The organism is Rothia sp. HMSC076D04 (genome assembly GCF_001814645.1).
In the GTDB taxonomy this organism is placed as follows: domain Bacteria; phylum Actinomycetota; class Actinomycetes; order Actinomycetales; family Micrococcaceae; genus Rothia; species Rothia mucilaginosa.
On record NZ_KV817370.1, the window covers coordinates 121,156 to 171,020 of the forward strand.

49 protein-coding genes are annotated in these 49,865 nt (G+C 58.6%); 8 read left to right on the top strand and 41 right to left on the bottom strand.

Features of this window, described 5'->3' with window-relative positions:
• Positions 1-75: 75 nt before the first annotated feature.
• The 8 genes from guaA to groES form a co-directional block, all read right to left on the bottom strand.
• On the bottom strand, positions 76-1,668 hold the full coding sequence (guaA, locus tag HMPREF2980_RS06675) for a glutamine-hydrolyzing GMP synthase (RefSeq protein ID WP_070690988.1): 1,593 nt from the start codon (positions 1,666-1,668) through the stop codon (positions 76-78).
• A 222-nt stretch (positions 1,669-1,890) separates the two neighbouring features.
• Entirely contained in the window at positions 1,891-2,562 is a 672-nt protein-coding gene (locus HMPREF2980_RS06680; RefSeq protein WP_083311159.1) for an ABC transporter ATP-binding protein, read from the bottom strand.
• Positions 2,562-4,706, bottom strand: a complete 2,145-nt coding sequence (locus HMPREF2980_RS06685) for a hypothetical protein (RefSeq protein WP_070690992.1) — start codon at positions 4,704-4,706, stop codon at positions 2,562-2,564. The genes HMPREF2980_RS06680 and HMPREF2980_RS06685 overlap by 1 nt, the downstream gene beginning before the upstream one ends.
• 140 nt (positions 4,707-4,846) lie before the next feature.
• Entirely contained in the window at positions 4,847-5,164 is a 318-nt protein-coding gene (locus HMPREF2980_RS09745) for a lactococcin 972 family bacteriocin (protein ID WP_083311161.1), read from the bottom strand.
• Between the two features lie 283 nt (positions 5,165-5,447).
• Positions 5,448-6,578, bottom strand: a complete 1,131-nt coding sequence (locus HMPREF2980_RS06690; RefSeq protein WP_070690995.1) for a GuaB3 family IMP dehydrogenase-related protein — start codon at positions 6,576-6,578, stop codon at positions 5,448-5,450.
• Positions 6,579-6,724: 146 nt separating this feature from the next.
• Entirely contained in the window at positions 6,725-8,242 is a 1,518-nt protein-coding gene (gene guaB / locus HMPREF2980_RS06695; RefSeq protein ID WP_070690998.1) for an IMP dehydrogenase, read from the bottom strand.
• Positions 8,243-8,549: 307 nt separating this feature from the next.
• Entirely contained in the window at positions 8,550-10,136 is a 1,587-nt protein-coding gene (groL, locus tag HMPREF2980_RS06700; protein WP_049327584.1) for a chaperonin GroEL, read from the bottom strand.
• Between the two features lie 106 nt (positions 10,137-10,242).
• On the bottom strand, positions 10,243-10,530 hold the full coding sequence (gene groES, locus HMPREF2980_RS06705) for a co-chaperone GroES (protein ID WP_005505066.1): 288 nt from the start codon (positions 10,528-10,530) through the stop codon (positions 10,243-10,245).
• A gap of 217 nt (positions 10,531-10,747) precedes the next feature.
• Between groES and HMPREF2980_RS06710 the strand changes: the two genes are divergently transcribed.
• Positions 10,748-12,229 (top strand): class I SAM-dependent methyltransferase, encoded by a 1,482-nt coding sequence (locus HMPREF2980_RS06710; protein ID WP_070691000.1) that lies wholly within the window; start codon positions 10,748-10,750, stop codon positions 12,227-12,229.
• Positions 12,230-12,533: 304 nt separating this feature from the next.
• Positions 12,534-13,682 carry a glutamate--cysteine ligase gene (locus HMPREF2980_RS06715; RefSeq protein WP_070691003.1) on the top strand — a complete coding sequence of 383 codons (1,149 nt, stop codon included), beginning with the start codon at positions 12,534-12,536 and terminating at the stop codon, positions 13,680-13,682.
• A 169-nt stretch (positions 13,683-13,851) separates the two neighbouring features.
• Here the strand turns inward: HMPREF2980_RS06715 and tsaD are convergent, their stop codons facing one another.
• The 5 genes from tsaD to alr all read right to left on the bottom strand — a co-directional run bounded on the left by tsaD (position 13,852) and on the right by alr (position 18,379).
• Positions 13,852-14,952: a tRNA (adenosine(37)-N6)-threonylcarbamoyltransferase complex transferase subunit TsaD gene (tsaD, locus tag HMPREF2980_RS06720; RefSeq protein ID WP_070691004.1), complete on the bottom strand. Its 1,101-nt coding sequence runs from the start codon at positions 14,950-14,952 to the stop codon at positions 13,852-13,854.
• Between the two features lie 114 nt (positions 14,953-15,066).
• Positions 15,067-15,585 carry a ribosomal protein S18-alanine N-acetyltransferase gene (gene rimI / locus HMPREF2980_RS09640; RefSeq protein ID WP_070691007.1) on the bottom strand — a complete coding sequence of 173 codons (519 nt, stop codon included), beginning with the start codon at positions 15,583-15,585 and terminating at the stop codon, positions 15,067-15,069.
• Entirely contained in the window at positions 15,586-16,437 is an 852-nt protein-coding gene (gene tsaB / locus HMPREF2980_RS06730; protein WP_070691010.1) for a tRNA (adenosine(37)-N6)-threonylcarbamoyltransferase complex dimerization subunit type 1 TsaB, read from the bottom strand.
• Between the two features lie 23 nt (positions 16,438-16,460).
• A complete protein-coding gene (gene tsaE, locus HMPREF2980_RS06735; protein ID WP_060824446.1) occupies positions 16,461-17,066 on the bottom strand; it encodes a tRNA (adenosine(37)-N6)-threonylcarbamoyltransferase complex ATPase subunit type 1 TsaE in 606 nt (201 codons plus the stop codon).
• Complete coding sequence (gene alr / locus HMPREF2980_RS06740) at positions 17,066-18,379, bottom strand: alanine racemase (RefSeq protein WP_070691011.1); 1,314 nt, start codon at positions 18,377-18,379, stop codon at positions 17,066-17,068. The genes tsaE and alr overlap by 1 nt, the downstream gene beginning before the upstream one ends.
• A 143-nt stretch (positions 18,380-18,522) precedes the next feature.
• Between alr and HMPREF2980_RS06745 the strand changes: the two genes are divergently transcribed.
• The 3 genes from HMPREF2980_RS06745 to HMPREF2980_RS06755 all read left to right on the top strand — a co-directional run bounded on the left by HMPREF2980_RS06745 (position 18,523) and on the right by HMPREF2980_RS06755 (position 22,588).
• Positions 18,523-19,785: a glycosyltransferase gene (locus HMPREF2980_RS06745; RefSeq protein ID WP_070691013.1), complete on the top strand. Its 1,263-nt coding sequence runs from the start codon at positions 18,523-18,525 to the stop codon at positions 19,783-19,785.
• Positions 19,786-19,813: 28 nt separating this feature from the next.
• Complete coding sequence (locus tag HMPREF2980_RS06750; protein ID WP_070633793.1) at positions 19,814-20,596, top strand: phosphatase; 783 nt, start codon at positions 19,814-19,816, stop codon at positions 20,594-20,596.
• A gap of 510 nt (positions 20,597-21,106) precedes the next feature.
• Positions 21,107-22,588, top strand: a complete 1,482-nt coding sequence (locus HMPREF2980_RS06755) for a sugar transferase (protein ID WP_070691015.1) — start codon at positions 21,107-21,109, stop codon at positions 22,586-22,588.
• Between the two features lie 223 nt (positions 22,589-22,811).
• Here the strand turns inward: HMPREF2980_RS06755 and HMPREF2980_RS06760 are convergent, their stop codons facing one another.
• From HMPREF2980_RS06760 to glmS, 3 genes are all read right to left on the bottom strand, one after another.
• A complete protein-coding gene (locus HMPREF2980_RS06760; RefSeq protein WP_070691017.1) occupies positions 22,812-24,398 on the bottom strand; it encodes a bifunctional ADP-dependent NAD(P)H-hydrate dehydratase/NAD(P)H-hydrate epimerase in 1,587 nt (528 codons plus the stop codon).
• A gap of 102 nt (positions 24,399-24,500) precedes the next feature.
• Positions 24,501-24,938, bottom strand: a complete 438-nt coding sequence (locus tag HMPREF2980_RS06765; protein ID WP_005505045.1) for a holo-ACP synthase — start codon at positions 24,936-24,938, stop codon at positions 24,501-24,503.
• 264 nt (positions 24,939-25,202) lie between these two features.
• Positions 25,203-27,086, bottom strand: a complete 1,884-nt coding sequence (glmS, locus tag HMPREF2980_RS06770) for a glutamine--fructose-6-phosphate transaminase (isomerizing) (RefSeq protein WP_049346441.1) — start codon at positions 27,084-27,086, stop codon at positions 25,203-25,205.
• Positions 27,087-27,271: 185 nt separating this feature from the next.
• On the opposite strand from glmS, the gene coaA reads away from it, so the two are divergent.
• The 3 genes from coaA (at position 27,272) to mscL (ending at position 29,979) form a co-directional block, all read left to right on the top strand.
• Positions 27,272-28,228 carry a type I pantothenate kinase gene (coaA, locus tag HMPREF2980_RS06775; RefSeq protein ID WP_005505041.1) on the top strand — a complete coding sequence of 319 codons (957 nt, stop codon included), beginning with the start codon at positions 27,272-27,274 and terminating at the stop codon, positions 28,226-28,228.
• Positions 28,229-28,379: 151 nt separating this feature from the next.
• The gene (locus HMPREF2980_RS06780; RefSeq protein WP_070691019.1) at positions 28,380-29,303 is read left to right on the top strand and encodes a M15 family metallopeptidase; all 924 of its coding nucleotides are present in this window, start codon (positions 28,380-28,382) and stop codon (positions 29,301-29,303) included.
• 292 nt (positions 29,304-29,595) lie between these two features.
• The gene (mscL, locus tag HMPREF2980_RS06785; protein ID WP_049349266.1) at positions 29,596-29,979 is read left to right on the top strand and encodes a large conductance mechanosensitive channel protein MscL; all 384 of its coding nucleotides are present in this window, start codon (positions 29,596-29,598) and stop codon (positions 29,977-29,979) included.
• Positions 29,980-30,151: 172 nt separating this feature from the next.
• Here mscL and glmM read toward each other — a convergent pair whose 3' ends face one another.
• The 25 genes from glmM to HMPREF2980_RS06910 all read right to left on the bottom strand — a co-directional run.
• Entirely contained in the window at positions 30,152-31,510 is a 1,359-nt protein-coding gene (gene glmM / locus HMPREF2980_RS06790; protein ID WP_049349264.1) for a phosphoglucosamine mutase, read from the bottom strand.
• A gap of 242 nt (positions 31,511-31,752) precedes the next feature.
• A complete protein-coding gene (gene ppk2 / locus HMPREF2980_RS06795) occupies positions 31,753-32,820 on the bottom strand; it encodes a polyphosphate kinase 2 (protein WP_070541458.1) in 1,068 nt (355 codons plus the stop codon).
• 179 nt (positions 32,821-32,999) lie between these two features.
• Positions 33,000-33,491 carry a 30S ribosomal protein S9 gene (gene rpsI / locus HMPREF2980_RS06800; protein ID WP_005505036.1) on the bottom strand — a complete coding sequence of 164 codons (492 nt, stop codon included), beginning with the start codon at positions 33,489-33,491 and terminating at the stop codon, positions 33,000-33,002.
• Between the two features lie 32 nt (positions 33,492-33,523).
• Complete coding sequence (rplM, locus tag HMPREF2980_RS06805) at positions 33,524-33,967, bottom strand: 50S ribosomal protein L13 (protein ID WP_005505035.1); 444 nt, start codon at positions 33,965-33,967, stop codon at positions 33,524-33,526.
• A 364-nt stretch (positions 33,968-34,331) separates the two neighbouring features.
• Positions 34,332-35,297 (bottom strand): tRNA pseudouridine(38-40) synthase TruA, encoded by a 966-nt coding sequence (truA, locus tag HMPREF2980_RS06810; protein ID WP_049353769.1) that lies wholly within the window; start codon positions 35,295-35,297, stop codon positions 34,332-34,334.
• A 174-nt stretch (positions 35,298-35,471) separates the two neighbouring features.
• A complete protein-coding gene (gene rplQ / locus HMPREF2980_RS06815) occupies positions 35,472-36,125 on the bottom strand; it encodes a 50S ribosomal protein L17, sunset domain variant (RefSeq protein WP_070688577.1) in 654 nt (217 codons plus the stop codon).
• A gap of 105 nt (positions 36,126-36,230) precedes the next feature.
• On the bottom strand, positions 36,231-37,223 hold the full coding sequence (locus HMPREF2980_RS06820; protein ID WP_005505031.1) for a DNA-directed RNA polymerase subunit alpha: 993 nt from the start codon (positions 37,221-37,223) through the stop codon (positions 36,231-36,233).
• Between the two features lie 138 nt (positions 37,224-37,361).
• On the bottom strand, positions 37,362-37,769 hold the full coding sequence (rpsK, locus tag HMPREF2980_RS06825; protein ID WP_005505028.1) for a 30S ribosomal protein S11: 408 nt from the start codon (positions 37,767-37,769) through the stop codon (positions 37,362-37,364).
• Positions 37,770-37,837: 68 nt separating this feature from the next.
• Positions 37,838-38,206, bottom strand: a complete 369-nt coding sequence (gene rpsM / locus HMPREF2980_RS06830) for a 30S ribosomal protein S13 (protein ID WP_005505026.1) — start codon at positions 38,204-38,206, stop codon at positions 37,838-37,840.
• A gap of 179 nt (positions 38,207-38,385) precedes the next feature.
• A complete protein-coding gene (gene rpmJ / locus HMPREF2980_RS06835; protein ID WP_004005257.1) occupies positions 38,386-38,499 on the bottom strand; it encodes a 50S ribosomal protein L36 in 114 nt (37 codons plus the stop codon).
• 124 nt (positions 38,500-38,623) lie between these two features.
• Positions 38,624-38,845 carry a translation initiation factor IF-1 gene (gene infA, locus HMPREF2980_RS06840; protein ID WP_005505018.1) on the bottom strand — a complete coding sequence of 74 codons (222 nt, stop codon included), beginning with the start codon at positions 38,843-38,845 and terminating at the stop codon, positions 38,624-38,626.
• A 286-nt stretch (positions 38,846-39,131) separates the two neighbouring features.
• Positions 39,132-40,346 (bottom strand): dual-specificity RNA methyltransferase RlmN, encoded by a 1,215-nt coding sequence (gene rlmN / locus HMPREF2980_RS06845; RefSeq protein ID WP_049349259.1) that lies wholly within the window; start codon positions 40,344-40,346, stop codon positions 39,132-39,134.
• A 123-nt stretch (positions 40,347-40,469) separates the two neighbouring features.
• Positions 40,470-41,309, bottom strand: a complete 840-nt coding sequence (map, locus tag HMPREF2980_RS06850) for a type I methionyl aminopeptidase (RefSeq protein WP_049338086.1) — start codon at positions 41,307-41,309, stop codon at positions 40,470-40,472.
• Between the two features lie 120 nt (positions 41,310-41,429).
• Complete coding sequence (locus tag HMPREF2980_RS06855; protein WP_005505015.1) at positions 41,430-41,993, bottom strand: adenylate kinase; 564 nt, start codon at positions 41,991-41,993, stop codon at positions 41,430-41,432.
• Entirely contained in the window at positions 41,990-43,297 is a 1,308-nt protein-coding gene (gene secY / locus HMPREF2980_RS06860) for a preprotein translocase subunit SecY (RefSeq protein ID WP_049338085.1), read from the bottom strand. Before secY ends, HMPREF2980_RS06855 begins: the two co-directional genes overlap by 4 nt.
• 281 nt (positions 43,298-43,578) lie before the next feature.
• Positions 43,579-44,025: a 50S ribosomal protein L15 gene (gene rplO / locus HMPREF2980_RS06865; RefSeq protein ID WP_005505008.1), complete on the bottom strand. Its 447-nt coding sequence runs from the start codon at positions 44,023-44,025 to the stop codon at positions 43,579-43,581.
• A 2-nt stretch (positions 44,026-44,027) separates the two neighbouring features.
• Entirely contained in the window at positions 44,028-44,234 is a 207-nt protein-coding gene (gene rpmD / locus HMPREF2980_RS06870) for a 50S ribosomal protein L30 (protein ID WP_004005265.1), read from the bottom strand.
• Between the two features lie 2 nt (positions 44,235-44,236).
• Positions 44,237-44,881 carry a 30S ribosomal protein S5 gene (gene rpsE, locus HMPREF2980_RS06875; RefSeq protein ID WP_171840195.1) on the bottom strand — a complete coding sequence of 215 codons (645 nt, stop codon included), beginning with the start codon at positions 44,879-44,881 and terminating at the stop codon, positions 44,237-44,239.
• A 29-nt stretch (positions 44,882-44,910) separates the two neighbouring features.
• Positions 44,911-45,270 carry a 50S ribosomal protein L18 gene (rplR, locus tag HMPREF2980_RS06880; protein WP_005505006.1) on the bottom strand — a complete coding sequence of 120 codons (360 nt, stop codon included), beginning with the start codon at positions 45,268-45,270 and terminating at the stop codon, positions 44,911-44,913.
• A 2-nt stretch (positions 45,271-45,272) separates the two neighbouring features.
• Positions 45,273-45,809: a 50S ribosomal protein L6 gene (gene rplF, locus HMPREF2980_RS06885; protein ID WP_049338084.1), complete on the bottom strand. Its 537-nt coding sequence runs from the start codon at positions 45,807-45,809 to the stop codon at positions 45,273-45,275.
• A gap of 27 nt (positions 45,810-45,836) precedes the next feature.
• Entirely contained in the window at positions 45,837-46,235 is a 399-nt protein-coding gene (gene rpsH / locus HMPREF2980_RS06890; RefSeq protein WP_005505003.1) for a 30S ribosomal protein S8, read from the bottom strand.
• A gap of 73 nt (positions 46,236-46,308) precedes the next feature.
• Positions 46,309-46,869 (bottom strand): 50S ribosomal protein L5, encoded by a 561-nt coding sequence (gene rplE / locus HMPREF2980_RS06895; protein WP_005505001.1) that lies wholly within the window; start codon positions 46,867-46,869, stop codon positions 46,309-46,311.
• Positions 46,869-47,204, bottom strand: a complete 336-nt coding sequence (gene rplX / locus HMPREF2980_RS06900) for a 50S ribosomal protein L24 (RefSeq protein ID WP_005504988.1) — start codon at positions 47,202-47,204, stop codon at positions 46,869-46,871. The genes rplE and rplX overlap by 1 nt, the downstream gene beginning before the upstream one ends.
• 3 nt (positions 47,205-47,207) lie before the next feature.
• The gene (gene rplN / locus HMPREF2980_RS06905; RefSeq protein WP_005504986.1) at positions 47,208-47,579 is read right to left on the bottom strand and encodes a 50S ribosomal protein L14; all 372 of its coding nucleotides are present in this window, start codon (positions 47,577-47,579) and stop codon (positions 47,208-47,210) included.
• A 1,429-nt stretch (positions 47,580-49,008) separates the two neighbouring features.
• Positions 49,009-49,865, bottom strand: an 857-nt coding sequence (locus HMPREF2980_RS06910) for an LPXTG cell wall anchor domain-containing protein (protein WP_141755953.1), incomplete at its 5' end; no start/stop codon positions are given.

Genomic DNA, 49,865 nt, shown 5'->3' on the forward strand with positions numbered 1-49,865 from the left:
GCGCATCACAGCAGGATGCACCGGGCGGCTCCTTCACAGGCTCCCAGCTACAAAGCTAGGTAGCCCACAGCGGGATTACTCCCACTCAATGGTTCCCGGGGGCTTGGAGGTAACGTCCAGCACCACTCGGTTAACGTCCTTGACCTCGTTGGTAATACGGTTCGAGATCTTAGCCAGCAGGTCGTACGGCAGGCGCGACCAGTCAGCGGTCATTGCGTCTTCCGAAGAGACCGGGCGCAGAACAATCGGGTGACCGTAAGTACGGCCGTCACCCTGAACGCCCACGGAACGAACGCCAGCCAGCAGAACCACGGGGCACTGCCAGATGTGCTCGTCCTGACCTGCTGCGGTCAGCTCTTCACGCACGATAGCATCAGCGGCACGCAGGGTCTCCAGGTTCTCGCGGGTAACCTCGCCGACAATGCGGATGCCCAGGCCGGGGCCGGGGAACGGCTGACGTGCCACGATTTTCTCGGGAACGCCGAGCTCACGACCGATAGCGCGAACCTCGTCCTTGAACAGGGTGCGCAGCGGCTCCACCAGTTCGAAGGTCAGGTCGTCGGGGAGGCCGCCCACGTTGTGGTGGCTCTTAATGTTTGCGGTGCCGTCGCCGCCGCCGGACTCGACAACGTCCGGGTACAGGGTGCCCTGGACCAGGAACTTGATGTCTGCGCCCTCTTCGCCTGCTTCGGCAATCAGCTTGCGCTGTGCCTCTTCGAAGGAGCGGATGAACTCGCGGCCGATAGCCTTACGCTTCGCCTCGGGCTCGGTGATACCCTCGAGTGCGGAGAGGAAACGCTCCGACTCGTCAATGGTGATGACCTTAATGCCCATGGATGCTGCGTAGTCCTGCTCGACCTGTTCGCGCTCACCCTCACGGAGCAGACCGTGGTCGATGAAGAAGCAGGTGAGCTGGTCGCCGACAGCCTTGTGCACAAGCGCTGCTGCCACGGAGGAGTCAACGCCGCCGGAAAGCGCGCAGATGACGCGGTCGCTACCGACCTGCTCGCGGATCTTTGCGACCTGCTCTTCGATGATGTTGTTGGTGGACCAGGTGGGCTTCAGGCCTGCCACATTGTAGAGGAAGTTCTCCAGGGCGACCTGGCCGTAGTCGGAGTGCTTCACCTCGGGGTGCCACTGCACGCCGCCGAGCTTACGGGACTCGTCCACAAATGCTGCCACGGATGCGCCGGGGGTCTTTGCCAGCACCTCGAAGCCTTCGGGGGCTTCGGTCACGGAGTCACCGTGAGACATCCACACGTTCTGGGTGGTGGGGGTGCCGGTGAGGAAGGAGGAGTTCTCAGCGCAGACCACAGCGTCGGTTGCGCCGTATTCGCGCAGACCGGTCTGGGCGACGGTGCCGCCGAGGGTCTGAGCCATCACCTGGAAGCCGTAGCAGATACCGAAGATCGGCACGCCAGCTTCGAACAGGGCTTTGTCGCCCTTGGGTGCGCCATCGGCGTAGACCGAGGAGGGGCCACCGGAGAGCACAATAGCTGCCGGGTTCTTGGCGAGCATCTTCTCGGTGCTCATGGAGTGGGGGACGATTTCGGAGTAGATGCCGGCTTCACGCACGCGACGAGCAATGAGCTGCGCGTACTGTGCACCGTAATCTACCACCAGGACGGGACGCTCTTCGAGCTGGTCCAGGTTCACAGAGTTGGTCACGAAAATTACCTCAACGTGTTGGTACTAATCCGCGCACTTGCGCGGGGATATATCTATTTTACGCTATCGCGTTGTGGGGTTGAATGCCCGCGGCGCGGGAACTATTCCGCACTTTGCCGGTCATTCCACCGCATCAAGACAGCGATATAAGAAAGCACCGCCCGGCAACGGAGTTAACGTCTCCATAGCCAGGCGGTACATTATAAAAACAATTCTCTTCGTTTATCCCTTGAACTGAGACATATCAATACGCCGGTCGCAGAAGTCAGCCACCGCATCGCTGTGCGTAGCAATAATGGCACAGGCCCCGGCGTTCACCAGCTCCCGCAGAATATCAAGTACCTGCGCCTCGTTCTCGGCGTCCAGCGCGCCGGTCGGCTCATCTGCCAGAATCAGGGATGGCTGCTTCAACATAAGCCCAGCAAGCGCCACGCGCTGCTGCTCACCACCCGAGAGTTGGTAGATAAGAGACTTCTCTCGCCCAGACAAACCGACCCGGGCGAGGACGGACTCTAGCTCTTTGCGGCTCGGACGCTGCGAACGCGGCATAACCGCGAGCGGTCCGAGGACGTTCTTTTCAACACTCTCCCCTTCTACCAGGGCATAGTTCTGGAAGAGATATCCTAGACTATCACGGCGGAAATGACGGCGGGTTCGCGATGATGAGCCGCTCAACATTGTTCCTTGGAAGGTATATTCCCCTTCAGTAAAGTCGGTCAGGGTCCCTAGACAGTTAAGGAGAGTGGTCTTGCCACTTCCTGAGGCACCAGTTAGGGCTAGCATCTGTCCTGGAGCTACGGCAATATGGACATCAGCAAAAATAGGATGTCCTGCAATACGCACAGACCCCCCGCTTACGGCCAGCAGATTTTCTGTTTTTAAGATGGACGTCATCAGTACATTTCCTTTCGCGCATGATTGGCAACAGTAACTCGGTAGCCTCTGCCAAAGGCCCATAAACTCATACCAATCGACACAATAACAGTGGATGTGAAGAGTACCGTTGCCAGTACTGCAATAACAGATGCAGTCTCAGCCCCAGCATTGAGATACTGCTCGTGGGCCAAACTCGTTAGTTGGAGGACCCCATAGCTAATGACAAGAATCGTCAAAACCGCCTCCCCAATGAGAACCCCACGGAAAGTCCGGGTCGGATGCATACCGTAGGTAAAGGAACGAGCGATACGCTGCTGATGTTCTGCGCAGTACACACGTGCGTACTCCAGAAGGGTCACAAGACACAAAACGGAAAGGATGATGAGCGCATACAAGCTAATGCGTTGTTCGCTCTGCATCCTGCTTGTGAGACTAAAATATTTTTCGCTCACCGGCAGAATTTCACCTACGTAGCTTCGAGCTGCACTACCCTTCAGAGATTCAAGAGCTTTCTGCCGGTCCTTAATAAATGCCCCGTTCTGACTGAAGGCGGCAACGAGCATCTCCATTCTGTCAGTCAGCACAGTTTTCGGGACATACACAATGATGGGGTTCTGCACAAAGTAGTTCGCTTTAGTACCGTCACCATATGTATAGGACCTCGTTACAGACTCATATGCCCTCAACTCCGAAAGCTCAGCACGTGAAGCTTCTAAATTATTCGAGGAAGAAGAGCTATCAGCCGAGTCAAAAGTACTAGAAGCAAGGCGCCTTATATCATCAGTGTGCTTTTCCAATTCCTGGGGATAGTAGACGCTAAGACCACTACGACCTTCCAGGTCTTCAAGAGGAGGTAAACCTGCTGGCAGGGATTCAGGATTACTATCCAGGTATTCACGATTCACGTACAGAAAGGTACGACCCAAGCTCTGATCAGATTTCAGAGAGGCTGATTCATCCTTTCCGGCTCTATAAGCTTCAATCGATTCAGGGGATGTATAGACAGGGTTCTCCGCACTAGCGAGGATGACGTTATCAGATTCTACTTGTTCTTTACTCCAGCCCTGAAGGTTCTGGATGTCACTAGTCTTATACCGGAAACCATTAAAGGACACACTATATCCGTTACCCTGAAGCACCGCGGGGCGGGCTTGATTGAGTGCATGAACTTGCTGAGTCGTGTAAGCCAAAGTGATTAGAGTAGCAACAACAAGAATGAGCGCCAAAGAGCGGCACGCCCAGCTAGCCGCATAGGTAATACGCGTAGGTACCTTTCCTTTAAGGGCTTGTCCAATAGGTATAGCTACAGTAAGTGCACAAGCCACATAATGCAGCAGAAGCATAAGGCCCAACATCCAGCACAACAGGATAAGCTGAACTTTCAGCGTCAAAGCTGCAAAAGCCCACGAATTGTACAGGGCGAGGAATGTATAGAAAAGGGCATAGAGGCCCAGAATTCCACAAAGAATAGCAGGCCCCGACTCTAGCAGCTGTGCACCGTAGACACGGTTTAAGGATGCCCCATGCAGACGCAGGCGCGCGCTTTTTTTCGTCTGCCGGAATATGGCACCAATCAGAGCCGTACTAAGGGCTAGGCATGTTGCAATAAAGGCATACCCGCCTGAGGTTCCCATGTAGTACCCTGCAATACTTCGGAGATTGAGAACATCGTATTCCGTTGTATGCGCACCATTTTCACGCAGGGTAGCGAGTAGCTGGGCGCGTTGTTGCTCACTACCGCCATAAAGGTTGTAGAGACCTCGCGCTTCTGCAACCTTGCCCGGATTAAGCCTTTTGACCTCAACGCGGTCTTCAGGGGTATAGGAAGGGTATCCTGTTTGTTCCCACCCACGTACAGTATTTTCGGCACCACAGAATTCGAGTACGATACCGTGCCGAGTATCTGACACATCAAGGGTGCGACGAGCTATAGCGATACTGTTCTTCTCCGCTTCCTGACACATATCCTCTAGAAATTTGCGAGTATCTACGCCTTCGCTGATTGAAGGAATCTGGAGGTTACGGGTATGCCCAAGAGACATCTCCGAGTTGATACTCAGAAGCATGAAGAAAGGGAACACAATGGAGGCGAGGGCCGCCCATAGATAAACTGAGGTGAGGGCCGATACATACCGGCCAAATCGGAATCGGCACTTAAGCATGGGGATTCATTTCTGTCATATGGGCGGACCGCCTGATAGATTCACTCAGACGGCCCGCCAAATATTTTGTATATTAGCTTCCTGCATCATTTGCAGGGCCATATTGCGAATACGCTATAGAACATCCAACGCGCTCATCTCTAACAATGGTTGTTATAGTAAGCCTCGTTAGTGTGGTCCCAAGAATGACCAGACGAAGCCCTAGCAGTGGTAAAGGGCTTCTTACATCCGGAGTAAACCCAGTTACTTCCCCAAACGGTTGCACTATGCCGTGCTTCTTTGTGGTAATAACGAGACCACACACCCCAGATAGACGAACCATAGTCCCAAGTACCACCATGCACCTCAACAACAGTCGCCGCAGCCGGGACAGTTGCGGCAGGAACGGCAGTCAGGGCCGTCACGCTCAACGCGGCAGCAGCAAGAACCTTCTTAACAGGGGGAGCGAAGATACCCATTTCTAATCTCCTTCGATAGGTATATCCATATGGTATTGAACTTGCAGTTTTGCAGAAGTTCTTTCAAAGAATATAGACCTTAGCCATATCCTTATTAGATACACTACAGTGAAAATATAATCCCAGTCACTATAAAATGAGAAAGTTTCACAACATGGCATAAATTCCATTCTCCCAAAGACAGTGACTCAACCCCTACCTAAAAGAGCACGTCAAAACAATACCGCCCGGTAGTCGGAGGGATAAACCCACCAACCACCGGGCGGTGATTCATGAAGCTACATTAGCCGCGGTAGGAGGGAACCACAGTCAGTTCCGCCTTCTGGAACTTCTTCAGGTCCAGGTAACCGCAGTTAGCCATTGCGCGCTTGAGCGCGCCGACAATGTTGCTGGTGCCGTTCACGTGGTGCGAAGGACCGTACAGGACTTCCTCCAGGGAGCCGACAACACCCAGCGGGGTGCGTACGCCGCGCGGGAAGTCCAGCGAGTGCGCCTCGTTGCCCCAGTACCAGCCCTGGCCGGGAGCCTCGGATGCGCGAGCCAGCGGAGCGCCCAGCATAACAGCGTCAGCGCCCAGTGCGAGCGCCTTCACCATGTCGCCGGAGCGGCCCAGGGAGCCGTCAGCGATCACATGTACGTAGCGGCCGCCGGACTCATCCAGGTAGTCCGAACGTGCCGCAGCCACGTCGGCGATAGCGGTTGCCATAGGTGCGGAGATGCCCAGGCCCTGGCGGGTGGTCTGTGCGGAACCGCCGCCGAAGCCCACCAGCACGCCGGCTGCGCCGGTACGCATCAGGTGCTTAGCCTGCGAGTAGCCAGCAACGCCACCAACGATGACCGGAACGTCGAGCTCGTAGATGAACTTCTTCAGGTTCAGCGGCTCGTGCGAGGTGGAAATGTGCTCAGCAGAGACGGACGCGCCACGGATGACGAACAGCTCAACGCCCGCCTTCACCACGGTCTCGTAGTGCTCCTGGGTGTTCTGCGGGCTCAGGGAGCCTGCAACGACCACGCCGGAGTCACGAATCTCTTCCAGGCGTGCAGTGATCAGTTCCGGCTTAATCGGCTCGGAGTAAATCTGCTGCATGCGGGTGGTTGCGGAGGCGGGGTCCGCCTCGGGCAGCTCAACAATCTCGTCGAGCAGCGGCTGCGGATCCTCGTAGCGGGTCCACAGGCCCTCGAGGTTCAGCACGCCCAGGCCGCCCAGCTTGCCCAGTGCGATGGCGGTCGCCGGGGACATGACCGAGTCCATGGGCGCACCAATGATGGGGGTGTCAAACTTGAAGGCATCAATCTGCCAGGAGGTGTCGACGTCGCGGCGGTCGCGGGTACGGCGGGTGGGCACCAGCGCCACGTCGTCCAGGGAGTAGGTGGGGCGGGCGTTCTTGGAGAGGCCAATCTGAATTTCAGACATGGGGTGAATCCTTTCGAATTCGGTTTGAGGGGTGCCGCTGGGCGTTATTCGCGCCGATGCCCGCCCCGATACCCGAGCGGGTATGGGGCGGGCTCAACGGCGCATGGTGTGCACGCCATGCGGCGAATCATCGTTAGTGATGCGTTTTAGCGGCGGTAGTTCGGTGCCTCAACGGTCATCATGATGTCGTGCGGGTGCGATTCCTTCAGACCTGCGGGGGTGATGCGCACGAACTGACCCTTGTACTTGAGCTCCTCGATGGTGCGGGAACCGACGTAGAACATGGTCTGGCGCAGGCCGCCTTCGAGCTGGTGAATCACTGCGGAGAGCGGGCCGCGGAAGGGAACCTGACCCTCAATACCCTCGGGAATCAGCTTCTCTTCGCTGGAGACGTCAGCCTGGAAGTAACGGTCCTTGGAGAAGGACTTGTGACGGCCGCGGGTCTGCATTGCGCCGAGCGAACCCATGCCGCGGTATGCCTTGTACTGCTTACCGTTCATGAAGATCAGCTCACCGGGAGACTCGGTGGTACCGGCCAGCAGGGAGCCGAGCATCACGGAGTCAGCGCCAGCAACCAGTGCCTTACCAATCTCGCCGGAGTGCTGCATACCGCCGTCAGCAATCAGCGGCACGCCTGCCGGGATTGCTGCCTTAGCGGACTCGTTGATAGCGGTCACCTGGGGAACACCAACACCGGCGATAATGCGGGTGGTGCAGATGGAGCCGGGACCAACGCCGACCTTCACGCCGTCAGCGCCAGCGTCAATGATTGCCTGTGCGCCCAGGCGGGTTGCAGCTTGGCCACCGATGACGTCCACGTGTGCTGCGGCGGGGTCCTTCTTCAGGCGGGCAATCATGTCGAGCACGCCCTGGGAGTGGCCGTTTGCGGTGTCCACGAACAGTGCGTCGACGCCTGCCTCGACCAGGGTCATTGCACGCTCGTAGCCGTCACCGAAGAAGCCGATAGCAGCGCCGGCACGCAGACGGCCGTCCTCGTCCTTGGTGGCGCGGGGGTACTGCTCGGTCTTGACGAAGTCCTTCAGGGTAATCAGACCGGCGAGCTTACCTGCGTCGTCGACCAGGGGCAGACGCTCAATCTTGTTGTGGGACAGCAGCGCGAATGCTTCGTCCTTGGTGACGCCGGGGTGCGCGGTGACCAGCGGCATGGGGGTCATGATGTCGCGGACGCGAATGCCCTCGTAGTCGGAGCGGGAGATGTAGCGGATATCGCGGTTGGTGATGATACCTTCCAGCACGCCCTCTTCGCTGACGACGGGCAGACCGGAGACCTTGTAGTAGCCGCAGACCTCGTCGTATTCGGCGATGGTTGCGTCAGCACCGATGGTGACGGGGTTGATAATCATGCCGGACTCGGAGCGCTTCACGCGGTCCACGTGTGCAGCCTGGTCCTCGATGGAGAGGTTGCGGTGGATAACGCCCATACCGCCCAGACGTGCCATAGCGATTGCCATAGCGGAGTCGGTCACGGTGTCCATTGCCGCGGAAATAATGGGGGTGTTCAGGGTGATGCGCTTGGACAGGCGGGTGGAGGTGTCCGCATCGGAGGGGATGACGTCGGTGTTGCCGGGCAGCAGCAGCACGTCATCGTAGGTCAGGCCGGTGAAGCCGAAGGGATCCTCGGACAGAGCGGTGGGAATGGTCATTGTCTACCTTTCGGATGCTGGCTTCATCGGTGAGAAGCTCAGCCTATACGTTGCGTATGTCAAGATGCGGTACGACCCGTCTGCTCGCACCCCACAAGGTGATTCGAGCGCAAACGGGAACAGCTTACCTTCTATAGTAAACCGCTAAAGGTTTCTTTGCTGAGAAGCACTCATAGCAAGCACCCCTCAGCGGGAGGCAGCCGGCAGGTTCTAGCACCCCACGAACGCGAGCGCATCCGAGCCTACCGACAGCGAGTGCCCGGTACCGCCTCCATAGTGGAGGGGCGGCACCGGGCACACACACTATTTAGTCTTCTTCAGTTTCTTCGGGCTTCTCAACCACCAGGGTCTCGGTGGTCAGCACCAGAGCCGCGATGGAGGAAGCGTTCTGCAGAGCCGAACGGGTCACCTTCACCGGGTCGATCACGCCGGCTTCGATGAGGTCCACGTACTCGCCGGTCTTGGCGTTGAAGCCGTGACCCACGGGCAGCTCGGAGACCTTGGAGACGATGACGTAGCCGTCCTCGCCAGCATTCTCAGCGATCCAGCGCAGCGGCTGAACCAGGGCGCGGCGGACAATCTGCACACCCACGTTTGCGTCGTGGTTACCCAGGTCCATACCGTCCAGTGCCTTCAGCGCGTGAACCAGTGCGGAACCGCCGCCGGAGACGATGCCCTCTTCCAGAGCTGCACGGGTGGAGGACACAGCATCCTCGATGCGGTGCTTGCGCTCCTTGGCCTCAACCTCGGTTGCGGCACCGACCTTGATAACGCCCACGCCGCCGGCAAGCTTAGCCAGGCGCTCCTTGAGCTTCTCGCGGTCCCATTCGGAATCCACGCGCTCAATTTCGCGGCGAAGCTGCTGCACGCGGTCCTCGATTGCCTCGGGGTCGCCGCCGCCGTCCACAATAGTGGTGTGGGACTTGGTGACGGTCACGCGGCGTGCCGAGCCCAGGTGCTCCAGGGTGACCTGCGGCAGGTCAATGCCGAGCTCGCCGGTCACGACGGTGCCGCCGGTCAGAATTGCCAGGTCCTGCATGATTGCCTTGCGGCGGTCACCGAAACCGGGAGCCTTCAGAGCGACCACGTTGATGGTGCCGCGCAGCTTGTTCACGACCAGCGCGGAGAGCGCCTCACCGTCAACGTCTTCTGCGATGATGGTCAGCGGCTTCTTCGCCTGAACGATCTTCTCGAGCACGGGCATGATTTCTGCGATGGTGGAAATCTTGCCCTGGTAGAGCAGCACGAGGCTGTTCTCCAGCACTGCTTCGCCGCGCTCAGCGTCGGTGACGAAGGAGGGCGAGAGGTAGCCTTTGTCGAACTGCATACCTTCGGTGATGTCCAGTTCGATTTCGGTGGAGGAGCCGTCTTCGATGGTGATGACGCCGTCCTGGCCGACCTTCTCGAAGGCGCGAGCCAGCAGCTCACCGATCTGCTCGGACTGGGCGGAGATAGCGGCAACGTGCGCCACCTCGGGGCCCTGCACGGGGCGTGCGTTCTCGAGCAGGCGTGCGGAAACAGCCTCCACAGCAGCCTCAATGCCGCGCTTGACGTCGGCGGGTGCCGCGCCGCTGGTAACATTGCGCAGGCCCTCGTTGACCAGTGCCTGTGCGAGCACGGTTGCGGTGGTGGTGCCGTCACCGGCTACGTCGTTGGTCTTGGTGGCGACTTCCTTCGCCAGCTGGGCGCCCAGATTTTCGTACGGGTCGTCCAGTTCAATTTCGCGAGCAATGGACACGCCGTCGTTGGTGATGACGGGTGCACCCCACTGCTTGTCGAGCACAACGTTGCGCCCGCGCGGGCCGAGGGTTACCTTGACCGCGTTTGCCAGCTTATCGACGCCAGCCTGCAGGGACTTGCGGGCGGCATCGTTGAATTCAAGCTGCTTAGCCATGTGTTCGCTACTCCTAGTGCGTCACAGAAAGGAAATTTTTAAGGGGCAGATGATAGCTCATGCGCCGTACCGGATGAGCGGTACGGCGCATGAGCATCTGAAAGTATTAGTCGACGATTGCCAGAACGTCGCGTGCGGAGAGAATCAGGTACTCTTCGCCCTGGTACTTAACCTCGGTGCCACCGTAGCGGGAGAACACGACAACGTCGCCTTCCTTGATGTCTACGGGAATGCGGTTGCCCTTCTCATCCACGCGGCCCGGGCCAACGGCGACAACGCGTGCTTCCTGCGGCTTTTCCTTCGCAGTTTCGGGGATGACCAGACCGGATGCGGTGGTCTGCTCAGCCTGCTCGATCTTGATAACGACGCGGTCTTCCAGGGGCTTGATAGCCATAATCGGTTCCTCCGGGTTGTGGATTTACGTTTGATGCGAGACAGCGGCGCAGTGGCGCGCCCAATGACTGTCTCGAGTGTTACCTCAACTCTAGTTTCACCTGTGCTTTCGGTCAAGAAAAACGCCCTTCTGCCGGGGTGTTTCACCGCAAGGCGAACGCTGAGCAAAAAACCGAGCAGATCGGGCTTCCCACCTCCCAAAATCGGCACCCCGTAAAATGAGGAGCATGCCTATTCCCGCATCCCCTTTTACTCCCGCCGCCAAGCTTCCGTTCAGTGCCGAAGCGCTCGCGGCAGCCGATGAGCTCTACCCGCTGGGCTCGGATACGCTCAGCGCCGTTACTTCTTTGCGTTCGCGAGGTTTCAGCCCCGAGGAGTCTGCGCAGATTATTTCGCTGGCGCAGGCTCGTACCCGTGCGCGCGCCAAGTTCGGCGAGCGCGCCCGCACCCTCATGCTCACTCAGGAGGCGGCGGAGCAGGCGACCCGCCCGGTGATTGCGCATTATCGCGCTCAGCGTCTGCGCCCGGTTGCCGGCACGGTGGCTGATTTGGGGTGCGGTATCGCCTCGGATTCTGCCGTGTATGCGGCGGAGCGCGGTGCCGTGGTTGCGGTGGAGTTGGATCCGCTGACGGCTTCTTTTGCGGCGAAGAACCTTGAGTTTTGCCCGCAGGCGCGCGTGTATTCGGGGGATGTGACCGATTATGTGCACGGTGAACTTCTGGACGCTGCCGGTGAGCCGGTGGGCATTGTGTGGATGGACCCGGCGCGCCGCGAGTTGCGGGGTGCGAAGAAGGCCCAGACGGAGCGCCTTTTTGATCCGGAGGCGTTCTCTCCCCCGTTCTCATTCGTGCTGAATCTGGCGCGTACGGGTGTGCCGATGGGCGTGAAGTTGGGCCCCGGTTTTCCTCATGAGGGCATCCCCTCGCCCGAAGATATTGCGTCGGAGGCGAACCCCAACCCGCGCGTTGAGGCGGAGTGGATCCAGTCGGAGGGATCCCTCGCCGAGTTGGTGCTCTGGTTTAACGCACTGGCTCAGGAGGGGGTGGCTCGCACCGCAACTTCGGTGCATGAGCTGCCCGTTGAAGAAGCCGACCTCGATGAAAGCCCCGAGGAAATCCCCAACGAAAGCTCTAACGAAGACTCCAAGAAAACCAGCGCCCTACTACCGCCCTACGAGGCGGTCAGCTTCCGTAGCCCCCTCACGGCAGCAGAGGCTCAGCAGAGCGTGGAGGTTCCGGTATCCCTGCCGCAGCCGGGCGAATACCTTCTGGAGCCTGCCCCGGCGATTGTGCGCTCGCATCTGGTCGCTGAGTTTGCGCAGAGTATTGGTGCGCATCTGCTGGATGAGCACCTGGCGTACCTGTGTTCTGCCAAGCCGGTGGAGCATCCACTGGTTGCTTGCTACGAGGTGCTGGAGGAGATTCCCCTGCAGGAGAAGCAGCTGAAGCGTTGGGTGCGTGAGCAGGGCTTTACGGCGCTGACGATTAAAAAGCGTGGCGTGGATATTGTTCCGGAGCAGTTGCGTGCACGCCTGCTGGGTTCTGCAGGTTCTAAGACCTCTAAGAAAAAACAGAAAAAGAATGCTAATTCTTCTTCGGGTGCACAGGAGCCTACCTACCGTCCGGCAACGCTGGTCTTTACCCGCATCGGTTCGGGCAGGGACTCGCGCCGTATCGGCTGGCACGTGCGCCCGCTCTAGCTTTCAGGCCCCGCATCCAACCCGCACATCCGGCTGCACGTTTGGATTACCGTTCGTGACGATTCGTTACGGTACCGTTTTCGGATTCTGCACTCGACAGGGCGCTGAGCACCGCTAGACCGTACACTAGATACAGTGCCTAATGAGAAGATACGGGCCTAATAAAGATACGGGGCCCAGTAGAGGTACTCCCCCGCGGAGCCGGCTCTCACCAGCTAGTACCCTGCCGGGCCGAACCCACCGATAGCAAACTTCCGTAGTCGGCACTGTGCACGACACTATTTCCAGACGCAGGAAAGGCCATATGATCGACTTTGCTTCCTCCCCGCAGTCCACTCTCGGCGTGGAATGGGAGATTGCACTTATCGACCGTGAAAGCGGCGAACTGACCCAGCGCGCCGGCGAGGTGCTAACCATCCTGCGCGAGCGCCGCCCCGAACTGCTCGAGCCCGCCTCCGACCGCGCGCACGTGACCGGCGAATTCCTGGAGAACACCATCGAAGTGGTGACCGGCATCTGCCACACCGTCGCCGAGGCATGCCGCCAGCTGCAGGAACTGACCGACATCATCCGTGAAATCACCGATGACCTGGGCATTGAGTTCTACCCCGCCGGCACGCACCCCTTCTCCCACTGGGCTGACCAGCCGGTCGTGGCGAAGGAACGCTACCAGCGTGTGGTCGAGCGTGCCCAGTACTGGGGCCGCCACATGGTCATTTACGGCGTGCACGTGCACGTGGGCGTTGACTCCCGCGATAAGGTTCTGCCGCTTATTGACGCGCTCACCAACTACGGCCCGCACCTGCTGGCGCTTTCCTGCTCTTCCCCCTACTGGGATGGCGTGGACACCGGGTACGCATCACACCGCACCCAGCTCTACCAGCAGCTGCCGACGAACGGCCTGCCCTTCCACTTTGATACCTGGGAGCAGTACAGCGAGTACCTCGATTCGCTCGTGGCAACCGACGTGATTAACGACCCCAGCGAGGACCGTTGGGATGTGCGCCCGGTTCCGCGCTACGGCACCATTGAGATGCGCTACTGCGATGGCCTCGCCTCCCTGCCGGATGTTGCCGCGATCGTGGCGTTCACGCAGTGCCTGGTGGAGTACTTCTCCCGCCGCATTGAGGCGGGCGAAAGCATTGAAGTGCTCGCCCCCTGGCACGCGCAGGAGAATAAGTGGCGCGTAGCCCGCTACGGCCTGGAGGCTAAGATCGTAGTCTCCAACGAGCCGGTACAGCGCACCCTGCGCGAAGATTTCGAACTGCTTCTGCCCAAGCTGGAGCCGGTGGCACGCGACCTTGACTGCGAGGTGGAGCTGGCTCAGGTGCGCCGCATCCTCGCCGAGGGTACGGGTGCGGATCGTCAGCGTGCGGTCTTTGAGAAGACCGGCTCTCTGCGTGAGGTGGCGCTGGATGTTGCCGCGCAGTCCCGCGCACGGGCACTGCGTTAGCGCCGTTCCCCCGCGGCTAAAGTTTGAATACAGAGATGCCTCGGCGCAGTCCTTTGGGAGACTGTGCCGAGGCATTTCTATGAGTATTTTCGAGGCGAGCCACAGGAACGCGCTCGCGCTGCCTTTCTGAAACAGACCGTTTAGAACAGCCCGTTTAGAAGCAGCCCGCTTAGAAACAGACAGTGGTCACCGGCAGCGAGGAGTCCGTCGTAAAGTCTACGCCCGAGGGTTCACGACCGGCGGCGACCAGACGGGCGCCCAGCGCCGCAACCATCGCGCCGTTGTCGGTGCACAGGGTGAACTTCGGAATGATCAGGCGTACCCCCTCGGAGGCGCACCGGGCGGCAAGCAGCTCACGCAGACGCGAATTAGCCGCCACACCACCGCCGAGCAGCAGGGTCTTCATGCCCTGCTCGCGGCAGGCGAGCATCGCCTTCTTGGTGATAACGTCTACGACAGCCTCCTGGAAGGACGCGGCAATATCGGCGACCGGAACCTCTTCACCGGCGGCTTCAAAGCTTTCAATCACGCGCGCCACGGCGGTCTTCAAACCGGAGAAGGAGAAGTCATAGCGGTGCGCGCCGGGCTCCTCGACGGTGCCCATGAACTTGCGGTTCGACAGGCCGCGCGGGAACACGAAGGCGTTGCGGTTGCCCTCGGCTGCGGCGCGGTCAATAGCGGGGCCGCCAGGGTAGTCCAGGCCGAGCAGGCGGGCGACCTTGTCGTAGGCCTCGCCGGCAGCGTCATCCAGGGTCGCGCCGAGCAGACGCACATCGGAGGTAATGTCGCGCACCTGCAGGATTTCGGTGTGACCGCCAGAAACCAACAGTGCACCCAGGCCACCCGAGCCGGCATTCGCCAGCAGGTCGGAGCCGTCCTCGGTGCCGTTATCCTCCAGCAGGCCAACGCCAACGTGGGCGACCAGGTGGTTAATGCCGTAGAGGGGCTTGCCGGTGGCAATAGCGAGCGCCTTCGCGGCGGAGACGCCCACCATCAGGGCGCCAGCCAGGCCGGGGCCCGCGGTGACGGCGATGGCGTCCACTTCGTCGAGGGTGATGTCCGCTTCGGTGAGTGCCGCTTTGAGGGCGGGAATCATCGCATCCAGGTGGGCGCGAGAGGCAATCTCAGGAATCACGCCGCCAAAGCGCACGTGCTCTTCCATGGAGGAGGAGATGGTGTTGCTGAGCAGCTGTGCACCGCGCACAATGCCGATACCGGTCTCATCGCAGGAGGATTCGATGCCCAGAACGAGGGGTTCGCGAGTGCTCATAGTTCGTCTTTCTGTTGCGCTATCCGCGCGTAGTGCTTCTTGATGCTGTGGTCTAGGGGGGGCGGCGGAGGCTCACCCGTATTGCGGGGATTGCGGTTTAGCCTACCGGGATATTTAGAACGTGCATTCCATAATGATGGCGTCGGTTCCGTCATCGTAGTAGCCTCGGCGCACATGAATTGCGCAGTAGCCGTTGCGTTCGTAGAGGCGCTGAGCGCGCGGGTTGTCGGCACGCACCTCCAGTAGGATGCGCTCGGCGCCCTGCTCGCGGGCACGCTCGTGCATCTGCTCAAGCATGGCTCGACCGAAGCCGTGGCCCTCGTACTCGGGGAGCACGCCGATGGTCTGAACGTCGGCTGTGTCGGCTACGACCATGGTTCCGCAGTAACCGATGGCGCGCCAGTTGTCCTCGCTACCTTCCGAACCTTCTGCGGGCAGTTCCAGCATGTAGTAGGTGCGGGTCGGGTGGGTCAGTTCCTCAAGGAACATGTCGATGTGCCAGGCGTCGGCGGGGAACAGGGTGGTTTCCATGCGGTGCATAGCCTGCACGTCCGCGAGTTCGGCAACGCGCAGGCGAGCGCCCAGAGCTAGGTCGTCTCGCACGATATTTTCAGAGTTTTCAGCAGCGCTCATTTAGCTTTCCTTCTGCGCGACAGTCTGTGCAGTGGCCTGACCGGCAGCCTGTGCCGCCTGCTTCTGCTGGCGGGCGAGCATTGCGGCGGGGACCTTCGCGTCCGAGTCGCGCAGGTACTGGGCGGAGGTGTCCTCGCTCAGGTTCTCTACGCCCAGGCGTGCCGCGGCGGCGACCAGGTACTCGGCGTGCGGGTGCACCTCGCGGGCAGAATCGACAATGGTCCAGCCGTGCTCTTCGAGGGTCTCGGAGTACAGGCCGGCACCGTAACCGTAGGCGTAGGAGGGGCCTTCACCGGGCAGAATTTCGGAGGCGGGGCATACGTTCGGGCCGTCCACCAGGGTGTAGCCGTCGGTCTCCACGCGGTAGCGTGCTGAGTAGACTTCGCGGCGGCGCGCGTCGGAGAGTACGAGCAGCTCGGCACCTTCTGCGGGCTCAAAACCTTCAGCAGAAGCGAACGCTCGTTCTGCATTCTCTTCCCCGGCAGTACCCTCAGCACTTTCCCCGGCAACCACGCCAGACACAGCACGCTCAGCCAGCGCGGTCAGGCTCATCATGCCGTACACCGGCACCGACCAGGCAAAACCCAGAGCGCGCGCAGTAACGATACCGGCGCGAAGGCCCGTAAAAGGTCCCGGACCGGTACCGGTCAGAATTGCATCCAAATCTTCGCCGCGCACGCCAGCGTCCTGCAGGACCGCCTGCGCGTAGGGACCCATCACCTCGGCGTGGGAGCGGGTATCTTCACTCTCGTAGCGGGCGAGGATTTCGAAGGACGCACCGGCTTCGGAGCCGTGCACACGGGCGAGCGCCACAGATGCGGTGGCGGATGAATCAAGGGCAAGTACTAGCACCCTATCATTCTAACGCGCGGGCTCTAGGCGCTCTGCAGGGCCTCTTTCAGAGCGTCAAAAGCGTGCTCCCAGCGAGGGCCGAAGGCGCGCACCCGCAGCAGGCGAGGCTCGGGGGTGTCCGCATCCTCGTCGCTTTCGTCCTCGTCTTCATCGTCCCAGCTGAACTCTTCGGCACCCGAGTAGGCGAAGCGTGCATCCGCGCCGGTCAGACGGGTGAAGTCCAGCTCCAGGCGGGAATCGCTCAGGTGCTCAGCCTTATCGCGACCCCACTCGATGACGGTCACCGAGCGCGGCAGGGAGAACTCCAGATCCAGGTCGTCGAGCTCTTCGGCGCTGGAGAGGCGGTAGGCGTCCACGTGCACCAGGTCGGGGCCGCCGGGGCGGGGGCCGTCCGGCAGGTTCGGGTGCACGCGCGAGAGCACGAAGGTCGGTGAGATAACGCCTTCACGCACGCCCAGGCCTTCACCCAGGGAGCGGGTGAACGTGGTCTTACCCGCGCCGAGCTCGCCCGAGAGCAACAGTACGTCCCCGGCGTTCAGGTGCTGCGCCAGGGTGAGCGCCAGGCGGCGGGTATGGTCGGGACCAGTCACATCCAGGTCGAGGGCGGCAGAAATGTATTCAGCGCTCATTAGCTCTCCTGCTCCTCGCCGGTGCCCCACAGCTCGTTCAGTTCAGCTTCAACCCAGGAGCCGCCGGTGTAGAGGCGCTCCACGCGAGGAGAAATGCGGGTCACGATTTCATAGTTAATGGTCTGCGCGGCATCCGCCCACTCTTCTACGGGCGGGTTCTCGCCGGCGCCAAAAAGGATGGCGGGGGCGCCCAGGTAGCCCAGGGCGGGGTCGCTCAGGCCGGGTTCGCCCAGGTCAACGACCATCTGGTCCATGGCGACGCGGCCGACCACACGGTAGGTCGTACCCTCCGCGTTATTGGGTACGGCGCCGTTCTCCGTATTCTGCGCACCCGGGTAGATGCGCACCGGCGCGTTCTCCGCAATGCGCGGCACGCCGTCAGCGTAGCCAAGCGGTACCAGCGCCAGGGTGGTTGCCTTGGGAGTGTGGTAGCGCAGACCGTAGGAAACACCCTGACCTGCAGGAACTTCCTTCGCCGCGGCAATGTAGCTACCCACCGTCATGACGGGCTTCAGGTCCAGGTCCTCAGCGGTCACCTCCGGCAGCGGGGAAAGACCGTAGAGCGCCAAACCGCAACGCACACCGTCACCGAGCAGACGCTCCTCCGTATCCCAGCCCTCCAGGGAGGCGGTCAGGGTCGCCGGCGAGTTCGCCAGGTGCACAATCTTCGGGTCCAGGCCGGCCTCGCGCGCCTGGGCCACAAAAGTATCCAGGGTATTGAGCTGCTGGGCAGTCTCAGCGCGGGTCGGCTCATCCGCAACCGCGAGGTGGCTGAAAATACCCTCAACCGTAATCAGACCGGCATCCTCCAGGGAAGCGGCGCGAGCCACCAGCGCAGGCCAATCCGCCGCGGTGGCGCCGTTACGACCCAGACCGGTATCAGCCTTCAGATGCACGATAGCGCGCTCGCCGGTGCGTTCAGCGGCGGCGGCTACCGCCTCCAGGTCCCAGCCGGAAACGCCCAGACGAATCTTCTCCTGCAGTGCCGCATCAAAGTCGGTGGAGGGGGTGTGCAGCCACGCCATGAGCGGCGCCTCAATACCGTCAGCACGCAGTTCCAGCGCCTCGTTCACGTGCACCACACCCAGCAGGTCAGCACCGGCGGCAATAACCGAACGTGCCACCGGGTACGCGCCGTGACCGTACGCATCCGCCTTAATCACTGCAATGAGCGCGCGGTCGCCAATAAGTTCCTTGAGTCGGCGCACATTATGTTCTAGCGCATCAAGGTCAATGGTGGCGCTTCGCTCTGCCTCTGCCGGGGTGCAGGGCGGGCAGTAGAGCGGTTCGGCAGGCTGCTGAGGGTGAGTCATGGTCCTTCACGGTCCTTCTGACGGCGGGTACTACAGGCTGCGCTTGGACAGCCTCTCTTCTACTAAATTCTAGACCTCCCGGTGTGCGAAAGTCCTATCGCGCTACACTAGGTAAGGTACACCTTTGAGAGAGGAAAGCATCGATGAGCACTCTGCCGCCGGTTCGGACGGTTCACGTGTATTCCATGCACACCGACCCTTTTGCGCAGCCCGGTAGCGGAGATGCAGGCGGCATGAACGTCTATATTGCCCGGTCGGTGCATGCCATGCTGGAGCTCGATCCCGAGCTACGGGTTGAGGTTTTCACGCTGGACCGCGGTGAGGCGCTTCCGGCTGATTCGCCGTTCCGTCAGCCTCCTCAGCCCGGCGAGCGCATTGTGCGCCACAGCCTTGATATTCCGTCTGCTCGTGGTCTTTCAAAGAATGAGTTGGCTACGGTCACCGATGATTTTGCGCGGGCGTGCGTGGAGCAGGCACTGTACACCCCGGATATTATTCACGCCCACTATTGGCTGTCTGGTCAGGCTGCGGCTCGCGCATCCCAGCTGTGGTCGGCTCAGGGCGCTGGCTTCCCGGTCCCCGTTCTTTTCACTCCGCATACGACGGCTGCCGCCAAGGATGCGCGCCGAGGCGAGGGCGAGGCGCCCGAGCCCGAGGAACGCTATGCCGCCGAGCGTCTGATGAGTAGCTCCGCGAGCCGGGTGATTGTGAATACCCCCCTGGAGGCACAGCAGATGGGCGAGTACTACGGTACGGACGCGCAGAAGCTTGCCATTATCCCCCCGGGTGTTGACACCTCGATTTTCCATACGATTCCTAGCGTGCATCCGCTCAATGACACCTCGGAGACTCGTTGCCGCATTGTGTTTGCCGGTAGGCCTCAGCCGTTGAAGGGCCCGCATCTGCTGGTGGAGGCGCTCGCGCTGCTCCCCTCCGATCTGCAGGTGGATGTGGACATTATTGGTCGTTCCGATTCGGATTATGAGCGCCGCCTGTTGCAGCGTGCAGCTGAGCTGGGTGTGGCAGATCGGGTGCATTTGAAGGATCCGGTTCCGGCGTCTGAGTTGGCGAATATTTTCCGTGCTGCCGATATCGTGGCGTCCCCGTCGTCGTCTGAGACGTTCGGGTTGGTGGCTCTGGAGGCGCAGGCGTGCGGCGCGGCGGTGCTCGCTACGGATGCTGACGGTCTGCGCTTTGCGGTGGAGAACCACCGTACGGGCCTGCTGGTGGCGCCTCGTACTCCGCAGCGTTGGGCTGCAGCTATTGAGCGTCTGGTGCGTGCCCCGTATCTGCGTCATTCGTTGGGTGCGAACGCCGCGGCGCGTGCCCGCACGATGGGTTGGGAGCAGACGGCGCGTAAGACCCTGGAAGCTTATGCCGAGGTACGTGAGGGTATCTCGCAGTAATGTATTTTTCACGTTGTGAGGAGTTTTAATGTCTTTCTCGATGAGCCGCGATGAGTTCGCCGCGTACCTGGATTCTGTGCGTATTACCGGCGAGGTGGCAACCGCCCGAGAGAATAACCTGGACCATATTCAGGGTTTCCTGGATGGTAATGAGCACCTTGAGTTTGGTGTGCAGTGGACCCGCGAATGGGATTACGATTCGGTGTTTGAGGTGATGGTTCGCCGCGCGGGTCTGAACCCGGATCGTTCGCATACTCACGGTCAGGACACTATTGGTGCTGAGCAGTGCATCAGCGCTCTGGAGGAATACGCCCGCATCTTCGGTGAGGCGGTGCGTGCGAGTTCTCGTATTTTGTTTGCGACCGGTCACCCGGCGGGTCTGTTCCCCATCTATGCGGTGATGGCTGCGGCTGCGAAGGCTGCCGGTGCTGAGGTTCTCCAGATTGAGGAGGGCGAGCGCTTCCTGGACGGCGATGTCCGTCAGATTATGGATGTCGTGATGTTTGAGCAGTACGGTAATCTGCAGCATACGCATTTCCCCGGCCCGATGCGCATCGCACTGGATCAGTTGAAGGCGCGCGGTGTGACTCCGGATCTGGTGGTTTCGGATCACGGTATGGCTGGTTATGCTTCCTCGACCTGTAAGTTGCTGACGATTGGTATTGCGGATTGTAATGATCCGGGTCTGTTTGTGGCGGCTGAGCAGGGGGACCTGCCGGTGTGCGTGCCGATGGACGATAACGTTCCGCCGCGTCGTTATGAGCCGATGATTGATTTCATTTTGGATCGTGCGGGGCTTGAGCGTCCTTAATGTCTCTTTTACACCGTGTGTGTAGGGTTTGTTATTGAGCCTCCGGGGGTTGTCGTTTTATGTGCCGGTTATTGTTTTTTCTGCAGGTGTGTGAAACAGTCTGGTGTTTTTAGGAGTTTCTTAGCTCCACTAGGCATTCTTCTCGGGGGCTCTTATTCTCTTCTTTTTCTGTGATTTATTTCATCACGCGGGAGCGACTTTACGGCTTTATTCTTCGAGACGTAAGACCCCCGACCCCGTAGAATAGTTTACGGAACATGTTTATGCGCTCTGTGGGCTCATATAACGCTCCACTAGGCGTCTTACCAGCGCCTTTGCCGTAGTCTCTGCCATTATTTTCACTCAGTAAGATTAAGGGTTCACTCATTCATCAGGACAAAGACTAGGACACGATTCCCTATTCACCGATAATTAGGGGTAAATGTGCCTATTCGCCGCTCTCAGTCCACGACACAGGACAAATTTCCGGGGAAGATTACACCGTTGAAAGTACAAGATCGTCTTAAAAAAATGTGGGGTTCAGACTTCGTCGTCAAGCGAAGCTGGCATCCCAAGGTTCAGCGTGCCCTTTACTTTGGCGATTTTCTCGCCATTGCTATTGCGGTTGTCGCTGCGCATCTGATTCGTTTCGGGTGGGAGAATGCTGACCTGCCCTATGTGAACGTTTGGCCTATTAACGCCCTGGATGGCCGTATTCCCGCTATTGATTACATCTTCCTGGGCGTTGGTATGGTTGTCGGCTGGTGGTTTATCCTCCAGGTGAACGGCTCCCGCAGCCTGCGCATCATGGGGTTCGGCACTGAGGAGTACCGCCTCATTACTCGCGGTACTACTTACTTTTTCTGCCTGCTGATTATTGTGGCGTTCTTCCTCAAGGTTGACGTCACCCGCATGTACTTGTTGATTGCTTACCCGCTGGGTCTGTTCCTTCTGCTCGTTGAGCGTTGGCTGATTCGTCAGGGTCTGGTGCGTTCGCGTACCCGCGGTCGTGCACTCACTCGCGTCATGATTATTTCTGATGTGACGACCGGTCAGCACCTGTATAAGAACCTGGAGGGCGTGCTCGCTTCCGGCCTGTCCCCCGCTGCGTTCTATCTGCCCGGTTTCACCCCGGGTACCACTGTTGCTGGTGCACCGATTCCGGTGCTTGGTTACAGCACTTCTCCGGCTGACATTATGGATGCTATCCGCGAGAACGATATTCACATGGTTGCTGTTACGAATGGTCACCACTTGAGCCCGGATCAGGTTCGCCTGCTGGGTTGGAAGCTGGCTGATGCGCATATTTCGCTGATTATGGCTCCTGCGACGACCGATATTGCTGGTCCGCGTATGCACATGCAGCCGTTGAACGGTCTGCCGCTGGTGCACGTGTCGACTCCGCGTATTACCGGTCTGTCGGCGTTCTTCAAGCGCGCTATGGATGTTGTGTCTTCGGGTCTGGGTTTGATTCTGTTGTCTCCGCTGTTCCTGGTGGTGGCGCTGCTGGTGAAGCGTGATGGTGGCCCGGTCTTCTTCCTGCAGAATCGTGTGGGTCTGAACGGTGAGCTTTTCAAGATGGTGAAGTTCCGTTCGATGCGTACTGATGCTGAAGAGGTCAAGAAGCGCCTCATGGAGCAGAACGAGGGTAACGGCGTGCTCTTCAAGATGAAGGACGACCCGCGTATTACCCCCATTGGTAAGTTCATCCGTAAGTACTCGATTGATGAGCTGCCTCAGCTGTGGAACGTGTTCATTGGCGATATGTCGCTGGTGGGTCCGCGTCCTCCGCTGGTTGAGGAAGTTGAGCAGTACGAGGACATTGCGTACCGCCGTCTGCTGGTGAAGCCGGGTATTACCGGTCTGTGGCAGGTTTCGGGTCGTAGTGATCTCTCCTGGGAAGAGTCGGTTCGTCTGGATCTCTACTATGTTGAGAACTGGTCGCTTACCGGTGACCTTATTATTCTTCTGCGTACTGTCCGTGCGGTTTTCGCTAAGGAAGGCGCGTACTAAGAAGAGTTGGGGTTTCTCCCGCTGGTGCGTATGCCGGTTTTTATGATGCTGTCCCGGCACAGGCAGCTCGGTATCGTACATTGATATAAGCGCGTTGAAGGGGCGTGAATCCGTTTCCGGTGGATTCACGCCCCTTCTATGTGCCTTTTGCCTAGTTCTTTGAGAGACGCTCTAGTTTGTCTCTTGAGAGCGATAGATTGGAGGCGTACTGGGCGCCTCTCCCCTATTCGGCGATGAGTCGCGCAATGACTTCGGGGAGCATCTGCGCGACGCGGGTTGCGGGTGCCGGGCCGGGCAGAGCGTCCTTGACGCTTCCGGTGGCGCTGGCGCGTGCTGCTTCACCGTGCAGGTAGACTGCGAGCGCACCGATGGAGGCGTAGGTGCAGTCTTCCAGGGTTTCTCCGCGGGCGTCGAAGGCGGCTACGGTTTGGGCGAGCAGGGCGCCGTAGATGCCGGTGAGGGTGTCGCCGCTGCCTGCGGTGGCGAGCCAGGGGCTTCCTCCGGCGACGCTGTAGGTGGCGCCGTTGGGTGCAGCAATGAGCGTGTAGCCACCCTTGAGCATCACGGTGGCGCCGGAAAGTTCGGAGGCGGCGCGTACCCAGCGGAAGGGTTCTGCGTCGATATCCTTGCGGCTGGGTACGATGGCGTCACCCAGGTGCTTCTTCCAGGTTTCGGGGGCGAGCTCGTGCACGATACGCAGGAAGCGTTCGAGCTCTGCGGCATGCGGAGTGAGGATCTTGTGGGAGCCGAGGGGCTTGCCGGTTGCCAGGTATTCTGCCGCCAGGTCGCAGGCGCCCGCGTCGAGGATGGCGGGTTCGGGCGAGTTGAGCAGGTAGCGGTTCTTGTCCAGCGAGTCGTGGCTAGAGCCGGATCCGCCGGCCCAGACGGTGACCCTCTGCAGGGCGGGGGCGCCGCTGAAGTAGACGGTTTCGGGGTTGTGGGCAATCATGAGCTGGCGTAGATCGTGAGAGTTGGCGTTGAAGCGGACCATGCCCACGCCGGTGTTGAGGGCTGCGCGTACGCTCATGAGGGCTGCGCCGGGGTATTCGAGGCTTCCGGTGAGCATGCCCAGTACTCCGCGGGTGTACTTGTGGGAGTGCTCGTCGGGTACTTCGATGAGTTCGCGGTAGTCTTCGCGGTCGAGGACGCGCAGGGCGGGCTTGTGCGCGTTTAGGGCTTCGGGTACGCCCAGGTCGTAGAGCTTAATGTCTCCGGAGTGGACGCTGTGGCAGGTGCCTGCCGGTAGCTTGTGGCCGATGAAGGTGACGGTGCGATCGGCGCGCAGGGAGGGTTCGTGCACGGTTCCGCGGTTGTTGTCGACTCCGGAGGGGGTGTCTACTGCGAGGACTGCGCCGAGCTTACCGTCGAGCTGCGCTGCACGGAGTACGCCCAGGTATTCGCCGGCACTACCGTGTACGGCGCCGCTGGAGCCGGTACCGAGGATGCCGTCAATGGTCAGGTCGTAGCCGGTAAGGTGTTCGAGGGTGTGTTCGGGGTCGAGTACGCGGGTGCCTTCGCCACCTTCGCGGGCGATGAGTTCGAGGTTCTTTTCGCTGGGGTCGAAGATGACTGCGTCAACGCGGTGGCCCTTGGCACTGAGACGGGCGCCGGCGTAGATGGTGTCTGCGCCGTTGTTGCCCGGGCCGATGAGGAGCAGGATTTTGGCGTTTTCTGTGCCGTGGAGTAGCTCCTGTGCTTCGGCTGCGACGGCGTCTGCGGCGCGTTGCATGAGGTATCCGTCGTAGTCGGCGGCTTCGATGTAGGGCTTTTCTGCTTCGCGTACCTGGGAAGCAGTGTATATGAGCTTCATTGCTGTCTCCTTGGGTGGCACCGTGCGGGCCTTAGGGGTCACCTGGTTGTGATGTTGATGTGACTCTGTGTTGGTGTAATTCTGTGTTAGTGTGACTCTACGTTAGTCGTCGGTGTCATCACCGGCGATGACGCTGAGTCGGTAGCTTTCGGGGTTGAACTTTTGCAGGTGCGCCAGTTCTGCGTCGCTGAGGTATTCGGCGGTTGCGATGGCGATGGCCATGGGTTCGTCGTGGGTCAGCGAGAGGTGGATGCGGTTGATGCCGAGTTCTTTGGCTCGGCGGGCGATGGTGCCCTGAATGATGAGGTAGGGCTGGCCGCTTTCGGCGGTGGCGACTTCGCAGTCTTGCCAGTTGAGTCCGGCGGGTGCTCCGAGTACTTTTGCGACGGCTTCTTTGGCGGCAAATCGTACGGCTTGGGAGCGTACGTTCCGGGTGCGTTCGTTGGGGGTGAAGACGCGGCGGACGAAGGCTGGTGTTTCGGTGACAATTCGTTCGAATCGTTCAATGTTGACGGTATCTACGCCGATTCCCATAATCATGAGCTGCACCTTTTACGGTAGGGGTGGTAACCGCGTCCTGTTTGCGGTTTCTCTTATTTTAAGTCTAGCGAGATTCGTTTCTTTTAGGTGGGATAGCGTCAAATATGACGCATAGTTGATGTCTGTTTCACAGCGTCATTTTTGTTGGTTAATCCACGAATAACCGCCCGATTAAACGACAAGGGCGGTGGTTGAGTTCTTAGAGAACTCAACCACCGCCCTTTCGTTATCGCTGAGGCGATTTCCGAGGATTACTCCTAAGGATTACTCCACGGTCACGGACTTTGCGAGGTTACGCGGCTGGTCAACGTCCAGGCCCTTAGCTTCTGCCAGTGCGCATGCGAAGATCTGCAGGGGCACGGTTGCCAGCAGGGGCTGCAGCAGCGAGGGGCATGCCGGGACGGTGATGAGGCGGTCTGCGTAGGGCTTGACGGCCTCGTCGCCTTCCTCGGCGATGACGATGGTGAAGGCGCCTCGTGCGCGCACTTCCTGGATGTTGGAGACGACCTTGCCGTGCAGGGAGTCGCGACCGTTTGCGGAGGGAACCACTACGATGACCGGCTGGCCTTCATCGATCAGTGCGATGGGGCCGTGCTTGAGCTCACCTGCTGCGAAGCCTTCAGCGTGGATGTAGGTGATTTCCTTGAGCTTGAGTGCGCCTTCCATTGCGACGGGGAAGCCCACGTGGCGGCCGAGGAAGATTACGGAGGAGGCATCCTTCATTTCGACGCCCAGTTCCTTGACCTGGGTGTCGTTGTCGATGACCTTCTGAATCTTTGCGGGCATGTTCTGCAGCTCGGCGAGGATCGAAGCGATTTCGTCCTTGTACTTGTTGCCGCGCAGCTGTGCCAGGTACAGGCCGAGCAGGTATGCTGCGGTGATCTGTGCCAGGAATGCCTTGGTGGATGCCACTGCGATTTCGGGGCCTGCGTGGGTGTACAGTGCAGCGTCGGATTCGCGGGGCAGGGTCGAGCCGTGGGTGTTGCAGATGGAGATAACCTTTGCTCCCTGTTCGCGTGCGTGGCGCACTGCCATCAGGGTGTCCATGGTTTCACCGGACTGCGAGAGTGCCACGATGAGGGTCTTCTCGTTCACGATGGGGTCGCGGTAGCGGAACTCGTGTGCGAGCTCAACCTCGGTGGGGATGCGGCACCAGTGCTCGATGGCGTAGCGTGCCACCTGGCCTGCGTATGCTGCGGTACCACATGCGACGACGATGATCTTGTCGATGCTGCGCAGCACCGAGTCGTCAATGTTCAGTTCGTCGAGGGTGAGGTTGCCGTTTTCGTCGAGGCGGCCCATGAGGGTCTGCTCGACGGCTGCGGGCTGCTCGTGGATTTCCTTCTCCATGAAGGAGTTGAAGCCGCCCTTTTCAGCTGCTGCTGCGTCCCATTCGATGTGGAAGGGCTTGCCCTCTGCGGGGTTACCTTCGAAGTCAATGATGGAGTAGTCGGTGCCGGTGATGGTCACGATCTGGTCCTGACCCATTTCGACGGCTTCCTTGGTGTAGTCAATGAACGCGGAGACGTCAGAGCCGAGGAAGTTCTCGTTCTCGCCCAGGCCGATGACCAGCGGGGAGTTGCGGCGGGTTGCCACGACGCGGTCCGGGTGGTCGGCGTGGATAGCCAGGATGGTGAATGCACCTTCGAGGCGGTTGGATGCGACGCGTACTGCCTCGGTGAGGTCACCGGTACCGAGCTTGTTGTAGATGCTTGCGATGGTTGCTGCAGCTACCTCGGTGTCGGTCTGAGATGCGAACTCTACGCCTTCGGCGAGCAGTTCGGCACGCAGTTCTGCGAAGTTTTCAATAATACCGTTGTGTACGACGGCGAGGCGGCCGTTGTCGACAACGTGGGGGTGAGCGTTGTTGTCGGTGGGTCCACCGTGGGTTGCCCAACGGGTGTGACCGATACCAATCTGGGAGTCCGGCAGGGGGTGTTCCTTAACCTCGTTTTCAAGGTTCAGGAGCTTACCTGCCTTCTTACGGAATACGATACCGTCGGGGCACACGAGTGCCACGCCAGCAGAGTCATAGCCGCGGTATTCCTGGCGGCGCAGACCTTCGAGGACCACATCGTATGCGTTGTGGTCAAACTTGTTACCGTCCGGAGCAGTGTCCAGACCTACATATCCTACGATTCCACACATGCTATAAGTTTATCCCACAAGTATCCGAATATGCGCACGGTGAAATACCGTTATACGTCACGTATATCGTGGCTTTCCTAGCTTTATTGGTTGTTGTCCTTTTCTTCTCATACATTTCTTTTCTTCAAACAAACCGTGAGGGTGGGTATTTTCCCCGCGGGCTGAAAGTTCGTACACTTAGATAAATGAGCACCGCACCGTATTTTTCTGGCGATGACCGCTTCATGCATCTTGACCGTTCCCGTTGGTCGCACCTAGCCGATGAGATTTCTGTTCCCCTCAGTGCTGAGGAAATTGAGTCTCTTCGTGGTCTGGGTGAAACTGTCGACCTTGAAGAGGTGCAGCGTATTTATCTACCGGTTTCTCGTCTCCTGAATCTGTATGTGACTGCTGCTTCTTCGTTGAACCATATGACGAATGATTTTCTGCATGTGTCTCAGCGCCGCGTCCCGTTCATTATTGGTGTGGCGGGTTCTGTTGCTGTGGGTAAGTCGACGACGGCTCGTATTTTGCAGGCTCTTTTGAGTCGCTGGCCTTCGACTCCGAAGGTTCAGTTGGTGACTACGGATGGTTTCTTGTACCCGAATGCGGAGCTTCAGCGTCGCGGCATTATGCACCGCAAGGGTTTCCCGGAGTCTTATGATCGCCGCGCCCTGTTGAATTTTGTGTCGCAGGTGAAGTCCGGTGCCGAGCGTGTGGTGGCGCCGAAGTATTCGCACCTGTACTACGACATCATGCCGGATGAGCATATTGAGGTCACCGCACCGGATGTTCTGATTCTTGAGGGTTTGAATGTTTTGGCACCTTCGCAGGCTGAGGGGCCGGAGACTTCCGATCTGACGCTGAGCGATTTCTTTGATTTCTCTATTTATGTGGATGCCCGCACTGAGGATATTGAGCGCTGGTACGTGAATCGTTTCTTGACTCTGCGTTCTTCGGCTTTTGCGAATCCGGAATCGTATTTCAAGCGTTATGCGGAGCTGAGCGATGAGCAGGCGGTTGAGGTAGCGACCGGCATTTGGAAGAGCGTGAATGAGCCTAATCTGGTGCAGAATGTTTTGCCGACTCGTGCTCGTGCGCATTTGATTCTGCAGAAGGGTGCCGAGCATACCGTGGAGCAGGTTCTTCTGCGTAAGAACTAGAGGTTCTTTAGGTTTTTAGTGTTCGTGTGCGGCTTTTAGCCCGTATTGTGGTGCATTCTAGTAGAAGGCGCCGGAGGCTCCACTCCCTCGCGGGGTGGGTTTAGGCTTCCGGCGCTTTTTGTTTGCATCTACGCCATGATGAGGAGTTATTGTGAAGTCCCTGCACCGTACGTCTACCGCTCAGGAGTCTCTTAATAGTTCTGCGGTTAATAGTTCTGCAGTGAACCGCCGCACCCTCTTGGGTGCCGCTTTGGGGGTTGGCGGTACCGCGTTGTTGGCGGCTTGTGGCTCGCAGGGTGGTTCACAGGGTCAGGGTGCCTCCTCTTCATCTTCTGCAGCGAGCGCTTCTGCTTCTGAGTCTGCGACGGCTTCAGTGGCTTCTTCTAGTGCCTCTTCCACTGCGGCGACCTCTTCTGCCGCGCCCTCCCCTGTTGCTTCTGCTACCGGTGCTTCTGCGAGCGCTTCTTCGTCCCCGTTGGCGCTTGCTCAGCCTAGTGTTGAGTCTCAGCCGGACTCGTTGCGTTGCCTCGTGAATAAGATGCGCCCCTTTGCGCAGCAGGATTGGGAGCCGAGTGACCTGGTGGAGTTCTATGGTCATCAATTGCGTGCTGAGGCGGCTAAGGCGGCGGACACGATGATTGATGCGGCGGCGACCGACGGCGTGACCCTGCTTGTTTCTAGCGCGTATCGTTCGTATGCGGTGCAACAGCAGACCTATCAGTATTGGGTTTCGGTGAACGGTCAGCAGGTAGCGGACCAGTTGTCTGCGCGTCCCGGCTATTCGGAGCATCAGACGGGTTTGGCGATTGATTTTGCTTCTCCTGAGGGTTGCCGTCTGGAGGAGTGTTACCGCGATACGCTGGCTGGTCAGTGGTTGGCGAAGAATGCTCCGCGTTACGGATATATTTTGCGTTTCCCTGATGGTCGTCAGTCGGTGACCGGTTATCGTTTTGAGCCGTGGCATTACCGTTATGTGGGTGTGCAGATTGCTCAGGAGTATGTGTCTTCGGGTGCGAAGACTTTTGAGGAGTTCATCGGTACGGGTGCGGCACCCGATTATGCAAGTGCGAGCTAGGCTCTGGGCTAAGCTTTCAGCTTTGCCAGGTGCGCTAAGCGGTGATGTGTGTCGTATTTCTAGGTTTCGTACCGGGAATAAATAGGCACAGTAGATGCATATTTTTTCGCGTACACGCCGCGTAAATCCGCGATTTTTCGCAGGTTTCAGAGATTTTTACTCACCTTTATATGACCTAGACCTTAAGTATTGGGTACCACAGAACCACTGTGAAGAAAAACACATGCTTTACAGTGAAAATTTTCTCAGAATATGGCATTTTGAACACCTAAAAGGCGCTATTCTATATCTCATGCTTAAGGGTTTTAAAGATTTTCTGATCCGCGGTAACGTCATCGACCTCGCAGTTGGTCTGATTATGGGTACCGCCTTCACCGCTGTGGTGACCTCGCTTGTCCAGGCCGTCCTGATGCCCGCTATCTCGATGCTGGTTAAGTCCCCCAACTTCGATGAGTTCCTGGTCTTCGGCCAGATCAAGGTTGGCGTGTTCCTGACCGCTGTTGTCAACTTCATCCTGATTGCAGTTGCTGTGTACTTCGCAGTTGTTGTCCCCACTCAGAAGCTGACTGAAATCGCACTGGCTAAGAAGAAGGCTGAAGACGAGGCTGCTGAAGAAGAGGAAGAGACCGAGATTGCCCTCCTGAAGGAGATCCGCGACGCTCTGGCAAAGAAGTAATTTCTCTGCTCTCTAACACTAACTTTCGAACCCCCGTATCCCTGTGGATACGGGGGTTTTCCGTATCCACATCCCCTACGACCACCCAAGATAACGAAGAAGGGCTGGGAAGGTAACACCTTCCCAGCCCTTCTCTATCCTCCACTGCGGTCTTCACACCGGAAGAATACGTTTAGAGTGCCAATTCCTTAGCCACAACGTCAGCCAGCTGCTGAGCAACCTCATCAGCCTGCTCCTGGGTTGCAGCCTCAACCATCACGCGGACCAGAGGCTCAGTGCCGGATGCACGCAGCAACACACGGCCGCTCTCACCCAGTACTCCTTCAGCCTCGCTCACAGCGGTAGCGAGCGCCTCGTTGGTCTTGACCGCCGCACGGTCAACGCCCTTGACATTGATTAGGCGCTGCGGGGTGGGCTGCATGCGGGATGCCAGCTCCGAGAGGGTCTGACCGCTACGTGCCACCTCTGCAGCCAGCTGGATGCCGGTCAGAACGCCGTCACCGGTGGTTGCGTAGTCGCTCATGATAACGTGGCCGGACTGCTCGCCACCGAGGTTGTAGCCGTGCTCGCGCATAGACTCGAGGACGTAGCGGTCGCCCACAGCGGTGCGGCCGAGGGTAATGCCGTGCTCGCGCAGGTACAGCTCCAGGCCCAGGCTGCTCATTACGGTTGCGACGAGGGTGTCCTTTGCGAGCTTGCCTTCGCGCTTAGCGGCAACAGCCAGGATAGCCATAATCTGGTCACCGTCTACCAGATTGCCCTTTTCGTCAACTGCCTGGCAACGGTCCGAGTCGCCGTCGTGGGCGATGCCGAGGTCCGCGCCGTGCTCAACGACTGCTGCCTGCAGCTTCTCGGGGTGGGTGGACCCCACGCCGTCGTTGATGTTGGTGCCGTTGGGCTCTACAGCCAGTGCGACAACCTCTGCACCCAACGCTTCGAAAGCTGCGGGAGATGCTGCGTATGCCGCACCGTTTGCGCAGTCCAGAACAATCTTCTTGCCTGCGAGGGGCTTGCCTTCAGGCAGGGTGGAGACCAGGTGCTTCACGTAAGCCTCGGTACCGTTCTCCAGGGGCTTGACGGTACCCACAGCACCACCGGTCGGGTAGCGGAAGGACTTCTCACGGTAAACGCGCTCAATGGCGTCCTCAACGGAGTCTTCCAGCTTCTGGCCGCCTCGGGCCAGGAACTTAATACCGTTGTCCGCTGCCGGGTTGTGCGATGCAGAAATCATCACGCCGAAGTCAGCACCGGTGTGTGCCACCAGGTAAGCTGCTGCGGGGGTGGGGACAATGCCGGCGTCCAGCACGTCAACACCTGCGCTAGCGAAGCCAGCCTTCATCGCAGAAACAATAAAGTCTGCAGAGGATCGGGAGTCATTTGCAATCACGGCACGGGGGCGTATGCCCTCTTCTACCGTGTCAAAGCCCAGCACAATAGAAGCCGCCTGTGCGAGCTCCATAGCCAGAGCGGGAGTAATTACATCGTTTGCCAGACCGCGTACGCCGTCGGTTCCAAAAAGTCGTTCAGTCACCCTTTTATTTTACGTTGTGCGTAACTCTGCTTAGGCGCATACACCGTAAATTCTTCATAATCAGAAAGTGATTTTCAGCGGCTATATATCTGCTTCATAGCTAATGTTTCTATAGACACGCAAAGGTGCCTGCTCTCAGTTCCCAGAGAGGGAAAAGAGAGGCAGGCACCTTCATAGTGCAAGCTGTTTGGCGGTTCTATCGCCGCAGGGTTGAGTTATTGCTCTCCCCTATCTATCAACGCTTACTTGACGACCGGGAAGCCGTCGGGAGAGTCACCGGACTCATCCTCGAAAACGTGCGATGCAGAGCGGACGATCAGCGAGTCGAGCTCGCCCACGACTGCCTCATCCTTGGAGGGGTAGTCGAACTGGGAGAGCACGTAACGCATTGCTTCCAGACGTGCGCGCTTCTTGTCGTTGGACTTGATAACGGTCCAGGGGGCATCACCGGTGTGGGTGTAGAAGAACATTGCTTCCTTCGCCGCGGTGTAGTCGTCCCACTTGTCCAGGGATGCCAGGTCGGTGGGGGAAAGCTTCCACTGGCGAACCGGGTCGGTACGGCGGGAGGTGAAGCGTGCAAGCTGCTCTTCGCGGGTGACGGAGAACCAGAACTTGATGATGTGGATACCGGAGTTCACCAGCATGCGCTCCAGGTCCGGAACTTCGCGCATGAACTCGAAGTACTGTGCCTGGGTGCAGTAGCCCATAACGCGCTCAACGCCGGCACGGTTGTACCAGGAGCGGTCCATCAGAACGATTTCGCCGCCGGAGGGCAGGTGCTTGATGTAACGCTGGAAGTACCACTGAGTCTGCTCGATATCGGTCGGCTTCTCCAGTGCCACAACGCGAGCGCCACGGGGGTTCAGGTGCTCGGTGAAGCGCTTGATGGAGCCACCCTTACCTGCTGCGTCACGGCCTTCGAAGATGATGAGGATCTTCTGACCGGTGGACTTAGCCCAGAGCTGCAGCTTCAGCAGCTCAATCTGCAGGGCACGCTTTTCCTTCTCGTATGCCTTACGGCTGAGCTTGGTGTCGTAGGGGTAACCCTTCTTCCATGCCTGCGAGGTTTCGTCGTCCTTCTTGTCCTTGCCGAGGGCGCGGGTGAGGGAAGCCATTTCGTCCAGCTCTGCCGAGTAGTCTTCGACAACGGAGGTGCGGCGTGCCTGGGGCTTCAGGGCTTCCTTGATGGCTTGTTTCTTCTCAGAACCGGTGTGTGCGTGTGCGCCTTCAGCGGCGTGCTGGTGGGCTTCAGCCTGAGGAGCCTCCACTGCCTTCTCTTCGGGCTGGGTGGAGGGATTCTGCTCTGCCATGAGTACTCTTTTCTTCCTGTCTGCTTTGACTCTTTAACTCTACCGGTGTGCTCTTCGATGAACAAACGTAACAGTTATATGCACCTATAACCTTGTAACGCTCACGGTGGATAGATACGCAAAACGCCCCGATTCTCCCGAAGGAGAAGCGGGGCGTAACGCTTCGTAAAAACCAGCGATTAACGCTTGGAGAACTGCGAAGCCTTGCGTGCCTTCTTAAGACCAGCCTTCTTACGCTCGATGACGCGTGCGTCACGGGTCAGGTAGCCAGCCTTCTTCAGTGCGGGGCGGTTGTTCTCGCGGTCGATCTCGTTCAGTGCACGAGCGATACCCAGGCGCAGAGCACCTGCCTGACCGGAGGGGCCACCACCGTTGATGCGTGCGATGACGTCGTATGCACCCTCGAGCTCCAGGAGCTTGAAGGGCTGGTTGACGTCCTGCTGGTGCAGCTTGTTGGGGAAGTAGTCTTCCAGGCTACGACCGTTGATGGTCCAGTTGCCGGAACCCGGCACAACGCGAACGCGTGCCACTGCTTCCTTGCGGCGACCAACTGCTGCGCCTGCAACGGTCAGTGCCGGACGTGCTGCCTTAGCCGCTGCGGGGGCAGCGGACTCCGAGGTGTAGCTGGTCAGCTCTTCCTCGACTACGATCTGCTCTTCGTTCTGAGCCACGATTTCTCCTATTGTTTCTTCGTAGGCCCGAATTACTGGGCGACCTGGTTGAATTCGTAGGTCTTGGGCTGCTGTGCCGCGTGCGGGTGCTCGGGGCCAGCGTAGACCTTCAGCTTCTTGAGCTGCTGTGCAGCAAGCTTGTTCTTGGGCAACATGCCCTTAACAGCCTTCTCAACCGCGCGAACGGGGTTGGTCTCAAGCAGCTCTGCGTAGTTCACGGACTTCAGACCGCCGGGGTAACCCGAGTGGCGGTATGCACGCTTCTGCTCGAGCTTTGCACCGGTCAGGGCGACCTTCTCAGCGTTCACGATGATAACGAAGTCACCGGTGTCAACGTGGGGAGCAAAAGTCGGCTTGTGCTTACCGCGCAGCAGGATAGCGGTCTGGCTTGCGAGGCGGCCGAGAACAACGTCGGTGGCGTCAATGACGTGCCACTGGCGCTCGACTTCGCCGGGCTTGGGAGTATAAGTGCGCAAAATATTGGCCTTTGTCTCGAAATGTACATACGGCGCTTAGTTGGGTATCGCGCCTTTTACTTACGTGCATGACGAACACCCGGGTGAGGACCGAGCTGCCGCCCGTTCTGCCCGTACTCTAGACCGCCTTAACGTCCTGCAACTAGACAGCGATTTAGAGCGCGCTCGGGTAGAACACGCACAACATATCAAGACTATACAGGACGTCGAGTGCTTAATCCACCGCCAAAGCCTTAAAAATAGGGCTTTTTTGCCTTAAACACATTTTAAATTCCATCCGTGTAATTCATCTGAGGTAGTTGCGCTCCCCCGCGATGGTTCACGGTGCATGAGCAACGTGACGGGGCTCAATATATACAGGGCGTTAAGCGCTCTGTGCTTCGTGGTCTTCACGCTTTGCTCGAGCACGTTCCGCTTGCTCTCCATACAACTCCGGAGCAGGGTAGTAAATCTCAGCCAGAGCGAGCGCATGCGGAGGCGCCAGAGTCAGCGAAGCCTCGCGTCCCGGGTTCTCGATCCGCTCACGCAACCAGGCGGCGTCACGTTTACCCGTGCCGTAGAGCACCAACGCGCCCACAAGTGAACGCACCATGTGATGGCAGAAAGCATCAGCCACCACACGCACCTCAATAAGGCCACTTTCAGTACGAGTGAAGCTAAGCTCTCGCAGCTCACGAATCGTGGTCGCGCCTTCACGCGGCTTGCAGAAGGAGAGGAAATCGCGCAGACCGAGTAGCTGCTGCGCCGACTGGTTAAGATCAGCACAATCCAGGTGCTCAGGTACCGCCCAGGTGTAGGTACGGTGCAGAGGATTAAGACCGTCCGCCGCGCCATCTGCAATGCGATATACGTAGCGGCGACCGGTAGCCGAGAAGCGCGCATCAAATTCAAAAGAAACTTCGCTCACGCGGTGAATCTGAATAGCGCCCTGCAGAATACCGCGGACATTCTTCGGCAAGTTCAACTGCTCTTCCGCATCGTAAAGACAACGCTGAAGAGCGCCGGTGAGGCGGCGCCCCAGGGCAGCCGTCGGGTCGTCCTCCCCCGTTCGGCCTTGCAGGCGAGTCCAATCCTCATCGTTCAGATCGCAATGCAGAGTCTGAGCCTCCGCATGCACACCGGCATCGGTTCGACCCGCGACCACCACGCGGTGAGGCGCCCGCAAAATCAGTTCAAGGGCATTCTCAATGACCCCCTGCACGGTAACCAGGTTCGGTTGGGCAGCCCACCCGCTAAAAAGAGAACCGTCGTAGGCACAATCAATTCGCACGCGGTGCGTAGCAGTGAAGGGCTGTTCTTCACGGTTCTCTAAAGCAGTAGCGTTATGCATTGGTGTGCCTTTCAGCGGTAAAGGACGGTTGAAGAATACGGATCGGCTCTTGTATAGCGAATGCGCAAAGAACCGTCTCCTCGTTAAGTATGCAGATACACCAATCCGCCGCCCACAGCAGTGGACGGCGGATTGACATATTTTAGGCTTAGCCTAAATCAGCTGGGATCCGTATTACTCGGAAACCTTCTGTGCTGCTGCGCCACCTGCGGGGGCGTAACCTGCAGCCTCTGCCGACTCAGCGGAGTCGAACCAGATTTCAGCCTTGGTGCTGGAGTACCAGCGGGAACCGGGCACGTGGTACTTCATGGAATCGGCGTTACCCTTAACCTCGAAGCCCTCGGGAGCCTCGCCGGACTCCAGGGGTGCGTGGGAACCTGCGGGCAGGCCCTCAGCCGCTTCAGTCTTGGGAGCCTCAGCTGCCTTCTCAGCAACCTTGGTTGCCTCAGCAACTGCACCCTTGGTTGCAACGGGCTCCATGACGAGCTCGATGACTGCCATGGGAGCGTTGTCACCCTTACGGTTACCGATCTTGATGATGCGGGTGTAACCACCGGGGCGCTCTGCCATTGCCGGAGCAATAACGGTGAAGAGCTCGTGCACGACGGACTTGTCGGTGATGGAACGCAGCACGCGACGGCGAGCAGCCAGGTCGCCCTTCTTACCGAAGGTGATGAAGCGCTCTGCCACCGGACGCAGGCGCTTTGCCTTGGTCAGGGTGGTGGTGATGCGCTTGTGCTGGAACAGCTGCGCCGACAGGTTGTTGAGCATGTGGCGCTCGTGGGTCGGGGAACCGCCGAGGCGGGGACCCTTAGTGGGAGTAGGCATAGTTAAATCTCCATAGTTGCGTTCCCTAACGCCCCAGCAGCGGAGCCTCTTAGGGAATCAAGTTTGACTGATCCCGGTGGAACCGGGTGAACTATTCGGTCGAAATTATTCGCCGGAACCGTCTTCGTCATCAAGCGGGCGTGCAGCAGGCTCGAAACCGGGAGGGGAGTCCTTCAGAGCCAGGCCGAGCTCAATGAGCTTTGCCTTGACCTCGTCAATGGACTTAGCACCGAAGTTACGGATGTCCATCAGGTCAGCTTCACTGCGGGTCACGAGCTCACCCACGGTGTGGATGCCCTCGCGCTTGAGGCAGTTGTAGGAGCGGACGGACATGTTCAGGTCCTCGATCGGCAGTGCCAGATCAGCGGCCATGGACTCGTCGGCGGGCGACGGGCCAACTTCGATACCCTCAGCTGCAATGTTCAGCTCACGTGCCAGGCCGAAGAGCTCGACCAGGGTGCTGCCTGCAGAAGCAACGGCGTCACGCGGTGCGATGGCTTCCTTGGTTTCGACGTCCAGGGTCAGGCTGTCGAAGTCGGTGCGCTGCTCAACACGGGTCGCGTTCACGCTGAAGGTAACCTTCAGAACCGGGGAGTAGATGGAGTCAACCGGGATACGGCCAATCTCGCCATCGCCGACCTTGTTCTGAGCTGCAGTCACGTAGCCGCGACCGCGCTCGATAACCAGCTCAGCGTTGAAGTTTGCCGAGGCGTTCAGGGTTGCTAGGTGCAGTTCCGGGTTGTGGATCTCCACGCCAGCGGGAACCTCGATGTCGCCTGCGGTCAGTTCACCTTCGCCCTGCTTGCGCAGGTAGGCCACGACGGGCTCGTCGTTCTCAGAAGAGATGGAGAGCTTCTTGATGTTCAAGATGATCTCAGTGACGTCCTCGGTCACGCCGGGAACGGTGCTGAACTCGTGCAGTACACCATCAATGCGGACGCTGGTAACAGCGGCGCCGGGGATGGAGGACAGCAGAGTACGGCGGAGGGAGTTACCCATGGTGTAGCCGAAACCGGGCTCCAGAGGCTCGATGGTGAAGCGCGAGCGGTTGGGCGCTACGACCTCTTCAGTCAGAGTGGGGCGCTGTGCAATAAGCACTTTGTTTCCTTTCGGTGAGCTCCGCTATATGAGCCCACAGGTTGGGGAAAACATATCTTAGGAAGCAGACGGGTGTCTGTACTCTCCGGGTACAGCTCCGTGGAGCGTACCCGTCGAGGGATTAGGTCAGGGACCTAATTAGACGCGGCGGCGCTTCGGGGGACGGCAACCGTTGTGTGCAACGGGGGTAACGTCCTGAATCGAACCGACCTCGAGGCCTGCAGCCTGCAGGGAGCGGATTGCGGTTTCGCGACCGGAACCGGGGCCCTTGACGAACACGTCAACCTTGCGGACGCCGTGCTCCTTGGCGCGGTTTGCAGCAGCCTCAGCAGCCAGCTGTGCGGCGTAGGGGGTGGACTTACGGGAGCCCTTGAAGCCCATGTCGCCAGCGGAGGACCAGGAGATCACTGCACCGGTGGGATCGGTGATGGAGACGATGGTGTTGTTGAAGGTCGACTTGATGTGAGCCTGACCAGCAACGATGTTCTTGCTAACCTTGCGGCGGTTGGTCTTACGAGCTGCCGCAGCGCGAGTCTTGGGAGGCATTTTTGATTCTCCTACAAAGGTTTTCTAATACGTTGGTCGGATAGAGATATCCAACAGAGCAACGTTGCTTACTTCTTCTTACCTGCGACGGTACGCTTCGGGCCCTTGCGGGTACGTGCGTTAGTCTTGGTGCGCTGACCGTGAACCGGCAGGCCGCGGCGGTGGCGCAGGCCCTGGTAGGAACCGATTTCAACCTTACGGCGGATGTCAGCTGCAACCTCGCGGCGAAGATCACCTTCAACCTTGTAGTTGCCTTCGATGAAGTCACGAAGTGCCACGAGCTCCTGGTCGGTCAGGTCCTTGACGCGGGTGTCAGGGTTGACGCCGGTAGCAGCGAGGGTTTCGTGTGCACGGGTCTTGCCCACGCCGTAGATGTAAGTGAGAGCAACTTCCACGCGCTTTTCGCGGGGAATATCAACTCCAGCGAGACGTGCCATACTGGCTTCTCCTTGTTGTTTTCCAGAGGTCTATAGCATCACTGCCCGGGTTGTTCTGACCCGGTCCCCGGCCTCTGAGTCCGGAGGTATCCGAAGTCGCCTCGTGGGCGTTGCTTCGGAGCGGTGCCTATGACAATTCCGCCCCCTGTTGGGGCGGTTATGAAGTCAGCTGCTAGGGATTAGCCCTGGCGCTGCTTGTGGCGCGGGTTTTCGCAGATCACCATGACCACACCGTGACGGCGGATCACCTTGCACTTATCGCAGATCGGCTTAACGCTCGGCTTGACCTTCATCGCATTCCTTTTGATTGCAACTTGATTACTGGCGAGATAAGAGGTTCCCTCACTTACGTTGGGGAACTGCGTTATCCCTTTGAACACGATTTAAACGCCGCCAGGGGCGACGTTTATCTCGGGTTTACTTGTAACGGTAGACGATACGACCTCGGGAAAGGTCGTAGGGGCTCAGTTCCACTACTACTCGGTCCTCAGGCAGGATGCGAATGTAGTGCTGACGCATCTTGCCCGAGATGTGTGCGAGAACCTTGTGGCCGTTATCCAGCTCAACACGGAACATCGCGTTGGGCAGAGCTTCAACCACAGAGCCTTCAATCTCGATGACGCCGTCTTTCTTAGCCATATCCTCCGCTAACGTCGGTGCCCGTCGCAGGTGCGGCGGGCAATTGTATCTTCTGTTTGTGAGCTCACCTCGGTGAGGCGATAGGGCGTTTTAAGGCGCACTTAACACTGGCACAAACAACCAACTGTTAACTCTACGGCAAAGGCCGTGGAAAAACAACCGTGATTTTTATGACATCAGGCACTTAATGTTTAAAAGGAAGAAGCCCCTCCCCCACGTTCCTGAAAGTCTTATTGACTTCCCTCCGCAGGAAAGGGGCACCGTTCACCGGTCACAGCTCAACTGCTTAGTCTTCCTTAGCGGCAAGCTGACCGCATGCTCCATCAATATCGGAACCGCGAGTATCACGAATAGTCGTCGGAATACCGTGGGCACGCAGACGCTCCACAAAGTTCTGCTCAACGCCCTTACGGGATGCCGTCCACTTCGAACCCGGGGTCGGGTTCAGCGGAATCGGGTTCACGTGCACCCAACCACGGCCGCGCTGCGCCAGCTTCTTACCGAGCAGATCCGCACGCCAGCCCTGATCGTTAATATCGCGAATCAGCGCGTACTCAATGGAGACGCGGCGGCCGGTCGTACGGTAGTAGTCGTACGCAGCGTCCAGAGTCTCGTCGACCTTCCAACGCTGGTTAATCGGGATTAGCTCATCACGCAGCTCATCATCCGGAGCGTGCAGGGACAGCGCCAAAGTAATGGGCAGCTTCTCCAGCTCAAACTTACGAATGCCGGGCACCAGACCCACGGTCGACATGGTCAGACCACGAGCAGAAATACCGAGGCCCTCGGGGGAAGGATCAATCAGGCGGTGCACAGCACCCATGGTTGCCTTGTAGTTAGCGAGCGCCTCGCCCATACCCATGAAGACAATGTTGGAAACACGCAGCGGACGAGTATCCTCAGAGCCGCCTTCTGCTTCTTCCAGGCCCTTCATCTGCTTAAGGTAGCGGGCACCGGCAACGACCTGCTCCACAATTTCTGCAGTGGACAGGTTACGGGTCAAACCCTGCTGACCGGTTGCGCAGAAGGGGCAGTTCATACCGCAGCCAGCCTGCGAAGAGATGCACATGGTCACGCGGTTGTCATAGCGCATGATGACGGACTCGATGAGCGCACCGTCAAAGAGGCGATGCACAACCTTCAGGGTATCGCCACCGTCAGCCTCGAGGGTACGGACCGGGGTCAGAAGCTGGGGCATCGCCTGTGCGACCATCTGCTCGCGGTCCTTAGCCGGCAGGTCAGTCATTTCGGCGGGGTCAGTGACCAGACGCTCAAAATAGTGCTTGGACAGCTGGGACGCACGGAACGACTGGTAGCCCAGTTCCTTCAGAAATTCGCGGCGACCAGCCATGTCGAAGTCAGCGATGTGCTTGGGCGGCTTCGCACGGCGCGGTGCTTTCAAGGCAATCTGGCCGGGTGCGGGGCGAACGTTCGAGATTTCAACCGGCACCTTGGTCGTAGCGGGTGCGGTTGCCTCGCTGCTGTTGAGAGTTTCGCTCATGGAGCTTCTTCCTTGTGATGTGGATGCTTTCGGATGCGCTATCACGCACCGGACCGGATTCGCCGGTTTCTTCGGGTGGAGGTGGGGCAGCTAAAGGTGGGTTCCCCTCCCCAGCGGTGAGAGTTAGGCGGGGATCGGAACCGGGATTACGCCGAAGCGAGCAAGTTCGCTGGCGCCGCCGTCTTCTGCGGTCAGAACCCAGATGCCGTCGCTGTGCACAGCAACGGAGTGCTCCCACTGGCACGCATCGGAGCCGTCAACGGTCACAACGGTCCAGTCATCGGAGAGCACCTTGGTCTCGATGGAACCGGTGACGAGCATCGGTTCGATAGCGAAAGCCATGCCGGGCTTGATCTTCGGGCCCATGTCACGTACTGCGTAGTTCAGTACGTCCGGCGCCATGTGCATCTGGGAACCGATACCGTGACCCACGTAGTCTTCAATGATGCCGTACTTGTCGCCATATTCTTCGGTCACGTACGCTTCGATGGCAAGACCAATTTCGCCGACCTTCTTTGCGGTTGCCAGAGCAGCAATACCGTGCCACATTGCCTCGCGAGTGACGGCGGAGAGCTCCGCGCGGGCTTCGCTTACGTTATCACCAACCAGCACAGTACGTGCCGAGTCACCGTGCCACTGGCGGTTGGTGGCGGGGTCGATGACGTATGCGCCACCGTCGATGGAGAGAATATCGCCGTCCTTGAGCACGTAGCCGCCGGGGATGCCGTGAACAACCTCGTGGTTGACGGAGGTGCATACGGTCGCCGGGTAGTCGTAGTAGCCGTAGAAGTTGGAGGTGCCGCCCAGCTCCAGCATGGTGCGTTCAAAGGCGGCGTTCACCTCTGCGGTGGTTACGCCGGGGCGGGCTGCCGCCACTGCCGCATCGAGTGCACGGCTGGTAATGACGCCTGCACGAGCCATCTGCTGAAGCTGTGCATTGGTTTTGATTTCGACTCGTGCCATTCTGACTCCTTAGGTATGTGGGGCGGTACGCCCAAGCTTAGAACTCTACAGACAGCACTGTACCCCCGCAAGTCTTTGTGATGCATCATGCACCTCAAATTGCGGGGGTACAGCAGAAGGTTACTTCAGAGCGTCGAGGATACGCTCGGTGACTTCAGCAATCTCGCCGAGGCCGTTAACTTCCTTGACGATGCCGCGTTCGCGGTAGATTGCGATCAGCGGTGCGGTCTCTTCTTCGTAGACCTTCAGACGGTGACGGATGACCTCTTCGTTGTCATCGGTGCGACCCTGCTCTGCTGCGCGGTTAAGCAGACGCTCGACGAGTTCGTCGTTGTCTGCAACCAGCAGGAGAACGCGGTCGATCTTCTCGCCCTTGGCTTCGAGGATGGAGTCCAGCTCGTGCACCTGGGAGGTGTTACGGGGGTAGCCGTCGAGCAGGAAGCCGTTGACGACGTCGCTTTCCTCCAGGCGTGCGCGCACCATGTTGTTGGTGACGGAGTCGGGAACCAGGTTGCCGGAGTCGATGTACGACTTCGCTTCTTTGCCCAGCTCGGTCTCTTCCTTGATGTTCTTGCGGAAGATATCACCGGTGGAAATCGCGGGAATCTTCAGCGCTTCAGCAATCTTGACGGCCTGGGTGCCCTTACCTGCACCGGGAGGGCCGACGATGAGCAGACGGTTCATCGGAGCAGTCCTTCGTAGTTTCGTTGTTGGAGCTGAGCGTTGATCTGCTTGAGAGTATCAAGACCAACACCCACCACGATCAGCAGCGAGGCGCCACCGAACGGGAAATTCTGGTTTGCGTTGAATAGGATAAGCGCTACCAGGGGAATCATGGAAATTACACCCAGGTAAAGTGCGCCAGGCAACGTAATTCGGTTGAGTACGTAGCTGAGGTAACGCTCGGTGGGCTTACCGGCACGGATACCGGGGATAAAGCCGCCGTACTTCTTCATATTGTCTGCTACTTCTACCGGGTCGAAGGTGACCGCCACGTAGAAGTACGCGAAGCCAATAATCATGAAGAAGTAGAGAGCAATGTACAGCGGGTGATCGCCGCGCACCAGGTATGCGTTGATCCAGTTAACCCAGTCCGGCGGAGTGGAGCCGTTGGTGGGGGTGTTGAACTGGGCGATCAGACCGGGCAGGGTCAGCAGGGAGGAAGCGAAGATCAGCGGAATCACGCCGGCCATGTTGACCTTGAGCGGAATGTAAGTGTTGGTGCCGCCAATGGTGCGTCGACCAATCATGCGCTTTGCGTACTGCACGGGGATACGGCGAACGGACTGCTCCACGTAGACCACAGCGAGCATGACCAGCAGGCCGATGCCGCAGACAGCTGCGAAGATACCCCAACCATGGGTGCGCTGGATGGAGCCCAGAGCGCTCGGGAAGGAGGAAGCGATGGAGGTGAAGATCAGCAGGGACATACCGTTACCGACGCCACGCTCGGTAATCTGCTCACCCATCCACATGATGACGGTGGTACCTGCACACAGGGTGACGATAATCAGCAGGATGTGCAGTACGTCGTCCTGGGGGATGATGCCGGGGCAGTTACCCAGCAGAACGCCGGAGCGCGCCATCGAGACGATGGTGGTTGCGTTCAGCAGAGCAAGAGCGATGGTCAGGTAACGGGTGTACTGGGTGAGCTTTGCCTGGCCCTGAGCGCCTTCATCGTGCAGCTCCTGGAATCGCGGGATGACCACGCGCAGCAGCTGGATGATAATGGACGCGGTAATGTACGGCATCACGCCGAGGGCAAAGATCGAAAGCTGCAACAGCGCGCCACCGCTGAAAAGGTTGACGATATCGTAGACGCCACCGCTCGTAACATTGGCGTTCAGACACTGCTGTACATTTCCGTAGGAAACGCCTGGCGCGGGGATGAAAGTGCCCACGCGGTACAGCACAATCATTGCCAGGGTAAACAGCAGCTTACGCCGCAAATCGGCGGTCTTAAAGACTCGCCCGAATGCGCTCAGCACATGTCCTCCTGTAAGTCTATGGGGCGCCCGTTTCTCTGAAGGAGTTTTAGAGCGCAGTAAACACATCTTCCAGTCTATCGTGTTTGGAGCAGGTAACGATAACTCCCTAGCAGATTATGTAGCTTTTATATTCTCTTAGCGTGATTTTTGGACACTAAATGTGGCGTGCACCAAGCGTTCAAATATGCAAATACAGGAATATACACCTGTTGTGAGTCTTTTCGAGCGGCAGAAAGCCCCCGCCGTACAGTGTACGGACGGGGGCTTTCTCGTCTTGAAGACTACTTAACGGTTACAGAACCGCCAGCGGCCTCGATCTTCTCGATAGCGGAAGCCGATGCCTTGTCGACAACAACGTTCACCTTGACGGAGATTTCGCCGTTGCCCAGAACCTTCACGAGCTCGTTCTTACGAACGGCACCCTTAGCGACCAGTGCCTCGACGGTGACGTCGCCACCGTTGGGGAACAGTTCCTGGATGCGGTCCAGGTTAACAACCTGGTACTCGGTGCGGAAGGGGTTCTTGAAGCCGCGCAGCTTCGGCAGGCGCATGTGCAGCGGCAGCTGGCCGCCTTCGAAGCCTGCACGAACCTGGTAACGTGCCTTGGTACCCTTGGTACCGCGACCTGCGGTCTTACCCTTGGAGCCTTCACCGCGGCCAACGCGGGTCTTTGCCTTGTGGGCACCCGGTGCCGGGCGCAGATCGTGAATCTTGATAGCTTCTGCCATCTTTACTTGACCTCCTCAACCTTCACCAGGTGAGCAACGGTGTTAACCATGCCAACGGTGACGGGGTCAGCAGTGCGGACTACCTTGTTGCCGGGGCGCTTGAGGCCCAGGGAACGCAGGGTGTCGCGCATGTTCTGCTTCTGACCAACATAGGACTTGACCTGGGTGATTTCCAGCTTTGCGTCGCTGGGCTGAATACGCTTGGCCATTACTACGCACCTGCCTTTTCAGACTTGGTGTTGCGCAGGTAGCTGGGGATAACCTCATCGGTGGGCAGGCCACGGCGGGCTGCCACTGCCAGGGGCTCCTCGAGCTCCTTGAGTGCTGCAACAGTTGCGTGAACGATGTTGATCTGGTTCGAGGAACCGAGCGACTTGGACAGCACATCGTGAATGCCTGCGCACTCGAGTACTGCACGCACGGGGCCACCTGCGATAACACCGGTACCAGCGGTTGCCGGACGGAGCATCACAACGCCTGCAGCTGCTTCACCCTGCACGCGGTGCGGGATGGTGCGGCCTTCGATGCGGGGAACGCGGAAGAAGTTCTTCTTTGCTTCCTCGACACCCTTGGAGATTGCTGCGGGAACTTCCTTAGCCTTACCGTAGCCAACGCCGACCAGGCCGTTACCGTCACCAACGACGACCAGTGCGGTGAAGCTGAAGCGACGACCACCCTTGACGACCTTGGAAACGCGGTTGATGGTCACAACGCGCTCGATGTACTTGTCCTTCTCCTCCTCGCGAGCGCGGTTGTTACGGCGCTCACCACGGCCACGACGCTCGCCGCGGTTGTTGCGGCGCTCCTCGCGCTGGTTGGAGGTCTCAGCGGTTTCAGCTACTACTGCTTCGCTCACCTGAGTTTCCTTTACGTTCTGCTCGCTCATTAGAGTGCAAGACCTCCCTCGCGTGCACCGTCAGCAACGGCTGCAACACGGCCGTGGTACTTGTTACCACCGCGGTCGAACACGACTGCCTCAACACCAGCTGCCTTGGCGCGCTCTGCAACGAGCTCACCAACGCGCTTTGCCTTAGCGGTCTTGTCCAGGTCAGCTGCACGCAGCTCTGCTTCCATGGTGGAAGCGGATGCCAGGGTTACGCCCTTGACATCGTCGATAACCTGAACGAACATGTGACGGGTCGAACGGGTGACGCACAGGCGCGGACGCGCAGCGGTACCCGAAACGTACTTGCGGATGCGAGCGTGACGACGTGCACGCTGCGCTGCCTTCGACTTGATAGCCATGTTTACTTACCAGCCTTTCCGACCTTGCGGCGGATGTGCTCACCTGCGTAGCGAACACCCTTACCCTTGTAGGGATCGGGCTTACGCAGACCACGAATGTTTGCTGCAACCTGACCAACGAGCTGCTTGTCGATGCCCGACACGGTCAGCTTGTTAGCACCCTCCACTGCGAAGGTAATACCCTCGGGAGCGGTGATGTTGATCGGGTGGGAGTAGCCCAGAGCGAACTCCAGGTCGTTACCCTTCGGGGTCACACGGTAACCGGTACCAACGATTTCCAGCTTCTTTTCGTAGCCGGAGGTAACGCCGATAATCAGGTTCTGAATCAGGGTACGAGTCAGACCGTGCAGCGAGCGAGACAGGCGCTCGTCGTTCGGACGAGATACAAGGATCTCGTTTTCGTTCAGAGCCACGGTGATGGGGGAAGCTACCTTGTGGGAGAGCTCGCCCTTCGGGCCCTTAACGGTGACCAGGTTGCCATCGACCTTAACCTCAACGCCGGCGGGAACCGAGATGGGGAGACGTCCAATACGTGACATTATTCTCTTCCTTTCTCTTCTAACCGACTACCAGATGTAAGCGATGACTTCGCCGCCCACGCCCTTCTTCGCTGCCTGCTTGTCAGTGAGCAGACCCGAAGAGGTGGACAGGATTGCGATGCCGAGGCCACCCAGAACCTGGGGCAGGTTGGTGGACTTTGCGTAGGTACGCAGGCCCGGCTTGGAAATACGACGCACGCCAGCGATGGAACGCTCGCGGGACGGACCGTACTTGAGGACGAGGGTCAGGGTCTTGCCGACCTTTGCATCCTCAACCTTCACGTCGGCGATGTAGCCCTCAGCCTTCAGGATCTCTGCAATGCGAGCCTTCAGCTTGGAGTAGGGCATGGATACGGTGTCGTGGTATGCGGAGTTTGCGTTACGCAAACGGGTCAGCATATCTGCGACCGGATCAGTCATAGTCATTGTGGGCTTTAGCCCTTCCTCGTTGTGGTTTCCCTACCCCGCGGTAACGGGGTCTGGACCTACAACGTAGTCGTTAGTTGGTCTTGAACGGGAAGCCCAGTGCCTTCAGGATTGCACGGCCTTCTTCGTCGGTCTTCGCGGAGGTCACCACGGTGATGTCCATACCACGCACGCGGTCGATCGAGTCCTGATCGATTTCGTGGAACATGGACTGCTCGGTCAGACCGAAGGTGTAGTTACCATTACCGTCGAACTGGCGGTCCGAGAGGCCGCGGAAGTCGCGGATTCGGGGCAGTGCCAGGGTGACGAGGCGGTCCAGGAATTCCCACATGCGGTCGCCACGCAGGGTGACGTGTGCACCAATGGGCATACCTTCGCGCAGCTTGAACTGTGCGATGGACTTCTTAGCGCGGGTAACAATCGGCTTCTGACCGGTGATTGCGGTGAGATCGCGGATTGCGCCGTCCATGAGCTTTGCGTCGCGAGCTGCCTCGCCGACACCCATGTTTACGACGACCTTAACGATCTTCGGGGTCTGCATGACGTTCTCGTACTTGAACTCTTCCTGCAGAGCGGGAACGACGACCTCAGCGTACTTGGTCTTGAAGCGGGGGGTGATCTTGGTTTCGGTCATTAGATGTCCTTACCCGAACGCTTAGCAACGCGCACGCGAACGGTGCGCTCCTTGCCGTCACGCTCTACAGTCTCGAGGCGGAAACCAACACGGGTCGGCTTCTTGGTCTCGGGGTCAACAATCGCAACGTTAGAAACGTGGATCGGTGCCTCAACCTTCTGAATGCCGCCTGCTGCGCCGGTCAGGGGGTTAGCCTTGGTGTGCTTGGTGACGACCTTGACGCCCTCAACAATCACGCGGTTTTCCTTGGGGAGAACCTTCAGAACCTTGCCCTGCTTGCCCTTATCTGCACCGGAAATAACCTGAACCAGGTCGCCGGACTTGATCTTAGCCATGAATTAGAGCACCTCCGGAGCCAGCGAAACGATCTTCATGAACTTCTTGTCGCGAAGTTCACGACCCACGGGGCCGAAGATACGGGTACCACGGGGATCACCATCAGTGTTCTTCAGGATCACTGCGGAGTTCTCGTCGAACTTGATGTAGGAGCCGTCGGGGCGACGGGTTTCCTTCTTGGTGCGGACGACGACTGCCTTGACAACGTCACCCTTCTTTACGGTACCGCCGGGGATTGCATCCTTGACGGTTGCGACAATGATGTCGCCAATGCCTGCGTAGCGACGCGAGGAACCACCGAGAACACGGATGGTCAGGATTTCCTTCGCACCAGTGTTGTCGGCGACCTTCAGTCGCGACTCCTGCTGAATCATATTTCTCCTGTCGTCTCGCCGGTTCCGACTCGCTTTAGGCGCGAGCCAGCCTTGCGGAACATTTTTACGGGATTGGTTGACGCCCCGGGCCCCATCTCTGTGGAAGGGGTTAGCGGAAACGCCTGGGGCAAACCCATGCCAGAAGCATTTGGACCCGCGTGAAGCGGGCGTATCCCACCCGTAAGTAGCGGCATTATGCACTGGCACGAGAAGCCCGTGGTTGTGCAGCTATTTGGATACAGCCACACAGTCTTAACACTGTACAGGAAACAGGTATCTAGCGCAAGGGCTTGTTAACTATGATTTCGGTCTCCACTACCCTATCCACCAAGACAATGCATGTATCGGATGTCAAAAACCCCATACCCCACATCAACACCGAGCGAGAAGGTGGCTTATTTATTTAAAGCAGGAGGCCCCTTCGTATAGTTCCTGACGCATAAGAAACTGAAGGGGCCTCGAGAAATCTACCAAACAATGTGTCAAACAAGGATGGTAGATATTTATATTTTACTACGCTTTAATGCCCCTCCACGACAGACTTGCCGCGGCCTAGTGATAGGATCACCCCAGTCCTACTCCCCCATCCCGCTAGTGCGCGCACAGAGCTAGAGGGCGACAGTGACTATTTTGGGTATGCCAACTGCTCTTCACTCTGCAGCTATGACATATATACTTTCGCGATACCATCACGAACGATAGGACGAGGTGCTTCTCCCGGACGGCTTTCTTCTTTCTTCCGCAGCCTCATAGTATTCGCCAGAGCGTGCATCCAGCACGCGGGGAACCTTAACGGCAGGGTATAGTCCCCGACCTTGTCCATAGCAATGACGCTATATTTTGTCACCCCTGCCCCCCCCCAAAGCAGTGCTCTGAAAAAATCTGCTTAAAAATTTAGAAATTAAGGGTTGTTTTTTCAAAAATCAAGTTTTTTGGTAATAAACACGCTTCAAGGTGCGAAAATCAGCGAGATGTACCATAATAGAAGAGACGCATGCGTCAAATAAGAGGTTCGGTCCTTATCGGACAGATTTCTTGGGTCCCTTTTTCCTCGCTAATCCGTTTGTCTAGGGACCGAACCTCGCTTTGACACTAAACCCGCACTTCGGTGCGGGTTTTCTTTATATCTGAGGCGCTAGAACCCTACATTTCATTCTTTGGGGCTGTTAAATCGTCAAATATGGGCGAGCAAGTGCAGATAGGGTGCCCCCGCTACTACTTCTGCCCCTGGTCTAGGCCTTCCGCCTATATAACAGGCATATATGCAAACTGAAAGGGGCGGTACCCATCGCTTCGATGGGTACCGCCCCTTTCAATGTGTATCGGCAGTTTCAGAAAGTCAATCGGGTTCTTGAATATCTAGTAGATCCCGCTCTGCCTCTTTAGCTACTACCGAGCGGTAGTATCGTGGGCTGCCGTGGGGTACGGACTATGCCTTGCGGCGACGTGCTACCAGCACGGTTGCGCCAACGACCAGGGCAAGAACGCCAATTCCGGCTGCAATGACGACGCCCGAAGCACCGGTGTTAGCCAGTGAAGACTTCGAGGAGTTCGAAGAGGTAGAGCCGTTGCTGGAAGAGGTGACGTTCTGCGACGAAGATCCGGAGGTCTTCGGAGCAGCGTTGTCCTTCTTCTGGGTCTCGGAGTTCAAAGAATCCACGGGAGCCTTGGACTGGTCCTTAGCGTTTTCCTTTACCTGTTCCTTGGATTCTGCCGGTGCGGAAGGCGCTGCAGAGGGGTTAGTTACAGGTGCGTTAGCCGACTCGGATGCCTTCGGCTCCGAAACCTTCGGCGCAGGTGCCTGGTTTTCAACGCTGAAGGTGTACTCTACGGCAACGCCACCACGTACGTTATCGTTCTCTGCCAAGGAACCGGAGAGCAGGTAGATAGCAACGCTATCGCCGGTCTTCAGTTCTTCAGTCAGGTTAGAGTTTGCCACGGTGGGGCGGTCGATGGTTGCGGTGAAGTTACCGTTTTCGTCCGCCTTGATGTATGCCCAGATGCCTGCGCTATTGCCTTCAACGCCTTCGAGCTTGGGCTCTTCCTTCGCGGAAATAGCGCCCTTGTTCAGCTTGACGGCGATAACGGAGCCCTTACCGTCCAGAGTCTTGAAGCCTTCACCGCGGAAGGTCAGCTTCTGGCCGTCCCAGGTCTTGGGGAAGTAGACCTTAGCGCCGTCCTTGTACTCGTGCACAACCTCATTGGAATTTGCGCTTTCGGAGGGTGCCGGGGTGCTGGGTTCGGGCTTTGCGGACTCGCTCGGAGCCGGGGTGGTCGGCTCAGGCT

Coding starts and splice junctions, on each gene's coding strand:
- HMPREF2980_RS06680 (WP_083311159.1), bottom strand. CDS start 2,562: ATGACGTCCATCTTAAAAACAGAAAATCTGCTGGCCGTAAGCGGGGGG.
- HMPREF2980_RS06685 (WP_070690992.1), bottom strand. CDS start 4,706: ATGCTTAAGTGCCGATTCCGATTTGGCCGGTATGTATCGGCCCTCACC.
- HMPREF2980_RS09745 (WP_083311161.1), bottom strand. CDS start 5,164: ATGGGTATCTTCGCTCCCCCTGTTAAGAAGGTTCTTGCTGCTGCCGCG.
- HMPREF2980_RS06690 (WP_070690995.1), bottom strand. CDS start 6,578: ATGTCTGAAATTCAGATTGGCCTCTCCAAGAACGCCCGCCCCACCTAC.
- guaB (WP_070690998.1), bottom strand. CDS start 8,242: ATGACCATTCCCACCGCTCTGTCCGAGGATCCCTTCGGCTTCACCGGC.
- groL (WP_049327584.1), bottom strand. CDS start 10,136: ATGGCTAAGCAGCTTGAATTCAACGATGCCGCCCGCAAGTCCCTGCAG.
- groES (WP_005505066.1), bottom strand. CDS start 10,530: ATGGCTATCAAGCCCCTGGAAGACCGCGTCGTTATCAAGATCGAGCAG.
- HMPREF2980_RS06710 (WP_070691000.1), top strand. CDS start 10,748: ATGAGGAGCATGCCTATTCCCGCATCCCCTTTTACTCCCGCCGCCAAG.
- HMPREF2980_RS06715 (WP_070691003.1), top strand. CDS start 12,534: ATGATCGACTTTGCTTCCTCCCCGCAGTCCACTCTCGGCGTGGAATGG.
- tsaD (WP_070691004.1), bottom strand. CDS start 14,952: ATGAGCACTCGCGAACCCCTCGTTCTGGGCATCGAATCCTCCTGCGAT.
- rimI (WP_070691007.1), bottom strand. CDS start 15,585: ATGAGCGCTGCTGAAAACTCTGAAAATATCGTGCGAGACGACCTAGCT.
- tsaE (WP_060824446.1), bottom strand. CDS start 17,066: ATGAGCGCTGAATACATTTCTGCCGCCCTCGACCTGGATGTGACTGGT.
- alr (WP_070691011.1), bottom strand. CDS start 18,379: ATGACTCACCCTCAGCAGCCTGCCGAACCGCTCTACTGCCCGCCCTGC.
- HMPREF2980_RS06745 (WP_070691013.1), top strand. CDS start 18,523: ATGAGCACTCTGCCGCCGGTTCGGACGGTTCACGTGTATTCCATGCAC.
- HMPREF2980_RS06750 (WP_070633793.1), top strand. CDS start 19,814: ATGTCTTTCTCGATGAGCCGCGATGAGTTCGCCGCGTACCTGGATTCT.
- HMPREF2980_RS06755 (WP_070691015.1), top strand. CDS start 21,107: ATGTGGGGTTCAGACTTCGTCGTCAAGCGAAGCTGGCATCCCAAGGTT.
- HMPREF2980_RS06760 (WP_070691017.1), bottom strand. CDS start 24,398: ATGAAGCTCATATACACTGCTTCCCAGGTACGCGAAGCAGAAAAGCCC.
- HMPREF2980_RS06765 (WP_005505045.1), bottom strand. CDS start 24,938: ATGATTATGGGAATCGGCGTAGATACCGTCAACATTGAACGATTCGAA.
- glmS (WP_049346441.1), bottom strand. CDS start 27,086: ATGTGTGGAATCGTAGGATATGTAGGTCTGGACACTGCTCCGGACGGT.
- coaA (WP_005505041.1), top strand. CDS start 27,272: ATGAGCACCGCACCGTATTTTTCTGGCGATGACCGCTTCATGCATCTT.
- mscL (WP_049349266.1), top strand. CDS start 29,596: ATGCTTAAGGGTTTTAAAGATTTTCTGATCCGCGGTAACGTCATCGAC.
- ppk2 (WP_070541458.1), bottom strand. CDS start 32,820: ATGGCAGAGCAGAATCCCTCCACCCAGCCCGAAGAGAAGGCAGTGGAG.
- truA (WP_049353769.1), bottom strand. CDS start 35,297: ATGCATAACGCTACTGCTTTAGAGAACCGTGAAGAACAGCCCTTCACT.
- rplQ (WP_070688577.1), bottom strand. CDS start 36,125: ATGCCTACTCCCACTAAGGGTCCCCGCCTCGGCGGTTCCCCGACCCAC.
- rpsK (WP_005505028.1), bottom strand. CDS start 37,769: ATGCCTCCCAAGACTCGCGCTGCGGCAGCTCGTAAGACCAACCGCCGC.
- rpsM (WP_005505026.1), bottom strand. CDS start 38,206: ATGGCACGTCTCGCTGGAGTTGATATTCCCCGCGAAAAGCGCGTGGAA.
- rpmJ (WP_004005257.1), bottom strand. CDS start 38,499: ATGAAGGTCAAGCCGAGCGTTAAGCCGATCTGCGATAAGTGCAAGGTG.
- infA (WP_005505018.1), bottom strand. CDS start 38,845: ATGGCTAAGAAAGACGGCGTCATCGAGATTGAAGGCTCTGTGGTTGAA.
- rlmN (WP_049349259.1), bottom strand. CDS start 40,346: ATGAGCGAAACTCTCAACAGCAGCGAGGCAACCGCACCCGCTACGACC.
- map (WP_049338086.1), bottom strand. CDS start 41,309: ATGGCACGAGTCGAAATCAAAACCAATGCACAGCTTCAGCAGATGGCT.
- HMPREF2980_RS06855 (WP_005505015.1), bottom strand. CDS start 41,993: ATGAACCGTCTGCTCATCGTCGGCCCTCCCGGTGCAGGTAAGGGCACC.
- rplO (WP_005505008.1), bottom strand. CDS start 44,025: ATGGCAGAAGCTATCAAGATTCACGATCTGCGCCCGGCACCGGGTGCC.
- rpmD (WP_004005265.1), bottom strand. CDS start 44,234: ATGGCCAAGCGTATTCAGCCCAGCGACGCAAAGCTGGAAATCACCCAG.
- rplR (WP_005505006.1), bottom strand. CDS start 45,270: ATGGCTATCAAGTCGAAGGCAGCGCAGCGTGCACGTCGTCACGCTCGC.
- rplF (WP_049338084.1), bottom strand. CDS start 45,809: ATGTCACGTATTGGACGTCTCCCCATCTCGGTTCCCGCCGGCGTTGAG.
- rpsH (WP_005505003.1), bottom strand. CDS start 46,235: ATGACTATGACTGATCCGGTCGCAGATATGCTGACCCGTTTGCGTAAC.
- rplE (WP_005505001.1), bottom strand. CDS start 46,869: ATGACCGAAACCAAGATCACCCCCCGCTTCAAGACCAAGTACGCTGAG.
- rplX (WP_005504988.1), bottom strand. CDS start 47,204: ATGGCTAAGATCAAGTCCGGCGACCTGGTTCAGGTTATTTCCGGTGCA.
- rplN (WP_005504986.1), bottom strand. CDS start 47,579: ATGATTCAGCAGGAGTCGCGACTGAAGGTCGCCGACAACACTGGTGCG.